The organism is Paenibacillus sp. J22R3 (genome assembly GCF_056269305.1).
Genome location: NZ_JBWDNS010000001.1, coordinates 922,742 through 980,412, shown reverse-complemented (window position 1 = coordinate 980,412; position 57,671 = coordinate 922,742). Strand labels below are relative to the sequence as shown.

Annotated in this window: 52 protein-coding genes, 1 riboswitch and 1 other annotated feature (2 of these 54 running past the window's edge); of the genes, 40 read left to right on the top strand and 12 right to left on the bottom strand. The window is 46.9% G+C overall.

Translation table 11 applies throughout. From position 1 onward, the window contains the following. Both AC0YN4_RS04370 and AC0YN4_RS04365 read left to right on the top strand, forming a co-directional pair. Positions 1–464, top strand: the 3' portion of a protein-coding gene (locus AC0YN4_RS04370) for a phytanoyl-CoA dioxygenase family protein (RefSeq protein ID WP_475835251.1). The gene continues 427 nt to the left of window position 1, outside the view; the window shows 464 of its 891 coding nt (coding positions 428–891); its start codon lies off the left edge, out of view; its stop codon occupies positions 462–464. 86 nt (positions 465–550) lie between these two features. Then, entirely contained in the window at positions 551–967 is a 417-nt protein-coding gene (locus AC0YN4_RS04365; RefSeq protein ID WP_475835576.1) for a DUF1801 domain-containing protein, read from the top strand. 41 nt (positions 968–1,008) lie between these two features. On the opposite strand, the gene AC0YN4_RS04360 is transcribed toward AC0YN4_RS04365, so the two are convergent. Beyond that, entirely contained in the window at positions 1,009–1,596 is a 588-nt protein-coding gene (locus AC0YN4_RS04360; protein WP_475835250.1) for a TetR/AcrR family transcriptional regulator, read from the bottom strand. A gap of 209 nt (positions 1,597–1,805) precedes the next feature. Between AC0YN4_RS04360 and AC0YN4_RS04355 the strand changes: the two genes are divergently transcribed. The 8 genes from AC0YN4_RS04355 (at position 1,806) to asd (ending at position 10,548) form a co-directional block, all read left to right on the top strand. Continuing rightward, positions 1,806–2,531 (top strand): DsbA family oxidoreductase, encoded by a 726-nt coding sequence (locus AC0YN4_RS04355; protein WP_475835249.1) that lies wholly within the window; start codon positions 1,806–1,808, stop codon positions 2,529–2,531. Between the two features lie 76 nt (positions 2,532–2,607). Next, positions 2,608–4,032 (top strand): ABC transporter substrate-binding protein, encoded by a 1,425-nt coding sequence (locus AC0YN4_RS04350; RefSeq protein WP_475835248.1) that lies wholly within the window; start codon positions 2,608–2,610, stop codon positions 4,030–4,032. Continuing rightward, positions 4,025–4,909, top strand: coding sequence for a carbohydrate ABC transporter permease (locus AC0YN4_RS04345; protein ID WP_475835247.1), 885 nt, complete (start codon positions 4,025–4,027; stop codon positions 4,907–4,909). Before AC0YN4_RS04350 ends, AC0YN4_RS04345 begins: the two co-directional genes overlap by 8 nt. 16 nt (positions 4,910–4,925) lie before the next feature. Continuing rightward, positions 4,926–5,801 (top strand): carbohydrate ABC transporter permease, encoded by an 876-nt coding sequence (locus tag AC0YN4_RS04340; protein ID WP_475779885.1) that lies wholly within the window; start codon positions 4,926–4,928, stop codon positions 5,799–5,801. A gap of 21 nt (positions 5,802–5,822) precedes the next feature. Further along, positions 5,823–6,986 carry an efflux RND transporter periplasmic adaptor subunit gene (locus AC0YN4_RS04335; RefSeq protein ID WP_475779886.1) on the top strand — a complete coding sequence of 388 codons (1,164 nt, stop codon included), beginning with the start codon at positions 5,823–5,825 and terminating at the stop codon, positions 6,984–6,986. A gap of 164 nt (positions 6,987–7,150) precedes the next feature. Next, on the top strand, positions 7,151–7,723 hold the full coding sequence (locus tag AC0YN4_RS04330) for a histidine phosphatase family protein (protein WP_475835246.1): 573 nt from the start codon (positions 7,151–7,153) through the stop codon (positions 7,721–7,723). A 35-nt stretch (positions 7,724–7,758) separates the two neighbouring features. Beyond that, positions 7,759–8,994 (top strand): DNA glycosylase AlkZ-like family protein, encoded by a 1,236-nt coding sequence (locus AC0YN4_RS04325; protein WP_475835245.1) that lies wholly within the window; start codon positions 7,759–7,761, stop codon positions 8,992–8,994. 74 nt (positions 8,995–9,068) lie between these two features. Then, positions 9,069–9,329 (top strand) — a binding site (T-box leader). Positions 9,330–9,462: 133 nt separating this feature from the next. Then, entirely contained in the window at positions 9,463–10,548 is a 1,086-nt protein-coding gene (asd, locus tag AC0YN4_RS04320; RefSeq protein WP_475779889.1) for an aspartate-semialdehyde dehydrogenase, read from the top strand. A gap of 72 nt (positions 10,549–10,620) precedes the next feature. On the opposite strand, the gene AC0YN4_RS04315 is transcribed toward asd, so the two are convergent. Further along, positions 10,621–13,104 carry a hypothetical protein gene (locus tag AC0YN4_RS04315; protein ID WP_475835244.1) on the bottom strand — a complete coding sequence of 828 codons (2,484 nt, stop codon included), beginning with the start codon at positions 13,102–13,104 and terminating at the stop codon, positions 10,621–10,623. Positions 13,105–13,257: 153 nt separating this feature from the next. Beyond that, positions 13,258–13,848, bottom strand: coding sequence for a hypothetical protein (locus tag AC0YN4_RS04310; RefSeq protein WP_475779891.1), 591 nt, complete (start codon positions 13,846–13,848; stop codon positions 13,258–13,260). Positions 13,849–13,958: 110 nt separating this feature from the next. Here AC0YN4_RS04310 and AC0YN4_RS04305 point away from each other — a divergent pair, with 110 nt between their 5' ends. The 5 genes from AC0YN4_RS04305 (at position 13,959) to AC0YN4_RS04285 (ending at position 17,488) form a co-directional block, all read left to right on the top strand. After that, positions 13,959–14,255 carry a hypothetical protein gene (locus AC0YN4_RS04305; RefSeq protein ID WP_475779892.1) on the top strand — a complete coding sequence of 99 codons (297 nt, stop codon included), beginning with the start codon at positions 13,959–13,961 and terminating at the stop codon, positions 14,253–14,255. 191 nt (positions 14,256–14,446) lie between these two features. Further along, positions 14,447–14,971, top strand: coding sequence for a GNAT family N-acetyltransferase (locus AC0YN4_RS04300; protein ID WP_475835243.1), 525 nt, complete (start codon positions 14,447–14,449; stop codon positions 14,969–14,971). A 30-nt stretch (positions 14,972–15,001) separates the two neighbouring features. Beyond that, on the top strand, positions 15,002–15,991 hold the full coding sequence (locus AC0YN4_RS04295) for an NAD(P)-dependent alcohol dehydrogenase (protein WP_475835242.1): 990 nt from the start codon (positions 15,002–15,004) through the stop codon (positions 15,989–15,991). 95 nt (positions 15,992–16,086) lie between these two features. Then, the gene (locus AC0YN4_RS04290) at positions 16,087–16,542 is read left to right on the top strand and encodes a GNAT family N-acetyltransferase (protein ID WP_475779895.1); all 456 of its coding nucleotides are present in this window, start codon (positions 16,087–16,089) and stop codon (positions 16,540–16,542) included. Positions 16,543–16,546: 4 nt separating this feature from the next. Next, complete coding sequence (locus AC0YN4_RS04285) at positions 16,547–17,488, top strand: LysR family transcriptional regulator (RefSeq protein WP_475835241.1); 942 nt, start codon at positions 16,547–16,549, stop codon at positions 17,486–17,488. 27 nt (positions 17,489–17,515) lie between these two features. On the opposite strand, the gene metE is transcribed toward AC0YN4_RS04285, so the two are convergent. Next, entirely contained in the window at positions 17,516–19,786 is a 2,271-nt protein-coding gene (gene metE / locus AC0YN4_RS04280) for a 5-methyltetrahydropteroyltriglutamate--homocysteine S-methyltransferase (RefSeq protein ID WP_475779897.1), read from the bottom strand. A gap of 167 nt (positions 19,787–19,953) precedes the next feature. Further along, positions 19,954–20,146: riboswitch (cobalamin riboswitch) on the top strand. A gap of 149 nt (positions 20,147–20,295) precedes the next feature. On the opposite strand from metE, the gene AC0YN4_RS04275 reads away from it, so the two are divergent. The 9 genes from AC0YN4_RS04275 (at position 20,296) to AC0YN4_RS04235 (ending at position 33,438) form a co-directional block, all read left to right on the top strand. Further along, entirely contained in the window at positions 20,296–24,108 is a 3,813-nt protein-coding gene (locus tag AC0YN4_RS04275) for an S-layer homology domain-containing protein (RefSeq protein WP_475835240.1), read from the top strand. 115 nt (positions 24,109–24,223) lie between these two features. After that, entirely contained in the window at positions 24,224–25,273 is a 1,050-nt protein-coding gene (selD, locus tag AC0YN4_RS04270) for a selenide, water dikinase SelD (protein ID WP_475835239.1), read from the top strand. A 14-nt stretch (positions 25,274–25,287) separates the two neighbouring features. Continuing rightward, the gene (gene mnmH, locus AC0YN4_RS04265) at positions 25,288–26,334 is read left to right on the top strand and encodes a tRNA 2-selenouridine(34) synthase MnmH (RefSeq protein ID WP_475835238.1); all 1,047 of its coding nucleotides are present in this window, start codon (positions 25,288–25,290) and stop codon (positions 26,332–26,334) included. A 195-nt stretch (positions 26,335–26,529) separates the two neighbouring features. After that, the gene (locus tag AC0YN4_RS04260) at positions 26,530–27,405 is read left to right on the top strand and encodes a cation diffusion facilitator family transporter (RefSeq protein WP_475835237.1); all 876 of its coding nucleotides are present in this window, start codon (positions 26,530–26,532) and stop codon (positions 27,403–27,405) included. A 159-nt stretch (positions 27,406–27,564) separates the two neighbouring features. Further along, a complete protein-coding gene (locus AC0YN4_RS04255) occupies positions 27,565–28,551 on the top strand; it encodes a serine hydrolase domain-containing protein (RefSeq protein WP_475835236.1) in 987 nt (328 codons plus the stop codon). After that, entirely contained in the window at positions 28,548–29,669 is a 1,122-nt protein-coding gene (locus tag AC0YN4_RS04250; RefSeq protein WP_475835235.1) for a phosphotransferase, read from the top strand. Before AC0YN4_RS04255 ends, AC0YN4_RS04250 begins: the two co-directional genes overlap by 4 nt. Before the next feature lie 129 nt (positions 29,670–29,798). Beyond that, positions 29,799–31,193 carry a spore germination protein gene (locus tag AC0YN4_RS04245; protein ID WP_475835234.1) on the top strand — a complete coding sequence of 465 codons (1,395 nt, stop codon included), beginning with the start codon at positions 29,799–29,801 and terminating at the stop codon, positions 31,191–31,193. A gap of 17 nt (positions 31,194–31,210) precedes the next feature. Then, entirely contained in the window at positions 31,211–32,344 is a 1,134-nt protein-coding gene (locus AC0YN4_RS04240; RefSeq protein ID WP_475835233.1) for a Ger(x)C family spore germination protein, read from the top strand. Then, positions 32,236–33,438, top strand: a complete 1,203-nt coding sequence (locus AC0YN4_RS04235) for a GerAB/ArcD/ProY family transporter (RefSeq protein WP_475835232.1) — start codon at positions 32,236–32,238, stop codon at positions 33,436–33,438. The genes AC0YN4_RS04240 and AC0YN4_RS04235 overlap by 109 nt, the downstream gene beginning before the upstream one ends. A gap of 42 nt (positions 33,439–33,480) precedes the next feature. On the opposite strand, the gene AC0YN4_RS04230 is transcribed toward AC0YN4_RS04235, so the two are convergent. Then, entirely contained in the window at positions 33,481–35,439 is a 1,959-nt protein-coding gene (locus AC0YN4_RS04230; RefSeq protein WP_475779907.1) for a glycoside hydrolase family 127 protein, read from the bottom strand. Positions 35,440–35,581: 142 nt separating this feature from the next. Between AC0YN4_RS04230 and AC0YN4_RS04225 the strand changes: the two genes are divergently transcribed. Beyond that, positions 35,582–36,394, top strand: a complete 813-nt coding sequence (locus AC0YN4_RS04225) for a helix-turn-helix domain-containing protein (protein ID WP_475779908.1) — start codon at positions 35,582–35,584, stop codon at positions 36,392–36,394. 55 nt (positions 36,395–36,449) lie between these two features. Further along, positions 36,450–36,929, top strand: coding sequence for an N-acetyltransferase family protein (locus AC0YN4_RS04220; protein ID WP_475779909.1), 480 nt, complete (start codon positions 36,450–36,452; stop codon positions 36,927–36,929). Here AC0YN4_RS04220 and AC0YN4_RS04215 read toward each other — a convergent pair. The 5 genes from AC0YN4_RS04215 to AC0YN4_RS04195 all read right to left on the bottom strand — a co-directional run bounded on the left by AC0YN4_RS04215 (position 36,926) and on the right by AC0YN4_RS04195 (position 42,187). Further along, positions 36,926–38,011, bottom strand: coding sequence for a GerAB/ArcD/ProY family transporter (locus AC0YN4_RS04215; RefSeq protein ID WP_475835231.1), 1,086 nt, complete (start codon positions 38,009–38,011; stop codon positions 36,926–36,928). The two genes, AC0YN4_RS04220 and AC0YN4_RS04215, sit on opposite strands and share 4 nt — an antisense overlap. Positions 38,012–38,029: 18 nt before the next feature. Beyond that, positions 38,030–39,184, bottom strand: coding sequence for a Ger(x)C family spore germination protein (locus AC0YN4_RS04210; RefSeq protein ID WP_475779911.1), 1,155 nt, complete (start codon positions 39,182–39,184; stop codon positions 38,030–38,032). Between the two features lies 1 nt (position 39,185). Continuing rightward, a complete protein-coding gene (locus tag AC0YN4_RS04205) occupies positions 39,186–40,679 on the bottom strand; it encodes a spore germination protein (protein WP_475779912.1) in 1,494 nt (497 codons plus the stop codon). Between the two features lie 136 nt (positions 40,680–40,815). After that, positions 40,816–41,751: an SPFH domain-containing protein gene (locus AC0YN4_RS04200; RefSeq protein ID WP_475779913.1), complete on the bottom strand. Its 936-nt coding sequence runs from the start codon at positions 41,749–41,751 to the stop codon at positions 40,816–40,818. A gap of 7 nt (positions 41,752–41,758) precedes the next feature. After that, on the bottom strand, positions 41,759–42,187 hold the full coding sequence (locus tag AC0YN4_RS04195) for an NfeD family protein (protein WP_475835230.1): 429 nt from the start codon (positions 42,185–42,187) through the stop codon (positions 41,759–41,761). A 272-nt stretch (positions 42,188–42,459) separates the two neighbouring features. On the opposite strand from AC0YN4_RS04195, the gene AC0YN4_RS04190 reads away from it, so the two are divergent. From AC0YN4_RS04190 to AC0YN4_RS04170, 5 genes are all read left to right on the top strand, one after another. After that, on the top strand, positions 42,460–42,831 hold the full coding sequence (locus AC0YN4_RS04190) for an iron chaperone (protein WP_475835229.1): 372 nt from the start codon (positions 42,460–42,462) through the stop codon (positions 42,829–42,831). A 12-nt stretch (positions 42,832–42,843) separates the two neighbouring features. Then, entirely contained in the window at positions 42,844–43,806 is a 963-nt protein-coding gene (locus AC0YN4_RS04185) for a D-2-hydroxyacid dehydrogenase family protein (protein ID WP_475835228.1), read from the top strand. Between the two features lie 88 nt (positions 43,807–43,894). Then, positions 43,895–44,944 carry a class I SAM-dependent methyltransferase gene (locus AC0YN4_RS04180; RefSeq protein WP_475835227.1) on the top strand — a complete coding sequence of 350 codons (1,050 nt, stop codon included), beginning with the start codon at positions 43,895–43,897 and terminating at the stop codon, positions 44,942–44,944. A 124-nt stretch (positions 44,945–45,068) separates the two neighbouring features. Then, positions 45,069–45,641, top strand: coding sequence for a histidine phosphatase family protein (locus AC0YN4_RS04175; protein WP_475835226.1), 573 nt, complete (start codon positions 45,069–45,071; stop codon positions 45,639–45,641). Between the two features lie 20 nt (positions 45,642–45,661). Then, positions 45,662–46,666: a hypothetical protein gene (locus AC0YN4_RS04170; protein ID WP_475835225.1), complete on the top strand. Its 1,005-nt coding sequence runs from the start codon at positions 45,662–45,664 to the stop codon at positions 46,664–46,666. A 67-nt stretch (positions 46,667–46,733) separates the two neighbouring features. Here AC0YN4_RS04170 and AC0YN4_RS04165 read toward each other — a convergent pair whose 3' ends face one another. Together AC0YN4_RS04165 and AC0YN4_RS04160 are read right to left on the bottom strand one after the other, a co-directional pair. Beyond that, positions 46,734–47,807, bottom strand: a complete 1,074-nt coding sequence (locus tag AC0YN4_RS04165) for a phosphodiester glycosidase family protein (protein WP_475835224.1) — start codon at positions 47,805–47,807, stop codon at positions 46,734–46,736. Beyond that, positions 47,804–48,226, bottom strand: coding sequence for a hypothetical protein (locus tag AC0YN4_RS04160; protein ID WP_475779921.1), 423 nt, complete (start codon positions 48,224–48,226; stop codon positions 47,804–47,806). The genes AC0YN4_RS04165 and AC0YN4_RS04160 overlap by 4 nt, the downstream gene beginning before the upstream one ends. Before the next feature lie 206 nt (positions 48,227–48,432). Here AC0YN4_RS04160 and AC0YN4_RS04155 point away from each other — a divergent pair, with 206 nt between their 5' ends. The 9 genes from AC0YN4_RS04155 to AC0YN4_RS04115 all read left to right on the top strand — a co-directional run. Further along, positions 48,433–50,634, top strand: a complete 2,202-nt coding sequence (locus AC0YN4_RS04155; protein ID WP_475835223.1) for a beta-galactosidase — start codon at positions 48,433–48,435, stop codon at positions 50,632–50,634. 13 nt (positions 50,635–50,647) lie between these two features. Continuing rightward, positions 50,648–51,049 (top strand): VOC family protein, encoded by a 402-nt coding sequence (locus tag AC0YN4_RS04150; protein ID WP_475779923.1) that lies wholly within the window; start codon positions 50,648–50,650, stop codon positions 51,047–51,049. Between the two features lie 149 nt (positions 51,050–51,198). Further along, the gene (locus tag AC0YN4_RS04145; RefSeq protein WP_475779924.1) at positions 51,199–52,155 is read left to right on the top strand and encodes an ATP-binding protein; all 957 of its coding nucleotides are present in this window, start codon (positions 51,199–51,201) and stop codon (positions 52,153–52,155) included. Positions 52,156–52,179: 24 nt separating this feature from the next. After that, positions 52,180–53,061 (top strand): tetratricopeptide repeat protein, encoded by an 882-nt coding sequence (locus tag AC0YN4_RS04140; RefSeq protein ID WP_475835222.1) that lies wholly within the window; start codon positions 52,180–52,182, stop codon positions 53,059–53,061. A 335-nt stretch (positions 53,062–53,396) separates the two neighbouring features. Then, the gene (locus AC0YN4_RS04135; RefSeq protein WP_475779926.1) at positions 53,397–54,314 is read left to right on the top strand and encodes a tyrosine-type recombinase/integrase; all 918 of its coding nucleotides are present in this window, start codon (positions 53,397–53,399) and stop codon (positions 54,312–54,314) included. Positions 54,315–54,491: 177 nt separating this feature from the next. Beyond that, a complete protein-coding gene (gene hppD / locus AC0YN4_RS04130) occupies positions 54,492–55,604 on the top strand; it encodes a 4-hydroxyphenylpyruvate dioxygenase (protein WP_475779927.1) in 1,113 nt (370 codons plus the stop codon). Between the two features lie 31 nt (positions 55,605–55,635). Continuing rightward, positions 55,636–56,244, top strand: coding sequence for a flavin reductase family protein (locus AC0YN4_RS04125; RefSeq protein ID WP_475779928.1), 609 nt, complete (start codon positions 55,636–55,638; stop codon positions 56,242–56,244). 29 nt (positions 56,245–56,273) lie between these two features. After that, on the top strand, positions 56,274–57,443 hold the full coding sequence (locus AC0YN4_RS04120; RefSeq protein WP_475779929.1) for a homogentisate 1,2-dioxygenase: 1,170 nt from the start codon (positions 56,274–56,276) through the stop codon (positions 57,441–57,443). Between the two features lie 30 nt (positions 57,444–57,473). Next, on the top strand, positions 57,474–57,671 hold the start of the coding sequence (locus tag AC0YN4_RS04115) for an AMP-binding protein (protein ID WP_475835221.1). The gene runs 1,800 nt beyond the window's last position; 198 of the gene's 1,998 nt are visible here — the first part of the coding sequence; it begins with the start codon at positions 57,474–57,476; the stop codon falls past the right edge of the window.

The following is a 57,671-nucleotide window of genomic DNA, read 5'->3' as shown; positions in this document are numbered from 1 at the left end:
ATCGGGTGTACATGGGGAGAGGAACACAAAATCTGTATACGGTATGGACTCCGTTCGGTGATATATCGAAGGAGCAAGGGACGCTGGCGATCGCGCTCGGGTCACAGCATTGGGACAAGGTGAAGAACACTTACGGGCAGGTTGACTCTGATTCAGGACCGGTTAAGGATTCGTTGTTCAGCCGCGATCCTTATGAGATTGTGGACAAATTTGGCGGTCGCTGGGGAACGACTGATTTTGAGGCCGGTGACATTATCATGTTCGGCATGTTTACGATGCATGCATCGCTCGATAATAATACAGATCGTTATCGGTTAAGCTCAGACACGCGCTATCAATTAGAATCTGATCCGAAGGATATGCGGTGGATTGGGAAAGATCCCATTGGTCACAAAGGTGCCGATTCATCGAATGAACGTAAGAAAACGATGGCTGAAGCACGTAAGGGCTGGGGGCTTGAGTAACAATGCTTGGTTATTGACCATGCACTTCGTTTATAATGAAAGAAGCGCCAATAGACGATGAGCAAGGTGAAGGAGAGACTCCGTTCATGTACGAAACCAAGACGAAGGAAACGGACAGCAGCGTTCTGGAGTTTATTGAGAATGTGGAGAGTGCAGCAAAACGCGAAGATGCCTATAGGCTGCTGGATATTTTTGCGGAAGAATCCGGATTTGAAGCGAAGATGTGGGGACCGACCATTATCGGATTTGGTTCGTATCACTACAAATATGAATCCGGTCATGAGGGTGATGCGCCGTATGTGGGTTATTCGCCGCGTAAAGCCAAGATCAGCTTGTATTTTGCTCCGGATGACCCCCAGCGGGAAGAATTACTGCAGCGATTGGGCAAACATACGTCAGGCAAATCATGTGTCTACATCAATAAAATAGCCGATATTGATGTTCAGGTCATGAGAGAGCTTATCCAAAATACGCTCGCATATGTTCGTGAGAAGTACGAATGAATGAGGCGCCAGTAGTATCGCAATCCAACCTCCCATGCCGGTTAAGAGCCGCATGTGGAGGTTTTTTGCGCATCGTACCGATCTAACATGTCCCATAATTGCTCGGCTACAGTGCGCGGTGGCAGGGGCATCTTGTTTTTGATCCACCATTCCACTACTCCGACGTAGGCAGATAACAGAAACTGAGTGGCAACCTCTTTGTCACCTTCCTCGTAATTCCCATTTACTTTCAATCGTTCCACGATTCCGTCTTTGATAAGTTGAATCAATTGCTCTTGAAAACTTGTGATCCCTTTGTGCGTTAGGATGGTGTAATAGAAAGAAAAATGCGCTTCAAAGTAAAGAAACATCTGCAGAAGGGAATGATCAAGATCTACTTTCTCTTCTGGTAATTTGGATAGAATGCAAAATTTCATCATATTACCCAAATGAGCTTTGATCACTTTGTCGAGCAAATCAAATTTGTCCGAATAATGAAGATAGACGGTACCTCTGTGAATGTCGGCTTTAGTCGAGATATCGTTAATCGTTATTGCATCGAAGTCTTTCTCGGTCATCAATTCTATCAGCGCTTGATAAATGGCTTCCCTAGTCTTCATCGATCTTCTGTCTATTTTGGTCACTGTCACGTTAGAATGACCTCCCCTCACCTTAAGTTTCTGAACAAAATAGAACAAAGCGTCCATTACATGACACAATCAACTTGTTTGACGATTGAGATCGAGTGTGGACTCTTTATAATGTAAATCAATACATGCGAGTTAATCAACGGTTGTCGTCAAATCTTGTTGAACTATAAACATGTATGTCAATAAAAAATATGGAAAGAGGCGGAGAAATGATGAAAATAGAAGTTTGGTCGGATATCATGTGCCCATTGTGCTATATCGGCAAAACGAATTTAGATAAAGCTTTAGAACAATTCAGTAAGAAGGATCAAGTAGAAGTCATTTATAGACCATTCCAGCTATTTCCCGATGCTCCCAGCAATACGGGCCAAAATTATTATGAATGGACAGCCGAGATTCATGGCGGCGGAATGTCTTCGGACTTTGTAAAAGAAAGTAATCGAGCTGTGGTCCAAATGGGCAAAAATATTGGCCTGACTTATAATCTTGACACATTAATTCCGTCCAATACGACAGATGGACTGCGTGTGGCGATTTATGCACAGGAACAGGGAAAAGCAGTGGAATGGATGGCTGCCGTTTATAAGGCTTATTTTACGGATGCATTGAATATAAGCGACCATGAGACACTCGCCAAGTTAGCCGGGGAGAGCGGTCTTGATACCCGTGCAGTTCTTGCCATGTTATCGAGTGATCGATACAAGGAGACGGTTATTCAAGAACGTCAAAACGGTTCCAGAAGGGGAATTACCGGAACACCGTTCTATATCATTAATGATAAATATGCGATTTCGGGAGTAAGGAGCAGCGATAAATTCCTCGAAGTAATGGAACAAGTCTGGGAAGAGGAACATCCTCTGCAGCTGATTGACAATGGGGCAAACGGCAATTCGGGTGGCGGTATTTGCGGGGAAGATGGCGTGTGCAGCATCTAATGGAACTGTTGGTATTATTCCCTCTATGCGACGTTCAATTCAGCGATGCATGGAGGGATCAAGGAGGATGAAGAGGATGAAGAAAACGGGATGGCAAAAAATTAGGCTGGCTATCGTTGTTCTCACACTAATCTTTGGTCTCACTGCTTGTAATAACGGCGCTGGGGAGAAGGGAACGAACGGAACGAACGGAACGCCATCCTCAAAACCGGATAACAGCAGCCCCGCAGCTTCGAATGATGAAACAGCAGTTGCAGATCCTGAGAAGCCGATTCCCATTCCCGACCCGAACAAACGCAGCACCGTTGTCTTCTCTATGTACGACTATGACCCCTATTATGAAGATGCGAAGAAAGCTTATGAGCATGAGCATCCCAATACGACAATCGATCTGCGTTACGTAACCAAAGAGTTTGATCCTTCCGGATTGCTGGTGGAGAAATTCAGAACCAAGACCGCGGCCGAATTCCTAAACGGTAAAGGTGCCGACCTGATTGTAATGGACGACCTGCCTGTCGACCATTATATAGGCAAGAATCTGTTAATGAATTTAAGCGAATGGATAGAGGGCGATCCCGCGTACCGGAAAACCGATTATTATCAAAACCTGCTTGATCATGTGAAGGAAAGCGATGGCAGCGTGTATGCCGTTCCTCTATCGTTTTATTTAACCGGGGTAATGGCGGATGAGAATGTACTTCGCGATACGGGCCTGCAGTTTGACGACAGCAGCTGGACTTGGGAGCAATTCGGCGGCCTCGTGCAGAAGCTGCCGCTTGCAAGTCAACATAAGTACGGCTACTTCGAGAAAGCCAAGACTTCTATGTTATGGCGTTTAGTCACATCTTCTTACTCGCAATATGTAGATCAGGTTAATCGGAAGGCCAACTTCGAATCCGATGCATTCATCGCGCTGTTGAACCAGATCAATCAACTGGAAGAGGATAAGGCGGTAACATTTGACGGCAAGGATTTAATCAAGGGGAATGTGTACTTTCAACCAACGGAAATTTATACCCTGTCGGATTATCGCGGGCGTCTGAATGAAAGCAAATTGGCAAATCCGAGGTTGTATCAATTGCCTAAATCCGAGGGACAGCAGGCTGGTGGTTTCTACGCACCGCTCGCCAATATTGCGATCAATGAGAACTCCGGCGTTAAACCTGAGGCGTGGGACTTCCTGAAGTTTCTGATGTCGGGCAAAGGGAGAACGTCGGCTAAGGAATTAACAGACTCTTCCTGGTACAGTGTGTTCCCCATATCCAAATCGGCATTTGAGGCACGGGCGTTGGAGGCGAAGAAGGAAGGACGTATCGAAGACGGGGAGATTCAGTTGTTAACCGAATTGATTGTAAAAGCTGCCAATCCGATTGTCATGCTTCCAGGCGAGATTGAACTTCTTCTCTTCCAAGAAGCACCGGCATTCTTCAGCGGTCAGAAGTCGGCACAAGCCGTAGCTGAATTGCTTCAGAACAAAGCGACGACTTACCTCAATGAATAGGCTTCGGTTTCGTCGTGGCTGGACAAGAGGAGACGGACCGGCAGCCTTGTTATTTCTGGCACCAAGCCTGCTTGGTTTCTCTATGTTCTATGTCATACCGTTTGTGCTCGGTGTCGGATATTCCTTCATGAACAAACCGGCCGGCGGGGTCTTCGTAGGTTTCGCCAATTATAAGGAGCTGCTCGTTAGCAGTTCCTTCCGCCGAGCAGTTATCAATACTCTGACGTTCACCGGAATTGGCGTTCCCACCTTAATCATACTATCGCTGCTATTGGCCATTCTGTTGAATCGGCGGCTATGGCTAAGGAACAGTTTGCAGACCGCATTCGTACTGCCCCTGGTCGTGCCAGTTGCTTCTATAGTAATGATTTGGCAGATATTCGTGGATTGGAACGGTACGTTGAACGCCTTGCTGCACGGCTTGGGCATACCGCGCATCGATTGGATGAACTCGAAAAGTTCCATGACGGTTTTAGTGTTTATCTTTATTTGGAAGAATATAGGATACAATATGATTCTCTTTCTTGCCGGGCTGCAATCCATTCCGCAGAGTTATTACGAAACAGCGCGTATCGAAGGGGCGAATAGGAGCCGACAGCTGTTCTCCATCACCCTCGTGTATTTAACACCTACGATGTTCTTCGTCATTCTGATATCCATCATCAATTCCTTCAAAATATTTAGGGAAACGTACTTGCTCGCAGGCGATTACCCGTTCGATCGCATTTATATGATGCAGCACTACATGAACAACATGTTTTTCTCCTTGGACATCCAAAAGTTGACCGCGGCGGCGACACTTATGTTCGGCTGTATTTTCCTGCTGGTCTCCGGTTTGCTGGCGATCGAACGCCGCTTTCAGGATCATTTGGAGTAAGCGGGAGGGAAAGCACATGCGTACGATTCGCGGGCTTACAAATATTGCATTATTTATGTGGCTAGCATCCATGTCGACGATTCTGCTCATACCGATTGTACTGACAGTTGCAAATTCGCTGATGACGCCAAGTGAAATTGCTTTGAATTACGATTTGCTTGGGAAGATGACCGAGGCTTCAAGCCATCAGCGCGCCTTCGTCAATTTGAAAATCATACCGGATCAAGTTAGCTTTGAGCAGTATAAGACTTTGCTCATCGAATCGCCAAGGTTTCTGCATATGTTTTGGAACTCGGCTGGCCTTGTCGCTCCGATCGTGTTTGGACAGACATTGTTCGCATCGCTAGCAGCTTATGCGTTTGCTAAGCTTCGGTTTCGTGGACGAGACGCACTGTTCCTGGTCTACTTGATGACGATGCTTATGCCGTTTCAGGTAACGCTTGTGCCTAATTATCTGGTTATCTATCGGCTTGGCCTCTTGAATACGTCGGCAGCGATTATCCTGCCAGGCATCTTCGGCGCGTTTGGCGTCTTCATGCTTCGTCAATTCATGGCGCAGATTCCATCCGCTTACATTGAAGCGGCCAAGATTGATGGTGCCGGACATGGCGCAATTTATGTCCGTATTTTTCTTCCTCTGGTTAAGCCGGGATTGGCTGCGCTGACGGTCCTGCTTTTCGTCGATTACTGGAACATGGTCGAGCAGCCGCTGATCTTTCTGGAGGATGCGTTCAAACAACCTTTATCCCTTTATTTGCTTCAAATCAGAAAGCAGGAGGTCGATGTAATCTTCGCCGCTTCTGTGCTGTATATGAGCCCGATGGTATTGCTATTCTTGTATGCCGAAACGTATTTTATCGCGGGTATCCAGCATTCGGGAATTAAAGGATAATCCGGTGGAGGTGGTCTGAGAATGGATTCAACAGCAGAGAGAACCTCCGCGGGGAGACGTAAGCGATTAATCCAGCTTATAGCATGTATTAGCGTTGTATCGCTTGTCTTATTGACCCTCTTCAGCAATACGCTTTACGGACTGACGCTGCCCAAAGTAACGACAGAGCAGCCTGTAGACGATAGGCTCGAGCCGGCCTTCGAGGGGGAGGCGGTTGTACGTTATGCCGTAAAGCTGGAACTTTCCAACCCGGGAGGCAGCAACGTTAAGGAAGTACTCATCAAGGAAGGCGATGTGGTGACGAAAGGGCAAGGTCTTGTGCGTTACGAGAATGACGAAGCTATGCGGCAGATCGAGGCTGGACAAGCTGCGCTGGACAAGCTGAAACTTGCGCTGCCGGCATTGCGTCGAATCTATATAGAAGCAACTCGGGCATCAGATTTGGCAGTGTTGGAAGATGCTCGCATCGCCTTGGAAAGCGCGAATATCGACATCGCCGCTCAGGAGAAAAGCATTCGAGCACTGCAGCATCAAGCAGAGAAACTAGAAGTGCTAAGAGCACCATTCGACGGTGTCATTATGGCCGTTCATGCCATTGCGGGTCTGCCCTCCGGAGTTGAAGCCGCGTCGGACATTCAGCTTGCCGATCTTGGTAAAGGGCTGCAGATCGAGACACAGGTTCCCACGTATCTAACGCTTTCACTCAAGATTGGTGATCCCATTGCGATGTCAGTCGGTGAAGGTGGACGCACCGTACAAGGAGAACTCGTTGACATCGGCGCATCCAGCTTCGCAGACAGCGGAAGGGCTGAAGTTCTTGCGCCGGGCGACGTGGTTGCTCCTGTCGATGATGCTCCCCCAACCATAAGTGTGCTCATCGGCTTAAAGGATACGAAACTTAGGGATGGCGAACAGATAACGTTTAAGCTGACGACTGAACATAAAGAAGATGGGGTAATCGTGTCAAGCGCGGCCGTACATTATGACATGGACGGTGCTTATGTCTTCATCGTTCAAAGGAGAGAAGGACCTCTCGGAAATGCCGCATATGTCCGCAAAGTTGCTGTCACTGTGGTTGCAGTAAACGGACATAGAACAGCGGTCTCAGAGGGATTATCGGGGGACGAAACCGTCATCCTGGATAGCAGCGAACCGCTTGCGGACGGGGTTCAAGTCCGCCCTTAGTGCCGACAGCGTCAATGTCGGCTCAAGCGGAGTTGGACGGCTAAACGTATAGTGATGATGACAAATTTAACCACATGACGATGTCATGTGGTATTCTTTTGTCTATATGATGTCTTTGGTTGTTAAATACGAAGTTCGAGGAATGATGGAGAGGAGTAATGGATATGACGAAATTCGGAATAATCAGACATGGAGAAACGGACTGGAATATCGAAGGACGAGCACAAGGTCAGAGTGATATCGCACTCAATGATGCCGGCAGACTGCAAGCGCATGCGTTAGCCGATCGATTGCGGAATGAATCGTGGGATGTGATTTTCTCCAGTGATCTGTCACGCGCCAAGGAAACAGCTGATATAGTGGCTAGGTTAATGGGGTTAACTGTTCTAACTGATAGTCGCTTAAGGGAAATGTATAAAGGTGAGATGGAAGGCACGACATTGAAGGAACGTATACAGAAATGGGGAGAACAGTGGGAGCGACTAGCCCCAGGATTAGAATCAGAAGACTCCATTGTAAGTAGAGGAACTTCGTTTATCATAGATACTGCCGATACCTATAAAGGTAAAAATATGCTGGTAATCAGTCATGGCGTATTGATTGGTTCAATTTTAAAGCATTTAATCCCTTCCATGGATACGAAGGTACATATTGATAACACCTCAGTTACGACGATTACTCGAAGTGGTTCGAAGTGGGAATGTGAATTGTTTAACTGCTCCAAGCACGTAGTTTAATAAAAAAATTATTGTAAATTATTGGAGGGATCCAGATGAAACCATTCCAAACATCGAAACGGGCCATTAGGCGATTCTTGCTGGAGAAGCAGCTGTTGCTTCAATCGTCTCAGCCATCACTAAACTCGAATGAATCGATGAAACAGCAGGTGCTTGATGTAATCAAACAATTAGAATGCGTACAGATCGACCCTGTAGCGGCGGTACGTGCGAATCAGCACCTCGCTTTGGCTGCGAGAATTCCCGGATATGAGCCTCGCTTCTTGAATGAACTGCTTAGCAGCAATGAGGTTTTCGAATATATGGCGAACGCGGCTTGTATTATTCCGATGACTGATTATCCGATCTTTGAACCTACAAGGCAGCGACTACGGGAGAATATTCAGCCTCGTATCGATCAAATCGCGCCTGTCATTGAACAGGTGCTGCAACGATTGGAACAAGAAGGACCGCTGTCTGCAAAATCATTCGAATCGAGCGAACGGGTACAAGGGTATTGGGATAACGTCAACTCGAGCACGAAAGCAACCTCGCACGCATTGAATTTATTAACCGATGCTGCTCAGATTCGCATTGTGGGCCGTGAAGGGAACCAGCGCAAGTTCCATACCACCAGTCATAGTGTTCCTGCTCCGCTGATTCGGCAGGCGGAGGAGATGGACGAGCAGGAAGCGCTCGAAGCGATGATGATGAAGTATTTCCGCGCTTATCGCGTGTTTGAACCAAGCGATCCTCGGTTGGGTTGGCAGAAGCTGTACGCAAGCGAAAGAAGAGAAACGATCGAATCTCACATTAGAGATGGAATTGTATCGGCGGTTGAAGTCGAGGGATTGGACAAGCCCTATTACATCCTAACTGAAGATATGGAGCTTCTTGTTGCGCACGATGAAGCAGCTCGGAATCTGCCGCCGATTCAAGATGAAACTGATCTCGCTGTACACTTCTTGCCGCCGCTTGATAACCTATTGTGGAGCCGTAAACGGTTAACCGATCTGTTCGAATTTGAATATCGTTGGGAAATTTACACGCCAGCAGTTAAACGTACTTATGGGTATTATGCGATGCCGATCTTAGTGGGCGATCGGTTAATCGGCCGCATGGACCCGCGATTGGATAAGAAGCAGGGCCATTTGAAGGTGGAGTATCTTCAAATCGACGCAGAAATCGAATTCACGACTAAGCTTCGCGATCAAGTGTATGGTGCACTTGATACTTTCGCTAAGGCTCATGGAGCGACTACGGTATCCGTGGTCCGCACTTCTTTTGAATAGTTGCATTTTATTTAAAATTTTTTTGAAAATATAGTTTACCTTGCTACGGTTATTTGATACTATAAACGAAATGTTAAAATGCGATGAAGAGACGAGTAAATAAATGAAACCTTTCACAGAGAGCTCCGGCAGCTGCAAAGGAGCAAGGGTTCATTATTGAAGAAAGACTCTGAGCAGCACATCGGCAACCTACTGTAGGGGATGGTGTGACAGGAGCTCCTGTTACAGAGCTAGAGTATAAACATGACAGGTCATGTCGTACTCGAAGAGGCTGATTTGGCGACATGTCAGCGAATTTGGAGTGGTACCACGAGCGGACTAATCTCGTCTCCAAGACTTATTAAAGTCTTGGAGGTGGGATTTTTTTTATTGTTTCAGTGGAAACACCGCTCGTTCGAACGCATAAGGTACACCAAATCATACTTTAACGGATTATGAGAAACCATTCTGAAGGGGATTGAATTGCTAATGACTAACAAACTTAGAGTTGGTATTGTCGGAGGAACAGGCATGGTTGGCCAGCGTTTCGTACAGCTGCTGGATCAGCATCCATGGTTTGAAGTAACAGCAATTGCTGCCAGCAGCAGTTCGGCTGGTAAAACATATGAAGCAGCTGTACAAGGCAGATGGAAGCTGTCCGGTTCCATTCCGGATGCAGTGAAACAAATCGTCGTTCAAGACGCTTCACAAGTAGAAGAAGTCTCCGCTCAAGTTGATTTTGTATTCTGTGCCGTGGATATGAAGAAAGATGAAATTAAAGCGCTGGAAGAAGCATACGCACGTACAGGTACGCCGGTTGTTTCCAATAACTCCGCACATCGCTGGACGCCGGATGTTCCGATGGTCATCCCGGAAATTAACCCAAGTCATCTTGAGGTCATCGCAGCACAAAGAAAGCGTCTGGGCACTTCGACAGGTTTCATTGCGGTTAAACCAAACTGCTCGATCCAAAGCTATGTACCGGCGCTTCACGCATTGCTCGATTTCAAGCCTACTCAAGTAGTGGCTTCGACTTATCAAGCCATCTCTGGTGCGGGCAAGAACTTCACGGACTGGCCGGATATGTTAGATAATGTGATTCCGTATATTGGCGGCGAGGAAGAGAAAAGCGAACAAGAGCCGCTTCGCATCTGGGGAAGCGTTGAGAATGGTGAAATCGTGAAAGCGAGTGCTCCGCACATCACAACGCAATGTATCCGCGTTCCGGTAACGGATGGTCATCTGGCTACTGTATTCGCATCGTTCGAGGTTAAACCGGCCAAGGAAGAAATTCTTGCGCGTTGGAAGGAATATCAAGGACGTCCGCAAGAGCTCGGCTTGCCTAGTGCACCGAAGCAGTTCATCACGTATTTCGAAGAAGAGAACAGACCGCAAACGAAGCTGGACCGTGATATCGAGAACGGTATGGGCGTTTCGGTTGGCAGATTGCGCGAGGATTCCCTCTACGATTATAAATTCGTAGGTTTGTCGCATAATACGCTGCGCGGTGCAGCAGGCGGAGCGGTGTTAATCGCTGAATTGCTGAAAGCAGAAGGATATATTCAAGCAAAATAAGCAGCATAGCCATAAAGTAGAAACAGCAAGCACGCTAATGTGCTTGCTGTTTCTGCATGTATAGGACAATGATCAGTTGTAGCTCATCAGTACGAACATGGGTTGGTTATTGGAATCAACATCAATGGTCATTGCCTCATAATAGCCGTCTGTTATCGATCGCTGTACCGCTTGTGTGCGAAGATCAATCTTTACGACTTCGGTAACATACGATTTATTCCCATCTGGATTGTCCTGATTATGCGAGTAGCGGTCATTTTGGTTATTATGCAGTAAGAAATATAGATTCCCATCAAACATGCTGAGTTCTCCGAGATCGGCGTAATTTTGCCTGAAGAGAGTCGTTACGGATTCGCTTCTCAAATGAATCTTCAGAATGCGGTATCCTTGCAAGAGGTAGAGGTTATCGGATGGACTATCCAGGATATATGAATTCTCCCCTTGTGTCGTACGATCATAAATGCCATCTGGCGTAGAGCGCGGAAATGCAATCGTGCCCAGCCGTTTGCCTTGTCGGTCGAAACGTTCGAGGCGTCGGTCAAGCAGCACAATGACCTCATCATGGTACGGAATAATCCGCACATGGGCTTGCATGTTCTCATTCTCGCTCAAGTAGAAGGAGCGATATTGTTTCTTCTTTTCTTGGATCTGATACAACGAACCCAAGAGATAATACCAGGTGATCCCGGTATTCTTATCGTAATACCACTCTTGCTCATGAAAGTAAGGGTAGTCGACTTTGCCCATCTGTGCAGTGGACTGAAGGCCCTGTGACTTGACGTTGATCCGCTTCAAATCTTGATCAACGATCCAGGTTAACCCAGTGGAAGCGATCTGCAGCTGTTGTCCTTTGATCGTCAGCTTATAGGGAGTGGGTACATAGATGACAGCTGTTATCTCCAGCTTGTCATTCAGCTTTAATACCCGAGATGCTTCCGTATCCGTAACGATCCAACTGCCTTGCCATCGCATGAAATCTCTTGCACCGATGCCGCCGGCCGCTTCTCCAATCTTAACGGTCACCGTAATAGGCAGCTCTCCGATTTCGGTAAGCGCTCCTGATCGGTATTCATAGAAATGACGATCAATCAACACAAACCAAGTCGAACCCATCTTACGGAATGTTTTGGCATAGCTATAATCTTCTTCGCGGTAGATCTTATCTATGGCTTCATGAAGTTCCTGTGGAATTGCAGCGTTTGTGTTGTTTTCCTCGAAATGCCATTCCAGAATCGAATGACTAAACGTTGTGTAGGGTTTGCGATTCTCGTTCTTAATGGTGAAATTCTGTAGTGGGGACGACCTGATTGAACCCAGCTCAGCCTCCTCGGTATTAATAATATCGGGCCATGACAGGGAAATGATCTTGCCATTGTCCTCATACTCCACTTGCGAACCTCGAGATGCGATCCACGTGAGCCCGTTTGTCGGGAACTGCGTGAATTTAGGCGGGTATTTGGCAGTGACTGCGGTTACAGATACAGCTCCTGCTTCGAATTCGGAATCGGTTCGCACCTCATCTTGATACTGAAGAATTTCCAGTTTGTCAGGCGCTACATGAGTGAAGGTACGATTGTTGAATGCTTGCCATTCCTCCTGCCACAGCCTCGGTTCAACCGGAAGCATGCTGAGTTCATAGTTAAGGAATGACATGAATTCTTCACCGGCTTGGTTGCGAAATAATCCGATCAGCTGCGGAGAATCTTCTAAGAATGAGATCCGTTTCACTTGCATTAATTCATACCCGACATACCTTCTCACGAGATAATGGGGGTCTTTGAAGTAGACGATGCTGCTTCCTTCATCGAGGAATGTGTAAACCGTTGGTCCTTCCGGCAATAGAAAAACGCGATTATTCGTTAATACCTGTGTATCCGGTGATTTAGTCGAGATTTCGGGTGCTGTGGATTCCGTTGTTCCTCTATCGATGGTTTCCCAGCCATCGTGGGATGGATCAAATGCTTCCTCAGAGAATCCTGATCCATTGCGTACTTTCAGAAGGAAGAGCCGTGGTTCTTCGGTAAGTCGAATCGACATTACTTCATGAGGTCCGAAGAAGAGATTCGTGTCCTCAATCACCACCGGGGCCGGTTCAATCCGAATGGCAAGCCATGCTCCGCTTGCGCTTGAAACTTCATCTTGTGCGTTATCTTCTGTCAGTTGAGCCCCAATAAGCAAAAAATCTCCGTTCAACCACGCTTCAAGCGGAACGGGAGTTTTCCATTCGTAAATAAGCTGCTTATTTGTGCCATCAGTTGAGTAGTAGAGTTGGAGGTTTTGCACGTAAATCATAGCTTGCTCATGCTTCCAGAGCACACGGGCATCCTTCGAGTCCGCCATAAATTCGCCTTCAAGAGGCTTCCAATCCGAGTTTATAGCAAGAGATGGTGATTGGATTTCGGCAGAGGTTGAAGTTGGATCTGTGATTGTTGTTTTCTCAGTAGTAGTGCGCGGGGGATTATCTTCGGACATCCCGTGAAAATAGAAGAATACGATTGTAAGGAAGGAAAGTGCGATGAAGGTGATAATGATGAGCATACGACTTTGTGGTTTCATAGGGCCACTCCTCAATGCTACCAAATAATCTCAATCATTAGACGTTATTTGGCCGGAAAAGTTGCTGGTTGACATGATCATATTGCAGTTATGCGATTATATCCAATAGCTAATGAAGGAGAGTCAAATTGACTCTCCTTGGAGGAAACTATTTTAGGGTCTCGTGAATAATTGATTAACGGTGTCCATCGCCAAATTCACATTCACTAAAGCCTGTTGAATCATCGCCTCATCCATCACGGCTGATTGATTACCTTGCCAAATCGGCTGCTTATAGGCGATTTGTTCCATTAGAACGTTATTTTCTTCGATTCTGTCATCGGTTATCGCATTCAGCGATTTCAGATGCTGTTCGTATTGTTCCCGTTCATCGGACTTGTAAGGTGTACCAGAATCTAACGAAATCAAGGCATCCTCGAAGAAATATTTCATATAAATGACTATAGGGCCTGCCAACAAGTCTTTCATCGTTGCCAATTCTTCCTCTGTTGCTCCAACCTCATCCACCAGTTCCCAGAATTGTCGATGTGTTTCAGGCGTCAGATTGTTGCGATTGCGTAGAACCCGTGCGAGAATTTCTTGAAAAATGTCCTTCTGATGAGCGGTCATGTTCTTAGCGAGGGTTGTCGTCTGTTCTTCTGTAGTTGAAGCCGTTTGATTTGCATTCGTGTTGTCACAGCCAATAAGCAGTAGAAGTGCAAGTAAGGAAAGAATCAGTCTTGTCAGATTGATCAACACTCCCATCGGGCAAATGATGCTGTGGAAATACATACGTTGAATTATATGCATAAAAATTCGCGAAATCACAGGAATATTCACCGATGTATGACATGTTTTAGAAAGGCGGAAGGGACATGAAAGCTAAATATGTACTCCTTACTGGGATGATGTTCGTAACTGTTCTTGCACTGTCGGGGTGTGTACCCGGAGATGGAACGAATAATGTAGCCCATCCCGCAGGTTTTTTCTGGGGAATCTGGCATGGCTGGATCGCGCCGATCTCGCTCATTATTGGTATCTTCAAGCCCCATATTCGAGTCTATGAAGCTCTCAACACAGGCTGGTGGTACGATGCCGGATTCTATATCGCTGTCATTTGTGGTTTTGGCGGAATTTCTTTCCGTCGACGGAAGAAAGGAAAGCGAGATTAGCTTGCCGAAGTAGCTGGGATAGTTGGGATACCCGACTATCCCATTATTTGTTATGATCAATTTAAAGAATAGAGATCCATAACAAGACATTGAATATTTATGCATATATCAAGGTTTGTAAACAGAATAATTATGTATTTAAGATTACATATATATAGTTATGTAAACTAACCCGTAGGAGGCTTAACGACATGATGGAAACAAATCGATTAATCATAAGAGAATTTAAGGCTTCCGATTTGGAAGCTGTTCATGCGTATGCCTCAGATCCTTTGGTCTGTACCCATACGATTTGGGGGCCGAATACCATTGAAGACACACAGAACTACCTCCAAAGTGTCATTGAAATGCAGAACCAGCAGCCGCGCCTGGATTACGAGTTTGCTGTTGTATTGAAGGAAAGCGGGGAATTGATCGGCGGCTGTGGCCTTCACATCGGGAACCCTCTACAAGCGGAATTGGGTTATTGCTTCAATCGCGCATTCTGGGGCAATGGTTATGCAACTGAAGCGGCTGCTGCCTTACTGCAGTTAGGTTTTCGAGAGCATGGACTTCATCGCATGTATGCAACCTGTCGCCCGGATAACGTAGGTTCTTCAACGGTGTTGCAACGAATCGGAATGAAATTCGAAGGTCATTTGAGAGAACATATGCGGCATAAAGGAAAGTGGCATGACTCCTACCAATATTCTATTTTAGAAGATGAATTTCTGTAAGTTCGAACCCATCCTTGGACGGAGGTGATCATGATGATGATGAAAGCAATCGTGTACACATCATACGGGAATACAGAAGTTCTTTCACTTCAGGAGGTGCCTATACCTACTCCCAAGGACAATGAAGTCCTTATTCAGATACATGCGGCATCCGTGAATTCATGGGATTGGGACTTGCTAAGAGGAGTTCCATATCTGGTTCGACTTGGCGGGCTTCGGGGACCTAGATTCCCTATTCTCGGAGCTGACATCGCAGGGCGGGTAGCAGCAGTCGGTAAGGATGTAAAGCAGCTGCGAGCAGGGGATGAAGTGTTCGGAGATCTTTCGGGTTGTCACTGGGGCGGTTTTGCTGAATATGTATGTGCGCGGGAGACTGCGTTATCGTTGAAGCCGGGAGGCATGTCATTCGAGGAAGCCGCAGCCATACCGCAAGCAGCTGTACTCGCTTTACAGGCTCTTCGAATAAAAGGTGAGCTGCAGAAAGGGCACAAGATACTCATTAATGGTGCCGGTGGAGGAGTGGGGACGTTCGCGCTTCAGATTGCCAAGTCATACGGCGCAGAGGTGACAGCTGTAGACCACGGCAGTAAATTGGAGCTGTTACGTTCCATAGGCGCAGATAAGGTCATTGATTATACGTCTGAAGATTTTACAAGTAATGGTCAGCGTTATGATCTGATTCTGGATGTTGCAGGCTTTCGCTCCATGTTTGACTACAAACGCGCATTAACACCTACAGGAACATATGTCATGATTGGCGGTTCGACACCTCGAATTCTTCAGCTTATGGTTGTCGGAGCCTGGGTGAAACGAACCGGAAATAAGAGAATGAAACTCTTATTGCACAAAACAAGCAGAGATGATCAAGATATCATCAGGAAGCTCTATGAGACGGGCCAAATTACTCCCGTTATTGATCGGAAATACCTTTTAAGCCAAACAGCCGATGCACTAAAGCAGCTCGGGGACGGTAACGCAAAGGGGAAATTGATCATTCAGGTGAAAGGAAGCAATAACTAGCCATCATCGTAATTGAGCTGAATACATATCGACTTCACTTAGCCGGACTAGTATAATAGGTGGATTAAATCCAACAGACAGTGGAGTGTAGACCTATGGAAATCAGAATCGACGATTTAACCGGAAATCAAATCATTGCGCTAATAGCGGAACATGTTCGCAGCATGGCCGCGCAATCTCCTGAGGAAAGCATGCATGCGCTCGACCTTGACGGATTGAAGCAGCCTGAAATCACGTTCTGGAGTGCTTGGGAAGAGAATGAATTACTCGGCTGCGGCGCCATTAAGGAGCTGGATGCGGGGCATGGGGAGATCAAGTCGATGCGTACTTCGATGCAGCATTTAAGAAAAGGAGTTGCGAAGCGACTTCTTGTACATATGATCGAAGAAGCCAAGAAACGCGGGTATGTACGACTAAGTTTAGAAACGGGATCGCTGGAATCGTTCAAACCCGCCATGAAGCTGTATGAGAGTCTCGGCTTCGAAGAGTGCGAGCCTTTCTCGGATTACATTCTAGACCCATACAGTGTTTATATGACGAAGGCATTATAAAGTCATGACCTTACAGCAGTTAAAATATATTCTTGCCATCGTAAGCTGCGGCTCCATTAGCGAGGCAGCCAAGCAGCTTTTTATCTCTCAGCCCAGCTTGTCCAGTGCAGTTAAAGAATTGGAGCAGGAGATCGGCTTGGACATCTTTTTGCGGACCTCGAAGGGTATTGCGCTTTCCAACGAAGGAGCTGAATTTCTCTCCTACGCCAGGCAAGTAGTAGAGCAAGCTGAGTTGCTTGAGCAGAGGTACATGGATAAGAAACCCACGAAGAAGCTATGCTCCATATCCACGCAGCATTATGCTTTTGCCGTTCAAGCTTTCGTGAGCCTGTTGAAAGATTTGAATACGAACGAATATGAATGTACGTTGCGTGAAACCAGGACTTACGAAATTATCGAAGACGTACGAAACATGCGCAGCGAGATCGGCATCCTGTATCTAAGTGACTTTAACCGGAAGGTTATCGAGAAAATAGTGAAAGAAAGCGGACTCCGATTCCATCCGCTCTTCGAAGCAGAACCGCATGTCTTTATAAGCACGGAACATCCGCTGGCCAATAAGACGATGTTAGAAATCGATGATCTGGACGAATTCCCTTGTCTTGCTTTCGAGCAGGGGGAGTATAATTCTTTCCATTTCTCGGAGGAGATTCTAAGTACCAGGTCCTACAAGAAGAAAATTATGGTGAGCGACCGGGCGACCTTATTCAATCTACTGATCGGTTTGAATGGTTATACGATCAGTTCCGGAGTTCTGAACGAGGACTTGAACGGGGAAAACATTAAATCGGTGCGGCTGCGAACAGTCGAGAAGATGCAGATCGGTTATATCACGAATAAGAAAACCAATCTGAGCCAGCTCGCCACCGATTATGTAGGGAAGCTGCAGAGCATCATCGCGGATTTCGGATACGCCATTCTAAGTCAAAAGGATGAACTCAGTTGAGTTCATCCTTTTCTGATCCAAGTAAAGTTACAACGCTGCTCTGACTTCTTTCGCAGCTTGTACCAAGTGTCGCAGACTTTCCCATGTTTCGGTTACGCCTCGCGTCTTCAATCCGCAATCGGGATTGACCCACAGTTTGGCAGCATCGATTTTGTCCAGCATGCGATGGAGTCCTTGCTTGAGCTCGTCCACGGATGGAATACGAGGGGAGTGGATATCGTAAACGCCTGGTCCAACTTCGGTCCGGAAGCCGCAAGCATTGATGGCATCGATGATGGCAAGGTCCGACCTTGATGCTTCGAACGTAATGACGTCGGCATCCATGGCATCGATATCCCGGATGATATCGCTGAATTGGCTGTAGCACATATGGGTATGAATTTGAGTATCGGCCTGGACGCCGCTATGCACCAAGCGAAAAGCAGGGATGGCCCAGCTCAAGTATTCTGCTTGCCAATCCGATTGGCGCAGAGGCAGCTTCTCTCTCAGCGCGGCTTCGTCGATCTGAATGATTTCAATATGATTGGCTTCCAAATCGAGAACCTCGTCTCGGATTGCAAGCGCAATCTGAAGGGCACTATCCTTCAAGCTAATATCTTCGCGAGGGAAGGACCAGTTGAGAATGGTAACCGGACCGGTCAACATTCCTTTTACCGGTTTGCTCGTTAAGCTCTTGGCATACGCCGAATACTCGACAGTCATCGGTCTGGAACGGCTGATATCTCCCCATACGATTGGCGGTTTGACGCATCTTGTACCATAGGATTGAACCCAAGCGTTCTCTGTGAAAATAAATCCGTCTAAACACTCACCGAAGTATTCCACCATATCGTTACGCTCATATTCGCCATGGACCAGAACGTCCAAGCCAATCTCTTCTTGAAGTGCAATACATTCCGCAATCTTATCGAAATTGAACTGTTTGTATTGTTCTTCGGTAATGGCGCCTTTCTTGAAAGAGAAGCGGTTCGCTCTGACTTCAGCTGTCTGCGGGAACGATCCGATGGTAGTCGTAGGAAGCGGAGGCAGCTTGAACTTGTCATTCTGAATCGCTTCACGTTCGGCGAAAGCAGGCAGTCTCGTGAAGTCAGCGTCCGTTAACGCTGACGTTCTGGTTTGTACAGCTTCGTTACCTGCGAAACGAGTGCCATTGAAGAGCTCTTCGTTCTGTAGGTAAAGGTCGGCTGCATATGGATTCGCATGCGCCAAAATCGCTTTAAGGTCAGCAAATTCACGAAGCTTCTCTTCAGCGAATGCGAAATAGTGTTTATGATGGTCAGACAGCTTTGTTTCGTTCTGCAAGGAGTATGGTACGTGCAGCAGCGAACAAGAGGAGCTAAGCACCAGCTGCTTCGCGAGTCCTTTCAACTCTTGCACGGTTGCAAGTGTGTGTTTATAGTTGTTCCTCCAAATATTCTTCCCGTTTACGACACCGGCGAACAGGACTTTATCAGCCGAGAATCCATTCTGGCGCACGAGCTCCAGAGATTGTTTGCCTTCAACAAAGTCAATTCCGATGCCATCGAAGGGGAGGGCTTGAAGGGCTTGATAACAGTCACGAATATCACCGAAGTAGGTTTGAATCAGAACCTTGACGTTGCCTTTCGCAGCTAGAATTTGGTCATACAACTTCGAGAAGAGGGCTAGATCCTCCCCGGTTAGGTCTGTTACCAGTGCCGGCTCGTCAATCTGAATCCACTCGGCGCCAAGTTCGTTTAGTTGCCGTAGGACGTTCGCATAGGCCGCGGCTGTTTCTTGTATGAAGTCGCCCGCTTGCTTGACGCCGGTATATTTGGCAAGCTTGAGCAGCGTGAAAGCACCGATTAATACCGGTTTCGTTGGGATATGAAGCCGTTTAGCCTCCAAGAACTCATCGAACAGCTTCGTGCCGGCCAATTGAATCGCAGTGGAATCGTCAATGATAGGAACCATATAGTGGTAGTTCGTGTTGAACCATTTTTTCATGGCCAGCGCTTTCACGTCGCCTTGCTCGCCTTGGTAACCCCTTGCCATAGCAAAATACGTTTCCAGCGGGCTAAGACCCAGCGATTGATAGCGCTCCGGAATGATATTGAACAAGCATGCCGTATCAAGCAGGCCGTCATAGAATGAGAAATCGTTGGAAGGTATAAAATCAATCCCATTCTCTTGCTGTCTTCTCCAGTGGTTGGCTCGAAGGTCCACACCGGTCTGATGGAGCTCGTCGATCGTAATGTCTCCTTTGAAATATTTCTCGGAAGCAAATTTCAGCTCTCGTAATGATCCTACTCTAGGATAGCCAATAAGTGATGTTTTCAATGTCAATCTCTCCCTACGCTTTGTGTTGAGCTTATTATAGTGCGGAGAGCTTGCTATCGGAAAACACAAAAATACTATGTCAAGGTATAGCTTTTTACTATGGGTTTAGAAGGCGAGTCGCTAATATCATAGACAAAAGCAGCAACATTCTATATTATGAATAGCAATTGAATAGAACTAGTCAAGGCGCACGCTTAGTCCATAAGCGCTGCTTAATAGGGAAGACCGGTGAAAATCCGGCGCGGTCCCGCCACTGTAAATGAAGAGCTGATCTGGGAATTGCCACTGGCCGTCAGGCTGGGAAGGTATAGAGAGGCATTGACGCATAGCCAGGAGACCTGCCTTGATTGGATTTCACACACTCTACGGATGATGGAGGCGGTGCTTTTTTTGTTGTCTTTCCTAGTAGTTGACGACGCGGGCAGCCCTTGATTCTTTCATGAATCAGGGGCATTTTTTGTTATGGTTGATATAGAATGCAACAATATACTTAGAGAGAAGGCAAGACTATGCGTTCAAAGGCACTCCAATCATTAGCTATTATCGTTTCATCCATTATGTTGTTATTGTCGATCACTGCCGGATTCGGTCCGGTGAAGACCGTTCGCGCTGAGGCGGCTTTCGATCTCGAAGCTACAATCGAAGCTGCATCGAGTTACTTCCAGAAAAGCTCATCAGGAGTTGGCTCCGATTGGGGGGCAATCGGACTGACAAAGGCGGGTAAGAAGATACCCGATACCTATGTACAATCATTAGTTAACCGCGTTAAGTATAGCGGCGGTGAATTCGATCGCGTTACCGAGTTAGAACGTACGATTATGGCTCTATCGGCTGCAGGTCAAGATGCAACGAATATCGCCGGCTTTAATTTGATCGAGAAGCTTTATACAAGCGACTACATGATTAGCCAAGGTATCAATGGCCCTATATTTGCATTGATTGCAATGGATTCAGGCCACTATGAGGTTCCGGCTGACGCGAAATGGACTAGAGAAACTCTTATTGACGAAATAGCCTCCCGCCAAAACGAAGACGGGGGATACTCGCTCGGCGTTGGCAACGATAGCGACCCGGATCTTACGGCCATGTCGTTAATCGCTCTTGCGCCTTACGCTGACAATGCAACGGTTAAGTGTATGGATTTGATTTCAGATTTAACACAATGGCTTTCCGTAAAACAATCGCCGAATGGCGGTTACATCATTACGTCTTGGGGGAGTACCGTCGATTCCAGCGAAAGTGTATCGCAGGCGATTATCGGTTTAACTGCTTACGGTGTCGACCCAACCGGTCCGGATTATACCAAGAACGGAATTACACTGATCGACAAGCTCATGCAATTCCGAATGGAAGACGGTACATTCACTCATACGATGGATTGGCCAATGTCGAATGGCATGGCTACGGAGCAAGCACTTCAAGCACTTGATGCTTACAAGCTATTCTTGGAAGGTCATGGTGAGCGGCTATATGACTTTAGCGGCACATTGCCCGGACTCGAGCTAATTCCGGCTGCACCTGTAAAGATCCGAGTCGAAGGACCGGAACCTAATCAAGCCTTCTTCGAAGGAACGGTAAATGCAGCAACGCCTTTGGAAGCTTTAAAGTCGGTGTCAACCACTGGCAGCATTCAGCTGGGAATCACTTCAATGTGGGGCATGGTGTTTGTTGCCATTAACGATATTGCATACAATCATTATGATGATGATTATGGAAGCTGGAGTTTTTCAATCCAAAGAGGCAACACATGGTTGACTTCATCGGATGGAGCCATGGATGAGATTCCATTGAAGCCAGCGGATAAACTTGTATTTTATTACAAAACTGATAACACTGAGATGATAGACACCATTAAGATGTTGCCAGAATCAGGTACATCGCTGAATGAAGATCGTGCATTCGACATCGTAGTCAATAAGATGACTATGGATTGGAGCACCTTTAAACTGGTTTCAGCTCCTGCAGAAGGTGTAAACGTCGATATCGTCCACGAGGGTGAAACGATTTCCACGCAGACGACTAATGCGCAAGGTACGGCGCGATTTGACGGGTTGACTGCTGGAAGTTACACCGTTTCCGTATCTAAATACGTCCCTAAGAGCGGGCCTGATGTCGTACATAAGTCCATGCCGCTGGAAGTGAGAAGCGGTATACCGCCGATTGAGCTGCAGCTACCAAATGAAGATCAGCCAACGATTACGATTCCTTCGGATGATCGCCCGTATATAATCGGCATTGCCGATTCGGATTCGAGGAAGCAAATTGCCATCACGATTCCGGAACAGAATCCGTCGTTGTTGATGTTGCACTTGCCGCTTGCCACCGCTCTCCCCGCCATAGAGGCGAAGAAGGGGAATCTAACGTTCAGCATAGCGCAAGGCACGCAACTCGTTAACGGTGATGGTTCTTCTATAGAACTGTTAACCTCCAAGAATAAGTCGGATTCCGTACTGGTAAGTCGCGTTCAATCCTTGATCTCGAGTGGTTCAATTCTTGAGAATGTGAGCGAAGCGATTACAATCGGTGGTGGAGCCGGCAGAATCGAATTTGATTCGTTTCTTACTCTGACTTTTGCAGGATTGAAGGGCAACCAGGCTGCCTATATCGAGAATGGATCTCCTCATGTGATCCAGCGATTCGCGAACGATGCCGAGGGACTGGCTAGCGGGAAAGAAGAGTATGCGTTCGACAGCGGCGATGATCTGATTGTGAAGACGAAGCATTTTACTGACTATGTGGCCTATACGACCAAAGCAGTGACAATTCCGTCAGTACCAACACCTCATGCGACGTTATCCGTTGATAAACTCACGATTAATAAAGGGTATGTGCTGCAAAACACAAGTATTGACTTGCAGCCGGGCGATACCGCATGGAGCGTGCTCAAGCGATCGCTTGACGCGAAAGGAATCGGCTATAAATCCAAATATTATGCTTCGTTCGGAAGTGTCTATGTACAAGCGATCGACGGTGACGGGGAATTCGATCATGGTCCAAACAGCGGCTGGATGTATAACGTAAACGGCAATTACCCTGGTTACGGCTCTAGCAGCTATACGCTCAAAGACGACGACAAAGTGGAATGGAGATATACGACCAATCTCGGTAAAGACTTGGGGGCACCAACCAGCCAGTGGCCGGATTTGTCGGATGACACAACAGTTATCGAAGTGCCAGCGAATAATCAGCAAGATCAAAGCATCTCCATTACGCAGGCTATGAAAGAAAAGGGTAAAGTCGTCATTCATATGCCGGATAACACTTCCAAAGTGTATTTGGACTTGAACGAGGTGCGCAGCAGCATTCCTTCGATCCTTGCGGAGAGAGGGGACATTACATTCACCATGGACATAGGAACGGCCATCCAATCCGGTAACGCGAAGTTTGAATTGTTATCGAAATACCCTGCGGATGATTTCGGCGTGATGAAGCTTGTGAAAGACAGTCTCGCAAGCGAGAATAAGAAGCTAACGGCTCTTAGTCATGTAATCGGGCTGGGCGGCGAGAAGCAGTCCACCGTCTTCGATCGTCCGGTCACGATTGTAATCAAGAATGGTAAAGGTCAAGCAGCCGGTTATATTGACAATGGGAAGTTTACGCCGATTACGAACTACGATGCCGAGGAGCAAGGCGTTAAAGCAACGAAAGATCGTAAGCAAATCACTTATGCTTTCGTAGCAGGCAATGATCTGGTAATCAAGACAAACCATTTCACCGCATTCGTCACGTACACCGTTGCAGACTCGGATTCAAGCGGTAGCGTGAAAGTGGATCTGAGCAAACAATATTCGGATGCGAAGCAAATTGCAGCATGGGCAACCAGCGCCATCGAAGCGGCTACGAGCAAAGGCTTCGTTCAAGGCACATCAGGCAAGCTGAATCCGAAAACGAAGATTACAAGAGCTGAGTTTGCCAAGCTCATGGTGGAGGTACTCGGATTGAAGGTGACATCCGGTGCAACAAGCCAGTTCACTGATGTACCGCAGAACAAATGGTTTGCAGCCTATATTAATACGGCCTACAACTCGAGGATCATTATGGGCTTCGAGAATCGATTTAATCCGAATGAGACGATTACGAGAGAGCAAATGGCAGCCATTGTGGTGCGGGCCTTAAAACTTAAGCAGACTTCCTCATCCGTACCGCTTCAAGATCGGGATCAAGTATCGAAGTGGGCGCAAGCCGACGTTCAGACCGTTAGCGCGCTGCAGATCATGCAGGGATCGGATAACCGCTTTAACCCGGCCGATTCGGTTACACGCGAGATGGCGATAGTCGTCGCTATGCGGGCTTATACGTACAAGTTGGATCACAATTCATAGTCACTGATAAAGCAAGAGCGATTCGATCGCTCTTGCTTTTATTTTATCAATATTGCATTTTGGGCCTATGGCGAGTACGATTTAGGTTATGCGAAGAAAGGGACGTGACGACACTATGAATAACTTCGAGAATATCAAATTAACATCACTGTCCAGTAAGGGTGGCTGCGGTTGCAAAATAGGGCCGGCCGATCTGTCGGAGGTGCTGCGCAATCTTCCGGCTGCTGAGCCTAATCCCAATTTGCTGGTTGGATTAGATACGAGTGACGATGCCGGTGTATACCGTTTAAGCAATGAACTGGCACTGGTGCAAACGCTCGATTTCTTCACCCCGATTGTGGATGACCCGTACGATTTTGGACAAATTGCCGCGGCGAACGCAATCAGCGATATTTATGCGATGGGCGGTAAACCTTTAACAGTATTAAATATCGTCGCATTTCCGATCTCTACGCTAGACAAAAGCATTCTCTCCGAAATTTTGCGTGGCGCTGCTGATAAAGTACAGGAAGCCGGTGCAACACTGGTCGGTGGACATTCCATCGATGACAAAGAGCCTAAATTCGGTCTTGCCGTTACAGGTCTCGTGCATCCGGAGAAGGTACGGACCAATGCGGGAGCTAAGCCCGGAGATCGCTTAATTCTAACAAAGCCCATTGGAGTAGGCATCTTAACCACTTCGATTAAGAAAGATCAACTATCGATCGAAGAGACGAAACGATTGACCCAAGTAATGGCCACGTTGAACAAAACAGCAGCAGAGGTTATGGAGCCGTACCAGGTAAATGCGTGTACCGACGTGACAGGATTCGGACTAATCGGACATGCTCTTGAGCTGGCTAAAGGCAGCCTGATGACTGTTAAGCTTCATCATAACGATGTTCCTCTGCTTCCGAGAGTGCGAGAACTGGCGGATAGCGGATTTGTACCTGGCGGTACGAAGAATAACTTCGTTCACGTTCAGCATGATGTAACGTTCCCGGATGAGCTTGATCAGGTCGGCCGCTGGATTCTATGTGATGCGGTTACTTCTGGTGGGCTGCTTATATCCATAGCAGGCGAGCAAGCGGAATCCCTCTTGCGGCAATTGCTGCAAGCTGGGGTAGAAGCAAGTATAATCGGTGAAATCACGGACGAGAAACCAGGACATATTATTGTAGATTAGAAGGGGAAGCCGATATGTTTCAGGACCTAAAACTTCAAGAATTGCTTGCACTGCGAGAGCAGAAGAATATGGTAACGATTGATGTAAGGTCGCCTTCCGAGTTTGAGGATGCCACCATTCCGGGCAGCTTGAATATCCCTTTCTTCGACGATAACGAACGAGCAGAGATCGGTACGATATATAAGCAAGTTAGCATCCAAGCGGCCAAAGAACGAGGCCTTGAGATTTTTTCCGCCAAGCTTCCTTCTTTCATTAAACAATTCTCCCTCATCCCCGGCAAAAAGGCTGTCTTCTGCTGGAGAGGGGGCATGCGCAGCAAAACTACAGCAACGGTCTTGTCTCTCATGGACATTCATGTTAGCCGGTTGGAAGGCGGCTATCGCGCTTTTCGACAAGGCGTGGTCCAAACGCTTGATGAACTTGACGTGTTACCTCCTGCATATGTGCTGCATGGCAACACAGGCAGTGGGAAAACAGCAATTCTGCGTCAATTGCAAGAACGGGGCTATCCCGTGTTGAATTTCGAAGAGCTGGCTGGGCATCGCGGCTCCGTGTTCGGTAATATTGGGGTAAAGGCACATAATCAGAAGAAATTCGATGCATTATTAGTAGATGAGCTGGTGGGCATTCAGCAAGCCTCTTATCTGCTTTTTGAGGCGGAGAGTAAACGGATTGGCAAAGTCGTCATCCCAGATCAGCTGCTGCAGAAGAAAGAGGCGGGGCATCAAATATGGCTGGAGGTCCCGCTCGAAACGCGTGTTCAGCATATTTTGGAGGATTATCGTCCTTGGGAGCATCAAGAGGCTTGCTTGAAGTCCTTCCTTCAAATCAAACCGCGCATCCATACTCCGATCGCGGCTGAGATCGAACAGTGTTTGAAAGAAGAGAAGTATGACCGTGCTGTGGAGCTGCTGCTTGTCTATTATTATGATCAGCGTTATGCCCACACTTCGTCGGGATACAGCTCGGAGAACAAGACAGTCATTGCTGCGCAATCTACCGAAGAGGCAGTTGAAGCCGTCGAGCAGATGTTGCGTTCGCTGAAGCCTACATCTATATAGCTGAATGTCGTTAATGAATCCGCTCTAGTGGCGGATTCATTTTTTTTGCCTATGGACGAACATTTTTCGTGAGGGCAACTCTATTTACTCGTCCCACTTTTGTGAGCCGAATGACAAAACGTTTCTCTAGACCCACATCGTTATTGGCTGGTACGATAAGGCAACAAAGCATTAAAGGAAGGGATTTTTGCCGCAATGGAACAGCAGAAGTATGATCAACTCAAAATCGGAGAACGCGGTGCACTCATAAGTATAATTGCGTATATCCTTCTATCTTCATTAAAGCTTGTGGTTGGGTATATGACCGGATCTGAAGCGTTGCAGGCGGACGGTCTGAACAATGCAACCGACATCGCGGCTTCGATCGCCGTACTTATTGGACTGCGGCTGGCTCGTAAACCGGCAGATGATGATCATCCATATGGTCATTGGAAATCAGAAACGATCTCTTCCATGCTCGCTTCCTTTATTATGATGGTTGTCGGCTTGCAAGTTCTTTACCAATCCATCACTTCGATCTTTCAAGGTGAAGAGAAGTCCCCGGACCTGCTCGCGGCATGGGTGGGCATCTTCTCTGCAGTCGTCATGTATGGTGTGTATCGCTATAACAAGAGATTGGCTGCGCAGATTAACAGTCAAGCGGTCATGGCTGTAGCCAAAGATAATCTCTCGGATGCTTTCGTAAGCCTGGGCACATTCGTAGGCATCATCGGTTCGCAATTTCATCTGGCATGGCTCGACCCGTTTACCGCCATCGTCGTCGGATTAATCATCTGCAGGACGGCATGGGTGATTTTCCGTGAGGCTTCACATCATCTCTCGGATGGGTTTAATGAAGAGACGATCCTCTCCTTCAAAGAAATTGTCTTGAATGTGCAGGGCGTAGAAGACGTTCGAGATATTCGAGCAAGAAATTACGGCAGCAGTGCAGTGGTTGACGTGACCTTATTGATTAAGGGAGATATGGAATTTCAAGAAGCGCATGATGTCGCGACAAGAGTAGAGACGGAGTTGAAAAATTCGTCGAACGACGTTTACGAAGTCCATGTGCATTATGAGCCGATTGATTAAGAATCGGTAGGCTTACTCACTTGACCCGCAGACGGCTGCGGGTTTCTTTGTGGAATCAACTGAACTGGAATAATCTTGTATCCATACAGAGGTGATCGTAGGCGAGATGTAGAATGCTTGAGGTGGACATTAACCCACTCACAAAGGAGAAATAAGGGTATGGATGCAGCGAAAACTAGTGTATTTAATGAGCTTAATCAATATGTACTGGATATTCGAAATCAAATTTCAGCCTCTGCAGCAACTGTTATTGTGATCCAGAATGATCAGATCGTAAACGAATATTATGCGGGTTACCATGATAAATCGCCTAACAGTCGAATGATCGATGAGCAATCACAGTTCAATGTAGCATCCATCCGCAAAACCTATTTGGGATTCGCAATTAGTCTGGCACTGTATGAAGGGAGAATTAAGGACATTAATGATTCTGTGTCCGACTATCTCGATGACCTGAACGAGAGCATTATCGCGCAGACTACGATTAGGCATCTGCTTACTCATACTCACGGATTACAGGGTCCAATGAAGAGGTTATTTCCTCCGGGAACGGATTGGAAATACAATAATGCCGGTGTGAATATGCTGATTCGCATCGTTCAACAGGTCTTTAATCAGACCCTCGCAGAGGTAATTAACGAACGAGTTTTTGAACCGTATGGGTTTACAGAGACAGGCTGGAGACGCGAAAAGAATGATAACTTGGTGTGGCTTGGTGAGGAGTATCTAAGCGATCAAGGCGGTGAGGCGAATCTCTTCGTGAGCACAAGAGAGCTAGGCTACTGGGGACAGATCCATCTGGCAAGAGGCATGTATAAGGGGAAGCAAATCCTTCCGGCTGCACTGTTTGATCGAGTAGTTTCGATTGCAACGCCGAGCCGCCTAGATGAATCATTACCTCGAAATGCTTTCTTCTGGTGGGTGAAGGACAAGTTCCGCCCGTTATCCGAACTCGGGAATGAGCTTCCGAATGGTTCCTATCAATCGCTCGGATTCTACGGTAATGCGGTATTGGTTATTCCCGCGTATAACGCTGTGGCGGTTCGAATGTTAAATCAATTGGAACCGAATCCAATCGGATATGATTATCTGCAGGATATTCAAGGCTTTGGGAATCTGGTCGTGAAATGTTTGAGTGAGCAATGAATACACAACCTATTCCAGATAATATCGACGCAGAACGAGTTCGAGCAGTCTCTATTCACTGCTTACAACTCGATCACGGATCTCTGATTGAGTGGCATTGCGAAACAATCAAATCGGCCAGACCTAATTTCGTGACAGGCGGCGTATATCGGATTTCCGGAAGCACATGCCTTGAAGATGGAACACCCCAATCATGGTCACTGATTCTAAAAGTCATCCTAGTTGACCCCAATCGAGATGATCCGTCGCATTACAATTATTGGCGCCGAGAAATAGACGCTTATGAATCAGGTTATCTTCGCCATTTACCGGCGGGGTTGAAGGCTCCGGAATGCTATGCAATCGACGAAAATGTCGACGGCACCGTATGGCTCTGGCTGGAGGATATAAGTCAGGAATCACGATCCTGGCAATGGAACGATTATGCCTATGCTGCGGAGAAGCTTGGCGAGTTTCAGTCCGCCTACTTAGCAGGCAGCCCGTTCCCGGATTTACCTTGGGCGAATCGTCACTGGATGCGCTCTTGGATTCATGAATGTCAGACCTATAGGACGACGAATGCCAAGACAGCAACCATAATTGATAACGAATCCAAGCACAGAGTGACCGCCATCATCGACCGCTTCCATTCATTTGAATTATTTATTAACGACTGGCTAATCGAGTTAGAGCAATTACCGCGAACCTTTGCGCACCAGGATTTCTATGAGCTTAACATTATGTTGCATGCAGAGCATTCTCAAGTCCGGCAGCTTGCCGTGATTGATTGGCAGTTTGCCAGCATTTCCGGAATAGGGGAGGATTTGGGCCGATTCTTAGGTTTATCGGTTAGCCGCGGAAACGTGCCTATGGATCAATTTCGAGCTTATAGGGAGCATTTACTATCCTCATACCTTGAGGGGATGAAGCGAACGGGTTGGAATGGAGACGAGTCCATTCCACGATTCGGTTATCTTGCCTCTTTCGCCTTACGTGCCGTTTGGGAAGTTCCGAAGCTGCTCCGCAAATGGGAACAAGATGCCGAATCGGCAGAGTGCCAACGTTTGCTGCTCATTACAGAACTACAGATGGAAACCGTGATCGAAGCTGAACGACTGAGAACGTTTCACTTAAGGTGATCCGCATAAATGATAACAAAGAAGAAGCTCTGACGTAACTTACGCGCAGGGCTTCTTTTCATTTCTTGAATAAGGACATCCAAATGCTCACATGATAAAACGAAGCTGTTGGAAGGAGGTGGAAATGACTTGGAGCCAAACTTTCCAGTCGATGTGAACGAAAGTGTGAAAATCAATCATGATGCATTACGCCATATTTTTGATAACTGTGCGGATATCGTATTTAGACCCTTAAAACTCACTGATCAATCCGAAGTTTTACTTGTTTATATAGAAGAGTTTACAGATTCGACTAGACTGGAACAAATCATTTCGGCATGCATGATTAGTCGCGATGTTGAACGGCTGACGCAATATCAAATGATTACTCGGTTCTCGGAGGTTATAGCCAACGTTCTCAAAGGCTGTACCGTTATTTTTATAGATGGCAAGGCTTGTGCTTATTTGGCCGAAATGACCGTTTACAAACAACGTGCAATCTCTGAGCCATCGAATGAGGCATCCATTCGCGGGCCGCGTGAAGGATTTACGGAAGATCTCAAAACGAACTTAAGTTTGATTCGAAGAAGAATCAGTCATTCGTCCTTAAAGTTCGAAATGCATCAGGCAGGCGAATTAACCAATACGGATTTTGTCGTGGCGTATATCGAAGAAAAGGTTAAACCAGAGTTGCTCCAAGAAGTCAGAAACCGACTTCAATCTTTTCGCACGAATCAACTGACGGACTCCAGCTATATTGAAGAGTATATCGAGGACAAGACCTTCTCCCTATTTCCACAAATCCAAAATACGGAACGTCCGGACACGGTATCTTCGAGTTTGTTATCCGGCAGGGTAGCCATTATTGTGGACGGCTCTCCAAACGCATTGCTGCTGCCTATGACGTTCTGGTCAGGCTTTCAAGCAGCGGAAGACCACTATGAACGATTTATCTACGTTTCGGCGGTCAGAATATTACGAATCATATTTGTCATTTTGTCATGCCTTCTGCCATCCGTATATGTTGCGCTCACGACGTTCCATCCACAGATGATTCCACTTGCAGTGATGCTCAGTATCTCGGCTTCGAGAGAAGGAATTCCGTTTCCAACCGTTATCGAAACCTTGTTAATGGAATTGATGTTCGAAGGATTGCGGGAAGCCGGTCTTCGATTACCTAAAGCCATTGGTTCGGCAGTGAGTATAGTTGGCGCGTTGGTAATTGGAGAAGCAGCTGTTCAAGCTGGATTTATATCTGCCCCTATAGTGATGATCGTAGCAGGTACCGGGATTGCATCCTTTGCTTTTCCAAGCTATAGCTTGGCCTTGCCGTTTCGAATGCTGCGGTTTCCACTTCTAATCGTAGGCGGTTTCCTTGGTTTATATGGTGTCGCGATCGGAGTCATCTTCATTATGATTCATCTCGTAACGTTAAAGTCGTTCGGGGTTCCTTATTTAAAGCCTGTAGCTCCTATAGGGAAAAATATCTGGAAGGATACGCTTATACGATTTAATAAACGATACGTATCGGCGCAACGAAAATAATGAGGAAAATAGGTTTCATGTCTTGTTTGATCTTGACGCTGTTCATTTCCGGATGTTGGGACAGAAATGAAATAAACGAATACGCGTTTTGGATAGGAACCGCACTGGATTTATCCGAAGAGGGGACGCTGCAGAAAAGTGCTCAGATCGCCGTTCCTGCTGATTTCAAGGCGAGAAGTGGCGGTCAGCAAAGGGCAAACATCGTTCTAACAACGACTGGTACTTCCATCGTAGATTTGGAACAAGAAATTCAAGACAAACTGCCCCGAAAAGTTTTTCTGGGACATCGAAGGTCCATATTCATCGGAGAGAAGCTTGCGCGTAAAGGCTTAACCCAAATCATGGATCAATTCTCACGGAATACCGATACACGTATGCGCACGGATATATTCGTCGTGGATGGTGGAAAAGGAAGCGATGTCCTGAAAATCAACAGTCCCTTTAATCAATTTTCCGCAATCGTTGCCGTAGATCAAGACCGCTTCTGTCGTTTAGGTGACTCTGCCTTACGGGATGTCTTACTTGATGTAGGACGTGATGGCATTCGGCCGTCTATGCCAATGGTTGAGACATCACCTAATAATGTGCTTGAGAAACATAAGATCATCGAAGTGAAATCCGTTGCAATCTTTGATCGACACTTGCAAATGGTCGGTAAGGTGACGGGTAGAGAATCGTTGGAAATGTTCTGGGTGAAAGGCGTATTAAAAAATCAGTTCATTTCGTTGGAAACGGAAGGAGGCGCCGTATCATTATTTGAAACCAACTTGAAGAAAAGCGTTCATACCGAATTTGAAGGAAATAAAATCAAAGCGTACATCAAGCTGGTGGGGACCGGAAGGGTCCTTGAAAACAATACGAATATCGATATCTCAGTAACCTCGGAACGTATTCCGTTAGAACGCAAGCTAAATGAAATGAAAGCCAAGCAAGTAGAGGCAACAATCAAGAAAGTGCAGCTTCAGTATGGACAAGATGTGTTTGGAATCGGAGAAGAGTTTCACAGAGAACATCCGTACAAGTGGAAAGAAATCAAGAGCAGATGGGATCAACTATTTCCGGCAGTAGAGGTATCGGTTACTGTAAAATTGAGAATTCAGAATACGGGGGCAATTGGAAGACGCATCCCAGGAATAGGAGACAGGAAGTGAAAATTTCTCCTTGGCAATTGTTTTGGATGTTCACCACATTAGAAATTTCAATGAGTATCTGGCTCACGGTGTCTCCTTCAATCGAGATTGCCAGACAGGACGCCTGGATATCCCTATTAGTGGCGGGGGTCATTGGATTATTCGTGACCTTGATTTGTATTCGAGTTTCGCAAAGGCATTCTTCGCTTACCTTGGTGGAGTTTGCTCAGAAGCTGTTTGGGAAGTGGATCGGGAAGCTGATAGGCGTGTTGTATATCATCATGTGGTTTTCAGTTGCGTCAGATATCTTGCGCATTTTCTCCTTGTTCATTAAGCAATTTTTATTTCACAATACGCCGATTTGGGTTATCGCATCGCTAATGGTCGCAGCTATGGTCTATATCAATTTCGCCGGAAGCATCGAAGCGATCGCTCGTTTTAGCGAAATGGCCGGCCCACTTCTTCTGGTGGGCATCTTAGTTACATTCGGATTAAACTTAACTAATTTGCATCCATCGCTAATTTTACCTGTCTACGCAGATACCGGGTTTCAGCTTATAGTGAAAGGGTCTTTTGTGAACGCGTCATTTCTAGGGGAGTCCATGATGATCATGATGTTGACGCCTTTTATCGCAAACTCGCAAAAGTTGGTTAAGCCGACGCTGCTTGCGATATGCGTCCCATCCATAATAGCCGTACTTACAGCAATTATGGTTATTATGACATTCGGAGCCAATATCGGTTCAACCTTAATTTTCCCGTATTTCAGCATGGTTCGATTTATTAACTATTTGGAGTTTGTTCAAAATATGGATGTCTGGATTATGTTCATCTGGATCTTCAGCGTTTTCGTAAAGTTGGCGATCTATTTGTTCATTAACAGCTATGGAACCGCACAATTGCTTGGCATCAAGAACTGGCGAAGAGTTATCCTATTTGCTGCAGCCGTCATTTTCTCGGTCTCACTCGTGCCCGCAAATATAATAGGCATGCTGGATTACGCGAACTTTGTATGGATTCTGTACATATTCCCTATATTCATCGTCGGATTGCCGTTACTTCTATTGATCGTTAGTTTAATTAGAGGGCAATCTCTTATGCATGAATCCAAATAGCTGCGTTGAACTTGACATGAAAAAAAGCCGCGTAAACGCGGCTTATTCTCGAATCCAGACCAGCATTTCCCCCGGCTTACGATTACCCCACTGCGTATAAGGAACCGCATAGATGCTCTGTTTCTCTAGCTTCAGTGATGAGGTTCTATAGAGCGACGAGTTCTCCGCGTCCACATCTTCTTGGCGATATCCTTCAGCGTGCAGCGCTACGGAATTCCCATTATGAACAAGTCGAATTTCAGCATCCGCTGGGAGAATGAGATTCGGAAGGTCAGCACCATTGTCCATTTCCTCGAAGCAGTATACCAGAGGTCCGCGCTGCAAAGCTACGCGACCTGCATTGGCGCGAACGTTAGGATGAGCATAAATACGCTTAGGTTCCATATCTAGCTCGAGAGTGATGACATCGCCTTCTTGCCAGTCACGGGTCAAATAGGCAAAACCTTGACGGATTTCAGGCTCCACAACACTACCATTCAGGGTAAAGTTGGATTGCTCGGACCAAGCTGGAATACGCATCGCGATGGTAAATTCACCGGTTCCCGCCGCAGATGCAACGTGAATACGAACATGGCCATTCCAAGGTAAGCCGCTCTCGAGCTTAAGGTTTACTTGTCGTCCGGCTATTGTATGCGTCGTTTCTGTTCCGATATACAGATGCGTGTAGAGAACATCTGAACTTGCTGTGAACATGTACTGGCCGAGAGAAGAGAGCAGCCTCGAAATATTCGGCGGGCAGCAAGCGCATGCGAACCATTGTTGCCGGGTTGACTTGATGTGATGTTTGCCTGGATTGCCTCTGCCTGCTGCGGGCCACACCTCGAGCGGATTGACGTAGAAGAAGCTTTGTCCATCGCTGGCCAATGCTGCCGTTACCGTATTATATAGCGCGCGTTCCATCACATCCCCGTATTCGCCGTTCGGCTCCAGCTGCAGCATTCGTCTGGCGAAGAAGATCAAACCAATCGATGCACAGGTTTCGGAATAGTTCGTATCATTGGGCAAATCGTAGTCAAATGTGAATGCTTCGCCGTGATGCGTAGAACCGATACTTCCGGTTACATACATCTGCTTGTTCACTACATTACTCCATAACCGCTGGCATGCGGCCAGTAAACTTGCATCCCCCAGATGAAGAGCAAGATCAGCCATAGCGGTGTACATATAGACAGCTCTTACGGCATGTCCGGTTGCTACCTCTTGATTGCGTACCGGCTTATGGGCTTGCAGATAACGTAGATCCTGATGTTCCTTCTGAACGACCCCAGGCGTCCAATAGGTGATACGACCGCGTTTCTCCCATTCTTGGGCCAAGTAATTCGGCTGCTGACCGCGCTCATCAATGAAGAAACTCGCCAGCTTCAAGTATCTCTCTTCTCCAGTGACTTCATAAAGTTTGACTAGAGCTAATTCGATTTCCTGATGTCCGTCGTATCCACGCAGTTTGCCCGGTTCATCCCCGAAGTGAGTATCGATATGATCGGCCAATCGTCTAGCTACGCTCAGCAGGGTCGCCTTGCCGGTTCCTTGATGATAGGCTACAGCTGCTTCGATCAGATGGCCCGCCGTATACATCTCGTGGCAGTCCATCAAGTTCGTAAAGCGAGTACCCGGCTCGGCAATGGAGAAATAGGTGTTCAAATAACCGTCTTCCTGCTGAGCAGAGGCAATTAGGTTAATCGCTTCGTCAGCGAGTTGCTCCAAATCTGCATCCGGTGTAGCGGCAAGGGAGTAGCCGACGGCCTCCAGCCATTTGTACATATCGGTATCCTGAAAAACAAAACCTCCGAAATTCCCTTCTTCCAGTCCTGCTGCAATACGAAAGTTACGTATAACGTGGCTGGGCTCCGCCGATTCTATACGATCGTTCATCGCTTCCCATTGATAGGGAATGACTGTCTCGCGAATCAGATTTACAAATGAAGACCAATAGCTATCTTGGACTTGAACGGCACGAAGGTCGAGTGGGGAGGAGAGGGCTAGTCTATTATCTGTTTTCATGTGTGGTTTCGCTCCTTTGGTTGAACTTGCAAATCTATCATAAATGAAGAGGGAATAGGCTGTCGGTAGGCGAACTAGTAGATTAGGTGTCAAAAACTGACTTCATTCCGAAGAATTCGCCAAGACAGGAGCTGTTGCTGGATTGCTTCCTCTATATGTGCATGAACCTTATCGACTTGTAATGGCCGGTCAGTTTATGTCCGATGAAACGTGGTCACATACGGATCGTACGATTTATGACTACGAGCTTATTATTGGCGTTTCAGGTGTTGTATTCATGGAAACAGATGGCCTTATGTACGAGGTGAAAGCAGGAGATATCCTATTTCTGATGCCCGGTGAACGACATCGCGGATACAGGCTTTCTTCGCCGGGCGTGTCCTTTTATTGGTTTCATTTTCATCTGCCTGAAACACTGGGAAGTGACCCTCTGGGCCAAGTGCCGCGATATGCGGAATGCTCGAATCAGAGCAGAGTCCATATATTAGCTCGTCAATTATTGCATGCAGCCAATGGCGGTTACCGGATTCCGCGAGCGGGGGACTATTATCTGACCTGTCTGTTGATTGAGCTGGCGGAGCAGCTTGAACATTCGAATGAGCTGGAAGCGATGGATCCAAGGCTGCCGCAATTACTGGAATGGACGCGTCTTCATGCACTTGATCGCGATATTTCCGTAGAACGGATAGCCGCCCATCTGGGCTATAACAGGGATTATCTCTCTCGGATGTTCAAGCAGAAATTCGGTTCCGGCCTCCTCAATTATATCCACCATATCAAGCTTGAGACGGCGAAGGAGATCCTTGCGGATTCGAAGCTTCACGTTAAAGAAGTGGCTGTACAGGTAGGTATCGCCGATGACAAGCAGTTTGCCAAGTGGTTCAAGCGATTATCCGGCGTAACGCCGACGGCCTATCGCGAGGCTTTCGCGCGGACAAGGTTGAACAAAGATTAGCGATCAGCTTCTTGGGTGTAGATCGCACTAACCGTATGATGAGAAGGGTGATTAGATGCTTATTGTAAGGCCAATGGAACAAGATGATTTTGATTTTCTGATGGATATGCATTACGAGTCGATTCATATTCTAGAAGACAAACCGCCTAAAGACGAGCTTCTGAATGCACCTGCAATCAAGAAATATAGCGAGGGTTGGGGCAGAAGCGGTGATCAGGCGTTAATCGCATGGCTTGATGCCAAATCGGTAGGGGCTGTTTGGTATCGCTTATTCGATGAATCGGACAAAGGTTACGGATTCGTGGATCGCGAAACACCGGAGCTTGGAATTGCCATACTTCCTGATGCCAGAGGACAGGGAATAGGCAGCGTGCTAATGAACGAGATCATGCTGCAAGCTAGATCTGACGGTTACAAATCTCTATCATTGAGCGTTGATCCTACCAATACTGCAGCAGTTCGGTTGTATGAGAGGCTTGGATTTGAATATTGCGGGATGTGTGGAACTTCATGGACGATGAAGGTAGACCTCTAGAACTTGGAAAACCGTTTTCTAACACTGCCAATCATCCATAGCAGCAGCGGGATCCCGATGAGGAATATGGGGAAAATGACATTTTCCCAGAAAGCAGTGAAGTCTACTTGGGATTCGTCCACATTACGGGGGAACAGAGCGATTGCGAAGATGAGTACGCCGGTGATCCAAAGCAAATGCCGCCATTTGCGGATATGAAACAATTGAGCGGAGCCGTAGCTGGCCATGAACATATAGAGGCATACTTTGATGAATACGGTAAAGCTCATCCCAACAACCAAAAAAATATCGAGATTTTGTATGAACTCCATAACGGATATGTATTGGCTGATGGAATATACGGGGTACACCAGTTTACCCGGAACGGTACTGCCCATCATCATCAACGTGTCGATGATACCGTTTAATAGAATGACCCCGGCAATTCCCACGCTCCATAAACCAGAGGATACCGCCTTTTTCTTATCGGCAAGAAAAGCGACCAGCATCACGATCATAACCGATTCGCTCATGAAAGAAGCCGCAGGTACGCTTCCTGTTATCACAGGCAGCCAGCCCTCTGTGGGCTTGAGTGGGAGCAGACTCTCCAGGTTTAAGTCTTTAAGAGATAGAACTCGGAATAATAAGATGTTAAAGATGATGATAGGTCCGATGATTTCGCTGCAGCGTCCGACGATATGGATGCCTCCGTGTACCGCATATACGATGACCAACAAGATAAACAAGATGATGACCCATAAAGGAGTCAGCACGAATAAGGTCATATGAACAAAGTCCGCAAACTGGCGCAGAATGATGCCGGCTATGACAATCCAAATAAGCAGGTACACGAAGATGATCGCGTTACCTAACCATTTTCCTATTATCTTCGGGACATATTCGACGAACGTGTTCTCTGGATAGAGAAGGCTTAGCTTTATCGCGATATAAGTAACCAGCAAGGATGCCACGCCAGCTAAGACCATGGCGAGTGGTGCACCTTGCTTGGCCTCTTTGAACGTTGGGCCGAGCGCCAGCATGATTGTCATGCCGATCTGCATCGTAAACATCAGCCAGAACAATTGATATTTCGTCAGCTTCATCATAGGGCTCCTTACGGATTATTCCATCGTATTGGGCGGCGGACCTTGAAGTCCGATTCGCCTGATTCTCACGTGAGATTTAACGGTAATTTCAGCATCGGAAAACGCTTGCTCCCATCTGGCGTTCAATGCAGCCCAGTCTTCGGGATGCTGTCGATTTAGTGCTTTTCCAAAGTGGAATACATCGACTTTGAACTGCTTTTGCGCTTTATGAACCACATGTATTACACCTGTCTCGATATGACGGTTCAGCTCGGCTTCGTATAGGCGCAGATGATCGGGATTACGAAGATCTATTGCCGGAATACTCTCGAGAACGACGCCGTTGCCTTTCAAATCGACTTCGATTGTAACTAGACCGCCTTTCACGGATGTGCGCACTTTGCAATTCGGGTTTCGGACACTCACATTGAACGTTCCTTTTCCATTCGGCAAGGCTACCGTGATCGGAACGCTATCCGTTTGATCAGTCACCCATAACCGATACGCACCTTCAAGCCTATCGAAATAACCGACTAATTGCTCCTTCCGATTAAAAACCGCACGACCATATAATTGTATCGTTTTTTTTCGGAGTTTCGTGTCATAGATGATTTCTACGGCAGGAAGCGTCGGACCGCTTCCTTCAACGTTTTGTTCCACTAATAGCTCCAGTAACGAATTGCCGGTTCTCTTGCCAAGACTATGTCTTAATTTAGAAAGGGCTATAGCAGGCATTTTCTCAAGAGGATAGGACATTTGCATAAACGCAAGGGCAGTTCCCCCCTTCACGACCCAAATATCCGATTTAAGCCGGCTATCGGGATCTCGGGTTACAGAGTCCATGAGATTCGTGATGCCGGACACTGCCATCTCTTCTCCAATGTAGATGTTATTGCGATGCCCGCGGGTTATTCTTCGCGACAACTTTAACTGCAAATCTAAGAGACAATCAGACACAGTCGATCCCATTCCCGTTTCGATTAAGTAGCTTTGTTTCTCGCCACCGCCGGCTTCTCCGGATTTTAATGGAATCATGAATTGTCCGATCAACAGAAGCTTTCCATTCTCAAGCAGATCGACGCCGGAACCAAGCTCGAATAAGCGGTCGTTCAATTCGCGGCGATCCCAGCATCCGGTTAACAGAAGCAGAAGAAGGAGAGACGTTAACAAGCCAGGCCGTTTGCTCCGCATATTACCTCCGTGTAGGCTTTCTAATTATTGAGGCCTTTAGTGAAAACTTTTTCCACCAGGGAACGCGTATAAGAACGTCCTTGATTTGATCCGGTTGAAAGGGAGCGATCGGGGATAAGTAGGGGACACCGAATGACTCTAACCTCGCCATATGAATGATGATAATGAGTGTTCCCATAGCGATTCCGTACAAGCCAAGCGCCCCAGAGATAAGAAGAAGGGGAAATCGCAGAATACGGAAAGGAATGCTCATGTTATAACGGGGAATGGCGAAGGACGCGATTCCGGTTAAGGACACGATGATCACCATCGGCGCTGACACGATTCCCGCCTGAACTGCAGCTTCCCCGATAACTAAGGCACCGACGATACTGACAGCGGAGCCAACGGCTTTGGGCAGGCGTACCCCCGCCTCGCGTAAGCCCTCGAAAAGGAATTCCATGAGAAGCGCTTCAATGACGCCCGGGAACGGGACGCCCTCGCGAGCTGACGTGATACTCAGCAAGAAGTTCGTCGGAAGCAGCTGCGGATGAAACGTTGTAATCGCGACGTACATGGAGGGCAGGTACAAGGAAATGGTGAACAGAATAAAACGGGTCCACCTCACCAGCGTGGCATAGATGAACCGTTCGTAATAATCCTCGACAGCTTGAAATGCCGTCCAGAACGTGATCGGAACGATTAGGGCTAGAGGAGTTCCATCGGTTAGAATCGCGACTCTTCCTTCCATCAGGCTCGCTGCCACGATATCCGGACGTTCGGTATTCATGACTTGTGGGAAAGGACTGAATGATGTATCTTCGATAAATTCTTCGATATAACCAGACTCCAGCACGATATCCATTTGGATGTCGGACATGCGCTGTTTGACGAGCTCCACTAAATCCGGGCGTGCTTTTCCCTCTAAATAGGCGATGATGACTTTAGTCTTGGAAAACGTTCCAAGTGTGACGGATACAAACTTAAGTTGTGGCGATTGAATTCTTCGACGCAGGAGACTTGTATTGGTTTGAAGCGTCTCGGTAAAGCTTTCTCTTGGTCCTCGAATAGCCACCTCATTGGCAGGTTCATCGACTCCTCGGTGCTCCGAGGCGGACATATCCAGAATAATCGCTTCCGGTTCGCCGTCTACGAAGACAACAAGGCAAGCTCGCAAGACCGATTCGACAATGATTTGAAGAGAGCTTTCGTTCTGGATCGGCCGTACGATAGCAAAGTGCTCTTTCAAGATGGGGAAGTCGACTGTTTCTTTGCCGACAGTGGTGCCGCTTTTCTCTAATAGCCAGGCTTGAAAGAGCGGCGATTTAATTTCGTTCTTATCGATCATGCCGTCGACGTAGACCATTAGAATCGTACAGCTGTCGGACAACGCAACCCGTTGAAAGATGATGTCAAAGCAATGCTCGAATAGTTGTCGTAGCAGCGCTTCATTTTCGGTCAAATCGGCGCTGATCGTTTCCCGGGGAAATGCTACAGGATTTCGAGAGGAGATCAAGTCGTCACAGCTCCCTCAGTTTTTCCATATTATGCTACGCCAATGGATCCTTTATACCTGTAGGTGACAATAGAAAAAGGCTACCGATTGTAATCGGTAGCCTGCTATTAAAGGAAAGGTAACCCGTATACATCATTTATTTGGGATTGGTAATATCGAATATTTTACCGATCATTCCGGCTGAGCCCAGCGCATTCACGGCGTCGGTTGGGATAAAGATGGTTGTTGCTCGGCCATCTGCCATTTGACCGAGTGCTTCGAAGGATTTATAGGCAAGGATTTGCGCATCCAAGCCTGCTGCTTTAATGGCTTCGATTCTCGCACGCTCCGCATTAGCCACATGTTTAATCGCTTCTGCTTTACCGATCGCTTCCAGTTCCTGTGCTTTTTGCTTAGCTTCCGCATCCAAGATTTGGCGCCGCTTCTCTGCTTCAGCAGCTAGGACAACTGCAGATTGCTGCGCTTCTGCGCGCAGTACGGTCGATTGTTTTTCACCTTCAGCCTGCAGAATAATGGCGCGTTTCTCGCGTTCGGCTCGCATTTGTTTCTCCATCGAATTCTGAATATCGGCAGGAATGGCTAATTGCAGCACTTCAACGCGGTCGATACGAACACCCCAATTCTCCGATGCCTGATCGAGTACCAGTCGTAGATCCGTTTGGATGCGGTCGCGGTTGGAGAGGATTTCGTCCAATTCCATTTTGCCAATCGTCGCCCGAAGAGCAGAAGCCACAATATTATGTATGCCTCCAACATAGTTCGCAATTCCGTAAGTCGCGAGCTTAGGATCCACTACACTGAAGAACGTCGCAAGCTCTATACCGATCGCGACATTATCCTTCGTAATGACGGATTGTGAAGGTACCGTTTCCTGATGAATTCGAAGATCGTGACGACCCCGAATCTTATCAATGACCGGTATGATCAAATTCACCCCGGCATGTAGCGTTTTGTTGTATTTTCCAAGCCTCTCCACAATAGCTACGGTTTGCTGGGGAATGATGCGAATCCCTTTGATGACAATAGCAACAACTACGGCCAAAATAACGATAAATACGATTATGCCAACCAAACTGCATCTACTCCTTTGTAACGAATAGTTTAGTTACACTAACCTCGGCGATGGTGACTTTACTTCCTTCCTCGATTCTCTCGTTCGCAACAGCGGACCAAATTTCACCATGCACCTTGACCAAACCGGCCTCATCCGGAGAAATGGTCTGAACGACAAACGCTTCTTGCCCTACCAAATAGTCTGAGAGTTGCGGTATCGTTGATGATTTGGATGAAGAGGGCATTAATTTGCGAAGGAGCGGCAGCAGGAAGATATACATAAGAGCAATCGCGACGACAAACGTGAAGCATTGAACCATAATCGGGAGTCCGGCAAGTGCGGTAATCATAGTGAGGATGGATGCGGCAGCAAGGAGTAGAAAATAGAACGTTCCCGTGTGCAGCTCAATTAATACGAGCACGGCAGTCAGAATCAGCCAAGCTAAGGCGAACATGAATCTCCTCCTTCACGAAGCGTCCATTTCTATAACTATGTTTCTATCTCTTATTCAGAACATTTGAAGGTGTTATATTCCAATAAAATCCTGCAAAAGCAACTCTGATCCCCTATACTAATAGAGTGAAATATAGAAGAAGTGTGAAGTGGGATACGATTAAATGAAATTTGGAGTAATCGTGTTTCGCAGCGTCGTTTCCGTGAATAATGAGAGGATATGGATTGAATTAGGATTCTTTTTGACATTTAATTATTCTAGGAGGGAACAACATGGAAGTATTTGCAGACTATTTGAATGGGATTGAGAACCCGCAGCATCGCGCTCGCACGGAAGAAGTTTTGCTGTGGGTAGCGGAGAAATTTCAAGATCTAGAGCCTAAGTTTGCGTGGAAACAGCCGATGTATACCGATCACGGAACCTTTATTATTGGTTTCAGTATATCCAAACAACATTTGGCTGTTGCTCCTGAGAAGGCAGGGATGAATCAGTTCGCAGCTCAGATTAAACAGGCTGGGTATGATCAAACTAAGCTGTTATTCCGTATTCAGTGGGATCAATCGGTAGATTACGATCTACTGGAGCAAATGATCATGTTTAATATTATAGATAAAGCAGACTGTTCGACATTCTGGCGAGTATAAGGAGGCACGATGATGAAGAAGCTTCGCTGTGCAATACTGGACGACTACCAGCAAGTGGCTTTGACTGCTGCTGACTGGTCACCGGTTCTGGATCGGGTGGAGGTTAAGAGCATCACTCGGCATATCGATCAGCAGGATGAGCTGGTCGAGTTAATAGCGGATTGTGAGATCGTCGTCATTATGCGTGAGAGAACTCCGTTCCGCGCGTCTCTTCTTGACAAGCTTCCCCAATTGAAGCTGCTTATTACGACAGGTATGCGCAATGCGTCGGTTGATCTTGAAGCTGCCGCATCCAAAGGCATCATCGTTTGTGGAACAGGTGGCGCCGGCAATGCAACCGCCGAGCTCACATGGGCGTTATTGCTCGGCTTATCCCGACATATCGTGCAGGAACATAACGCCATCCGAAGCGGTCAGTGGCAAAGCACCATCGGCATAGATTTGTACGGTAAGACCCTTGGTGTTCTTGGACTTGGTAAACTGGGCAGCCAGATCGCGAAATTCGGACAAGCGTTCGGCATGAATGTTCTGGCGTGGAGCCAGAATTTGACGCAGCAGCGAGCGGACGAGGAAGGGGTTAGATTAGCTGCTACGAAGGAAGAGCTTCTGGAAAACAGCGATTTTGTGTCGATCCATCTCGTATTGAGCGACCGCACAAGAGGATTGATTGGTGCCGCGGACCTTAAGCGTATGCGTCCTACTGCATTTCTGATCAATACTTCCCGAGCACCGATCGTTGATCAAATAGCACTTGCGGAAGCTTTACAGAGCGGCTGGATTGCCGGCGCTGCAGTAGATGTATTCGAGGTGGAACCGTTGCCGAAGGAAGATCCGTACCGATCGCTTCCGAATTTGTTAACTACGCCGCATATCGGTTATGTTTCAGAAGCCAGTTATGAGGCATTTTATAGAGACATCGTTCAAGATATAGAAGCCTATTTATCCGGAGAACCGATTCGAATAATGGCCAAGTAGTTGCCGAAACAAATTGGTTGATTGCCACGAAGCACAATGTTCAGGGAATCCATACTATAAAGGTGGTATTGAATAAGGAGGTGCTCCATTGGACTTCAATAAGCTGCTGAACTTGAACATGGGCACGTACACACGCAACATCCCCCTGAAGAATTCATTTGGCAACGTGTTCCCCGTTCTAAATGATGAACTCCTTGCGCAACTGCTTGAGATACAACCCGGAGAGTTAATCCTCGACATAGGCGGCGGTTCGAATCCGTTCACTCGCGCGAATACAGTGACTGAGCCTTATTTGACCCATAATTCTCATCGTTCCGGGACTGGTATTGATACTCGATTTGAATACGTGGAATGTTTTGCGGAGAATATGCCGTTTCGGGATAAAAGCTTCGATTTTGCTCTATCCCGCCAAGTGTTTGAACACACCAACTCTCCCAAAGACGCATGTGAGGAAATGATGCGAGTCGCCAAGCGAGGATTCATTGAAACTCCCCAGAAAATATTCGAGTTGTTGCTAGGTCCTAATCCGTCCCATAATTGGTTTGTATCTCTACAGGGGGATACGATTATCTTCGAGCGGCGGCAGTTTATTCGTCACCCGTTGGGTCATCTCTCTCTAAGTGCCGTACCTTCCTCGCCAGAGCTTCAAGTACTCACACATTGGGAACTCAAAAACCTCAGCAATGTGCAATACTACTGGGAAGGCGCTATCTCATACGAGGTGTTTGATGATCCGAAGGGATTTGATTATAACAACCCGGACCATGCCTCCCAGTCGCATCTTGATGTTGCGCTATGTGCACTCCAGCAAGGTGGTCATTATCTGGATCACCGAGAAGCGGACGCCAGGGAAGCCGTGCGACTTAAGCCCGATTGGTCCCTAGCCCGCAACACACTGGGCATTATCCTGTGGAACCAAGGGAAGAAGCTCGAATCAGTAGCTGAGTTCGCTCGCGCATTTCAATTAGATCCGCGCGAGGAATATGCCCACAATGCTCATCTATCCGAGGATGATGCGCCTGTGCTTGTTCGCTTCGAAGATACACTCGCAATGGATGAGGCATTCTACAAGCGATATAGTCAAAGCAGCTATTTTGATATGAATGCGTATTTACATCGACCACATGTGAATCGTTGATGAGGAAAGTGATAACTCGCTTTTCTTTTTTATGTCGTTTACATTTAAAGGGAAAAGAAGCTTCAATAACGAATTGTAGGAGAAGTTCAACAACCTACATGAATGACTAACGGCAGGAGGGCCTATGAGAACCTATATTTACATGGTAAGGCATGCGGAATCACCCAGAACGGATCCCAATGAGCGAACACGAGGACTTACGGACAAAGGTTGGGCTGATTCGCGCAAAATAACTGAAATGCTCAAGAATGAAGGTATTGATAGTTTCATTTCTAGTCCCTATCGCAGAGCGGTACTGACAATCGAGGAAGTGGCTGGTTGCTACGATAAAGAAATAATCGCATTTGAAGATTTGCGAGAAATGACGTTTTCTAATGATGATGGGCTGTTGTCGGATAAGGATTTTTTCCTGTTCATGGAGCAAATGTTCCAAGACCCTGATCTATCATTACCTGGCGGCGAATCATGCCGAGCTTGTACGGATCGTGCTATAGGCGTATTGGCGGGGATTATGGAGAGCCATAAAGGGCAGAAAGTGGTTATCGGCACGCATGGCATGGTGATGACGCTAATGATGCGGTATTTTGACCGTAAATACGATTATGAATTTCTATTACAGACTTCAAAACCTGATATTTATATTATGGAGTTTAATGAGGGAGTACTGCTGGGCGTACAGAGAATGCAATTTCTATAATCAGAGGAAGTGGAACAACTTTGAGTACACAAGAGTACATTTACAGTCGAATCGTAACAAATGAAAATAGTTTAACTGAATTATTATGTAGTTACATGTCATATAAACCAATTCGCGATCTATTTTTAGGATTGTTTTTAGATCAGTCAGAAATAAATATATTCAACTATAGTGATTTTACAACACAGTATTCATTAGGTGAAAATGAATGTCGCCCGGACATCGTTATATCTAATGATGAGTACGAAATATTCGTTGAAGTTAAAACTTCGGATTCAGGATTAACTGCAAACCAACCAACTACATACTTGGCATTACTAAATGAGAGTTCAACCACCAAGCAAAAAATGCTAATATTCCTCATTCCAACGAAATACCAACATCTGTCTACATGGGAAACCAAAGTGATAGAGTATGTTCAGGCAGTTCCAAACCATTTGCGAACAAAGACGGTATACTGGACAGATTTGATAGAAGTTATTAAACAAAGCGAATTGCATTTATTAAGCAGTAAAGTAAATGGCTTATTCGGTTTACTAAAATCTTATTTCCTGACTGAACAGGTCACGTTTAATAGTGAGCAAGTTGATTTGATCTACAATAAAGATATTCCGAGCACAATGCTTAAATTATTTGCATTGATTGATTGTGTGAAAGACTATTGCGATCCGGATTTTAATTGTAAAATTCGGACTGATTCTGCAGAGACTTCACTTATAATCAAAAGTAAAGATGGTAATTTCCTATTATGTTTTGGAGTTTGGTATGATTTATGGATAGAACATGGCATTCCTTTATACTACGGTGTAGACGATGATTGTATGGAAAAAAGGGTTGTACAGAATTTTTGTGAGAGAAATGAAAAACTTACTGTAAAGAAGCTAAATCGCACGAAATTCTATCTACAAACAATTCCGCCATCTGTGATAAAGAGTGCTGATTGTTCAGAAACGATATCCAAGATCATTTATACAGAATTAATGGAATTACAAAGATCAAGTCACTCGAGAATAAAAGCGTATTGATCGAAGAGTAACACATACGCACAAAAAGACAGGCAGCCGAAACGGCAGCCTGTCTTTTTATACTCGCTTATTTGAAAAAGAGAAAATGAGTCGGGACCGGCCGAAGTTGACCGTCAGATGGGTGATTCACGATCCGGCCATTGAAAACGAGTGACGATGAGCCTCCGCCGTCTAGGTTATAGCCATCGATCGCGCCGAAGCGCTGAAGGAGCAGCTGCGCTTCTTCAAGTGTAGCGCCTGAACTGCCATTCTCGTTGCGTCCGTCGATAACGAGGAAGAGAAGCTGATTATCCTTATAATTGGCGACAATCGTTCGTGGTGCACGCAATGGGCTGGATCGCCATTTGTCGGGTATCGGCTGTGCGTTGCCATTATGTAAGAGCACCGGTACAAACGATGCACCAAACCTCGGATTTTCGCGGTCCAGATGCGATTTGCTCGTATATTTGCCTCCGATGAGCTCTAACTTATCGTTTAGCCCAACGAAGAACAGATCCTTGTAAGTTGGGGAAAAGCCGTTCAAATAATTACCGTTCATCACGGTGGTACCGAGCGGATAGCGCTTGCTGCCGTCATCTGCGAAGCCGCCGGCATTTACACCGGCAATGGCGCGGTAACGATTAACGGCCGCGAGAGTCGTTTCAGCTCCGCCATTCTTGTCTTGACCCAGCACCATTTTCATCGCTTTGGGCGATTTCAGCTTGACCTTCAGCGCATAACCGTTAAAGTGCTGCGCATGAATCACAAACAGCTGTGCGCGGACATTGTCCGAGTCAATCTGTTGCGTTGGTGCGCCAATCTTCCGCGTAATGCGCCGGTCATAAATGCGAAAGGGCCTGTTAGCTTGTGAGACGGCGAGTGCGACAATGGCGTTCATGTTTTTGCCCGTCGTCGTATAGAGTTGGATCGATTTCTTGAGTGACTTCGCTGTGACGAGTGCCGTTCTCTTCGCTTCGTCTAAACCGGCAGTCAGCTTCGCGGTATCCGCCGGCACGGTTGCCTGTGTTAAGGCAGGCTTCGGGAATGTACTGTCCGGAAGTGTGATCGACAGATCCGAGGCCATCAGCCAAATGACCAGTCCGATGAACGGGGCACATGCCATGAGAAAGAACCTATTGATTTGCTTAACATTCAACGTCATTTCAGCACATCCAAACTTTTCTGCAGTTCGGCCAGTTTTTTCTTAACCTCATTCAGCTGCGTGAATAGTTTGTTGCTGTTGTCGGTTTTTGAATTCGTATTATCTTTCGTGAACTCCAAGAGTTCGTTAAGTGCGTCTACTTTGCCCTGCACCTTACTCAGTTCGCCCGAGAAATCAGTCTGCATTTGCTTCAGCTGCGCATCGTAATTTTGCTGCATCGTCGTAATTTGCTGCGCCGTTTGAGCGCTAATATCTTGCGTCAGTTTGTCTTTCACTTGGCCGGTATACCAGACAGTGCCTATAACGCCACAGCTGATCAACAGCGCCCAGGCTGCAAGAAACATCGGAACAGATGGTTTTGATTTACGGGAAGTTCTCTCGACGGAACGGCTTGCCGACGTCGGGACGTTCGTTTCCATGCTATGAATCGCTCCTCTTACTATCATTCAGAACCTCTATTCTACCACAAAAGTAGTAGGGGAAAAAGAAACGCCGGTGCTAGAGAATAACTTGAAACCTTTTTGTCTTCTGCTTGAAGGGGTTTAACCCGACCTATCGAATATTCACAATATTAAAGTCAGAAGATGGAGTGAGTATGAGGAAAAAGTAGAGGAGAGGCTCCAGAATGAAAGAGAAATCGTTTATTCCTTTCGGTTTTCAATACTACCGCTCACCAACCCCGTACCGCGATCAGTGGGCGATGGATCTGGAAAGGATTTCGTTGAATGGCTTTAATTGCATCAAGCTCTGGGTACAATGGAGGGATTGCCATCCTTCCGAGGACACATTTATTTTCGACGATATCGCGGATTTGATGGATTTAGCGGAAAGCCATCGGTTGAAAGTCGTACTTAACGTCATCTTCGATGTTGCACCGGTTTGGTTTTACAAGAAATATCCTGATTCCCTGATGGTAACGGCTGAAGGTATGGTACTGAAACCGCAGGCGCTTAGCTACCGACAAATCGGTGGTGCTCCGGGTCCATGCTATCATCACGAGCCGGCACAACGAGAGAAGGATCGTTTTCTAATGGAAACCGTTAAGAAGTTAGGCAGCCACTCGGCACTCTGGGTATGGGATCTATGGAATGAGCCGGAGTTGACGACCGGAATTAAGCGAAAGCTTTCGTTCGAGAACCAGGTTTGCTATTGCGATCATTCGCTGCAAGCCTTCGCTGTCTGGTTACACAAGAAATACGAATCCATAGACGCTCTAAATCTGAAATGGCAGCGCAGGTATGGCGGTTGGTCCGAAGTCGAACCGCCGAGAGGACAAGCGATTTATAACGATATGGTGGACTGGCGGTTGTTCATGTCGGATGCGCTTACCGAGGACTTAAAGCGAAGAATCCAGGTTGTCAAGGCACTGGATACGGAGCATCCTGTCATGGTCCATACTGTACCTTCGCCAATCTTTAACTTGATTACGGCTGGTTCGGACGATTTCATGCTTGCCGAGCCTTGCGATCTGTTCGGTAACAGCCTTGGTTCCTCCGCTTGGTCCGCAGATCTGTTATTGTCCGCAGCAGGAGGAAAGCCCGTTATCAACTCCGAGATTCATGCTCTCCCCGGCACTACCGCGCTGAAGCCTCGGAAGCTCAATTGGACAGAATTGAAACGGCATGTTCTCATTCCACTTTCTCGGGGCATACTTGGCTATTTGTTCTGGCAGTATCGTCCGGAAACACTGGGACATGAGGCTCCTGCTTGGGGGAGTACCTATATGGATGGTAGTGAAACGCCTTGGTTGAAGGAAATGGCAGTATTGAACGCGACTATTCAATTTCACGGCGACAGACTTTCTGAATCAACTCGCCCCTCAGACGGTATTGCAATCCTGTTCAGCTCGGAGAACCAAATCGCCAATTTCGCCGCTTATGCGCACTTGGACACCTATAACGATTCCGTGCAAGGCATGCATCATCTGCTCCACGATCTTAACTACAAAGTCGAATTTGTCCACGATAGAATGCTAAACAAGGAAACATTAGCTCGATTCCGATGCTTATGGATGCCTTATCCTCTATATTTAAACCGGGACTTGAGTAATTTAATCCGTGAGTGGGTGGCAGACGGCGGCATTCTTCTGGCTGAGAATTCCTTCGGAGCGCTTCAGGCAGAAGACGGGACGCATAGCCCTATCGTTCCCGGTTACGGCTTCGACGAAATATTCGGAGTCCGTGAGACTTGGATTCACTCGGTCGAGCACCTGGACCACAGTTATCATGAAGTGATCGCGGAATCCCGAATTGCAATTCCGATTGCCCCGATTGACACGCTTTCAGCGTCCGTTAATTCGGAAGAAGCGAGTACCACGAATGAAACTTTGGAAGGTTCTTACTATAAAACGGACATTGTTGTCCGTCCGGATGTCGACGTATTAGCCGCATTTGCGGAAGATGGCATGGCAGCCATCACTTGTGCCGATTATGGTCGCGGCAAAGCAGTGTGGATGGGCACATTGCTGGCGGCTGCTTATGAACGGAATCCCCTTAGCGGAACGAGAGCTTTTCTCAGAGAATTGCTTCAAACTAAATTCGGTTTAATGCCCTATGTGATGATAGAGGGTGAGGACGGCGTTCGCTGTGATGCGCTTTCTTGGGAAACGGAAGGAAAAAGCGGTTGTTTCGTGTTTGCAACCAATTGGAGCCATTCTGATAAGGAAGTCTGCATCCGGCTGCCGAAGCCATATTCGCTAGTAGAGTGCTGGTTTGCAGATGGTGAAGGTACATTGGAGTCAAGCGGGGATGCGGCCTCATGTCTTCGTATCCGACTTGCCCCCGGAGATATTCAGGTTTTTACAATGCGTGCGGGAATTGAAGAATAGGAAATGGGGTCGAATGCGGATGATGACAACGGACTGGACGAAGAAAATTACCGAAATCACATTGTTTGTGGAAGATTTGAATCGGTCGAAGGCTTTCTATCAGGAGACGTTTAAACTTGCGATCCTATTTGAAGATGACGCTTGCGCAGTGTTTGATTATGGTAATACCTATATCAATCTGTTAAATCAGTCGAATGCCAATGAGTTAGTTGAGCCGGCGCCTGTTGGTCGCAGCGGTGATGGAGCACGGTTTCAGTTCACGATCCAAGTACCAGACGTTGATAGGGTATGCGATGAGCTGAAGGAACGTGGCGTTCAATTATTGAATGGACCAATAACTCGCCCTTGGGGGCGGCGAACGGCTTGTTTTGCCGATCCGGATGGGCATGTGTGGGAAATTGCGCAGGTTCTGTAATCAATCTTCACATTAGTTAGTAGACCTAGACAGCCAACGATAGATGATCCCTGTGTTGCTCACTGCGCAGGGGTCATCTTTTTTGAATCTCGTAACAGGCTATTAAATATGCTACTATTTTCAATATAGAGTGTTGAGGAGGAGTCCATTTGTCAGATCATGATGAATTATCGGAAAGACGAAAGAATAAATTAAAGCTTATTCAATTCAACAAGGATGACCAATCGCTCATTGAATCCGATAAACCGAAAGAAACCTTTGAAGATGTCGGTGGTCTTGAAGATGTTAAGAAGAAGATTCGGATGAACTTCATACTTCCTCTTAAGCAACCGGAAATCTTCAAAGCCTATGGCAAAGAAGCCGGCGGAAGTCTGCTGTTATTTGGTCCTCCCGGTTGTGGGAAGACTTTCCTCGCACGTGCAGTTGCCGGTGAGATTGATGCGAATTTTATTCATATCGAGCTGCAGGCCATTCTGTCCATGTATGTGGGGCAGAGTGAGCATAATTTGCATGATATATTTCAGAAAGCACGCGAAAATAAACCTTGTGTCATCTTTATTGATGAGCTGGATGCCATGGGCGGGAGTCGACATCAGATGCGGCAGCATCATGAGCGTATGCTTGTCAATCAGCTGTTGACTGAGCTTGACGGATTGCAAGCCGGTAATGATCAGGTTTTCGTCATTGGTGCAACGAATACGCCATGGTATCTGGATTCTGCATTGCGCAGACCGGGGCGGTTCAACCACCTTGTATTCGTTCCGCCGCCGGAGGAAGAAGAGCGGAGTACGATTCTCAAACTGAAACTTGCAGACAAGCCGACATCTTCACTGAATTTGTCCAAGCTGGCAGCAGAAGCGAAGTTGTTCTCAGGTGCGGATCTGGAACAAGTCGTCAAGGATGCTGTGGATTACGCTATGGAGAGGACGTTTGAGACGGGGGAAATCCAGCCGATTATGCAGGAGGACCTCCGTAAATCCCTGAAGGCGCGGAAGGCTACGACCATTGAATGGTTCTCTACCGCAAGAAACTATGCCACCTTCAGCGATGTGAACGGTGATTACCAGATCGTTCTGGACTATGTGAAGAAGCATGGTATCAAATAGCCGAAGGAGCAGGAGGATATTTCTATGGTAGAAACAATAAACCCTGCAACTTCTTCAGCCTACAGTGCCGTCTATCAGCTGATTGCCTGGAAAAGGTATAAGGAAGCATTGGTTGAAACGGACAAGCTGCTGCGGGAGAATCCACATGACCCGGATCCGTATGCCATAAATGCTCAAATCTTTGTGTTAATGGGAGATTATGAGAAAGCCCAGCATTGGGCGAAAGAAGCATTAAGTCGGGATCCTGAACATCATTTAGGCTGGTATGTACGTGTTTCGGTTTATTATGAAACCGGCAATGAGAAAGCCTTTCATGAAGCACTCCAAGAAGCGCTGCGGATTAACCCGTACGAATCCCATTATTATTATTTAGCGGCGAATCAATTGAACAAGAAGGGCAAGTTCAAGGAAGCGAAGGGACAAATCGAGACGGCCCTAGAGCTGGACTCCGAGAACCCTCAATATCTGGCTGTTCTTAGTTATATCGAAGCGCTTCTTGGTAATGTTGTCGAATCAAGAAGATTGGACCGTGAAGCAATCCGTTATGGAGCCGAAGAGCCTGTCGTATTGATGTATCTTGCTTGGGCAGCGGCGAGCCGTAATGAGCATAAACTGCAAGAAACGTATATGCGCAGTGCGATCCGTCTAAATCCGGATGAGAAGCAGTACCAAGACGAATATTTGGAATCGCTTCGGCATCACTATTTAATCTATCGAATCTTTATGTGGCCTAATAAAGTATTAAGCAAAATGAAGCCTTGGCAAATCCTACTGGTGTGGGCAGCCAGCTGGATCTTATTCAAGCCACTCGTGCTGCTGTTTATTGTCCTACATATTCTAGCTCATTGGTCGACAAGAGCGATCGTCCACATCAGTGTATTCGGCTGGCGTAGACGGCGGATCTAAGTTTGTTTATAAGCAAGGCAGGTTCACGCAAAAAGTGGATTGAAAACTCAGGGAACAGAGCATACTTAATTAATCGCAATGAGACTATTCGATGCAATTTTGACGAAGGTTTACTCCAAAAATAGATAGACTATGAGGTTTGCTGGGAATACCGGCAAACCTTTTGTTATGTTCAATTTCTATAGTAAATATGCTTTATATATTTATAAACGTGCGGACCGATTTCACGATCGGCCTAAAACATGCTATAATAAGTGCGCAAAACACATATTTTGCGCACTTTCGTCTCAGATCGACAAAAGATGGCAAAGTCAGCCTATCATAGAGGTGAATCCATGACCCAAAACTACGAAATTGATGAACATTACGAGGAAGAGCTGCGTGCTTTTCATATATGGATGAAGCAAGCGGGATACACATCGACTACACAGAGAGAGTATAAGAGAGAAGCGTACTCCTATCTTCAATCGCTGGACGGGTTATCGGCCCAGAAAGCCGGCAAGATGGATGTGATCGGGTATCTGGTATCCAAACAGGATTCCACCGGAGATCGCACGAGGAACAGAACGCTTTCGGCGATACGCTCCTTTTATGTGTCATTGATTGATTTTGAAATGGCAACGAGGAATCCAGCCATGGAAGTGAAGAAATCCAAGACAGAGAAAAACAAGAAACCGGTTTACCTCGAGGAAGAGGAGCTTGTTCAGAGTCTGGCATTCGTAGACGGTCGGTACCGGGATCGCAATCTGGCGATTTTCTTGCTGATGAGCTATTGCGGCTTGCGCGTTGGAGAAGTCCATCGGTTGAATCTCAAAGATTTCAAGAAAGCGAAGGGAACGATCGAAGTATTCGGTAAAGGGAGAAAATGGAACGAGATTCCCGTACCCGAAATGTTGAGCTCGATTCTGGCGAAAGTGGAGCACGAGAGAATTGCGCCCTATCGCGAGAAAGAAGAAGCATTCTTCGTCTCTCAGAAGGGGAAGAGGCTGTCCATTCGGCAAATTCAGAAAATCGCGGAACAGACCTTTACCGCGTTCAAAGCGGACAAGCCGGGGCTGAGCGATATGAAGCTGTCTTGTCATAAATTGCGACATACATTTGCGACGATGCTGCTTCGTAACGGCGTCGATATTCGGATTGTGAAGGAACTGCTCGGCCATTCCTCGATTGAAACCACGATGATTTATACGCATGTTAATGACGATCAGAAGAAACAAGCCATGTCGACCATTAACATTCCGGTACTGATCTAAATTCATATCCTTTTATTCAAGAGCAGCCGCGAGGCGGCTCTTTTTCTTAATGGTTAGGATAGTTCATCCTTCAGCTGAATAAATATTAGCATAGCTGCTTCGACAACGTCCGCAGGTGCTGAATAAGATAACGGCAAGAGGAAACGGCATTCGCCGTGAGAAAAAGGGTGACACATCATGAGAAAACAACGACGGATCAACAATCAACCATCGGATTTGTTTCCGGTCAGAGGAATCGACTTTCTCGAAATTTATGTCGGTAACGCCAAACAAGCTGCACATTATTTAAGTAAAGGGTTCGGCTTTAAGGTGGTGGCTTACGCGGGCTTAGAAACAGGGGAATCCGGTAAAGTCTCGTATCTGCTGGAGCAGAATCAAGCGCGTTTTGTACTCAGTGGAGCGTTATCGCCGGACCACCCGATTGCAGAGTTTGTCATCAAGCACGGTGATGGCGTAAAAGACATTGCCATGCGAATCGACGATGTGGAGAAAGCTTACCAGGACGCTGTCGCACGCGGCGGCATCCCCATTATGGAACCAAGGGAATATAAGGATTCGAATGGAACAGTGACGACAGCCGCCATCGGGACTTACGGGGATACCATCCATACGTTAATAAATCGCAGTAACTATAAGGGTGTGTTTCTACCCCATTATGAGGCATGTGAGCTGAACATCCCGCATCAATCGACCGGGTTAATCGGGATCGATCATGTTGTCGGCAATGTGGAGCAGATGGAGGAATGGGTATCGTATTACGAGAAGGTCATGGGCTTCAAGCAAATGATTCATTTCGATGATAAGGATATCTCGACCGAATATTCAGCGCTGATGTCGAAGGTGATGTTTGGCGGCGGACGGATCAAGTTCCCCATTAATGAGCCTGCGACAGGCAAACGTAAATCACAGATCCAAGAATTTCTCGACTATTACCACGGGGCAGGCGTCCAGCATATAGCCATTCTGTCGAATGACATCATCGCAACTGTAACGGCATTAAAGAATAACGGAATTGAGTTCCTGAGCACACCGGACAGCTATTATGAAATGTTAACCGAGCGAGTCGGTACAATCGATGAGGAGATTGCGAAGCTTCAAGAGCTGAACATCCTTGTAGACCGCGACGATGAAGGCTATCTGCTGCAGATTTTCACCAAACCGATCGTGGATCGTCCTACTTTGTTCATGGAAATCATTCAGCGTAAAGGCGCCGTTGGATTCGGGGAAGGCAACTTTAAAGCGTTGTTTGAATCGATTGAAAGGGAACAAGCGCGAAGAGGAAATTTGTAAGGAATTACGACAAACCTGAGGAGTTGATACGATGAAAGTGGATCCTGGCACACTGTCGTGGAGGGATGCCTACAAGCTGCTGATCGGCTCCGTCCTGCCTCGTCCTATCGCATTTGTCTCCACGGTTGATCTACAAGGTAATAGTAATTTAGCTCCTTTCAGCTTCTTTACCGGCATCTGCGCGAAACCGATGATGGTGTGTTTTGCGCCGATGATTCGTGGATCGGATGGGAAGAAGAAGGATACGCTTGCCAATATTGAAGCGACCAAGCAGTTCGTCATCAACATTGTGGGAGAGCAAATCGCTGCACAAATGAATGATTGCGCCATTGAATTCCCGCCTGAGGTAGACGAATTCGCTTATACGGGTCTGACGAAAGTGCCGAGTCACAGTGTGCTGCCTCCGAGAGTACAAGAAAGTGATGTCCAGCTTGAATGTACGTTGCATCAAATCGTAACACTAGGCGAGTTGCCCGGCGCGGGCAGCCTTGTGATCGGCCAGGTCGTTTGCGTTCATGTGCAGGATGAATTATTCGAAGGCGGCAGGATCAACAGTGAATTGCTGCGACCGATCGGCAGAATGGCGGGGCAAACCTACACGAGGGCGATTTCCGACACCTTTGAACTGGAAAGGAAGTAAAGCCTGGAAGTGAAGGGGGGAGAACGAATATGGCGTTCTATCATCGGATGGGGGAGATTCCGCCGAAGCGACACACGCAATTTCGCCAGCCCGACGGTACACTGTACCGTGAACAAGTGATGGGAACCAAAGGTTTCTCGGGCATCCAATCGATTCTCTATCATCACCACGCGCCGACTGCAATCACGAAAGCGCAATTGCTGTCAGCGAGCAAACCGCAATTTGAGACGCAAGGAGCGCTCCGTCATCGGCATTTTCGCACCAATCGATTGGTCTTGAAGGGGGATGCCATCTACGGCAGGCAATACATGTTCGGCAACGACGATCTCTTAATCGCTGTCGCACATCCTACAGAAGCGATGGACTATTACTATCGTAACGGGGATGGCGATGAATTGATTTTCGTCCATAAAGGGTCTGGTAAAGTGGAAACGATGTTCGGCACCTTGCGCTATCGGCCCGGCGATTATATCGTGATTCCAATCGGAACGATCTACCGGGTAGTACCGGATTCCGGTAAAACAAAGCTACTCATCGTGGAAACGAACAGTTGGATCACGACACCGAAACGATACCGCAATGAACAGGGCCAGCTGCTGGAGCACAGCCCGTACTGCGAGCGGGATATACGGCTTCCGGAAGTATTGGAAACGTTTACAGACATGGGCGAATTCGAAGTTCGCACTCGAAAAGGAGGCTATCTGCATGCTCATATTTTCACCCATCATCCGTTGAATGTTGTCGGCTGGGATGGCTATTTATATCCATGGATATTGAATATTCGCGATTTCGAACCGATTACGGGACGGATTCATATGCCTCCGCCGATTCATCAAACCTTCGAAGGCAACCAATTTGTTATCTGCTCATTCTGTCCTAGGCTCTACGATTATCATCCGGATTCGATTCCTGCGCCCTATTATCACAGTAATGTCGATAGTGATGAGGTGCTTTATTATGTAAAAGGGAATTTTGGCAGCCGCAAAGGGATTGAAGAAGGTTCGATGACTTTGCATCCATCAGGCATCCCGCATGGACCCCATCCCGGCAAAGTAGAGGAGAGCATCGGCAAGAAGGAAACCAATGAGCTGGCGGTTATGATCGATACGTTCCGTCCCTTGCAAGTCGTCGAGCATCTGCAGTCGATCGAGGATATGAATTACGTATACAGCTGGGTATCGCGTCCGGTGGATCCATAATCCGGCTAGGTACTGAAGGAGATGCTGGTTATGCGGCAACGAGCAGTATGGTTTCCGAAGCGGTCGGAACAGGAGCAAACACGATTATATCAATTCATGCACAAGCATGGATTCACGGATTATGAGGCTTTCTATACCAAATCGATTGAAGACATCAGCTGGTTCTGGGATGCGGTCGTGCAAGACATGGGGATTGAATGGGCGATTCCCTATGATCAAGTCGTAGAT

Excerpts from the sequence above, each read along its gene's own strand:
- AC0YN4_RS04365 (WP_475835576.1), top strand. The coding sequence starts at position 551 with ATGTACGAAACCAAGACGAAGGAAACGGACAGCAGCGTTCTGGAGTTT.
- AC0YN4_RS04355 (WP_475835249.1), top strand. The coding sequence starts at position 1,806 with ATGATGAAAATAGAAGTTTGGTCGGATATCATGTGCCCATTGTGCTAT.
- AC0YN4_RS04350 (WP_475835248.1), top strand. The coding sequence starts at position 2,608 with ATGAAGAAAACGGGATGGCAAAAAATTAGGCTGGCTATCGTTGTTCTC.
- AC0YN4_RS04345 (WP_475835247.1), top strand. The coding sequence starts at position 4,025 with ATGAATAGGCTTCGGTTTCGTCGTGGCTGGACAAGAGGAGACGGACCG.
- AC0YN4_RS04340 (WP_475779885.1), top strand. The coding sequence starts at position 4,926 with ATGCGTACGATTCGCGGGCTTACAAATATTGCATTATTTATGTGGCTA.
- AC0YN4_RS04335 (WP_475779886.1), top strand. The coding sequence starts at position 5,823 with ATGGATTCAACAGCAGAGAGAACCTCCGCGGGGAGACGTAAGCGATTA.
- AC0YN4_RS04330 (WP_475835246.1), top strand. The coding sequence starts at position 7,151 with ATGACGAAATTCGGAATAATCAGACATGGAGAAACGGACTGGAATATC.
- AC0YN4_RS04325 (WP_475835245.1), top strand. The coding sequence starts at position 7,759 with ATGAAACCATTCCAAACATCGAAACGGGCCATTAGGCGATTCTTGCTG.
- asd (WP_475779889.1), top strand. The coding sequence starts at position 9,463 with ATGACTAACAAACTTAGAGTTGGTATTGTCGGAGGAACAGGCATGGTT.
- AC0YN4_RS04315 (WP_475835244.1), bottom strand. The coding sequence starts at position 13,104 with ATGAAACCACAAAGTCGTATGCTCATCATTATCACCTTCATCGCACTT.
- AC0YN4_RS04310 (WP_475779891.1), bottom strand. The coding sequence starts at position 13,848 with ATGGGAGTGTTGATCAATCTGACAAGACTGATTCTTTCCTTACTTGCA.
- AC0YN4_RS04305 (WP_475779892.1), top strand. The coding sequence starts at position 13,959 with ATGAAAGCTAAATATGTACTCCTTACTGGGATGATGTTCGTAACTGTT.
- AC0YN4_RS04300 (WP_475835243.1), top strand. The coding sequence starts at position 14,447 with ATGATGGAAACAAATCGATTAATCATAAGAGAATTTAAGGCTTCCGAT.
- AC0YN4_RS04295 (WP_475835242.1), top strand. The coding sequence starts at position 15,002 with ATGATGATGATGAAAGCAATCGTGTACACATCATACGGGAATACAGAA.
- AC0YN4_RS04290 (WP_475779895.1), top strand. The coding sequence starts at position 16,087 with ATGGAAATCAGAATCGACGATTTAACCGGAAATCAAATCATTGCGCTA.
- AC0YN4_RS04285 (WP_475835241.1), top strand. The coding sequence starts at position 16,547 with ATGACCTTACAGCAGTTAAAATATATTCTTGCCATCGTAAGCTGCGGC.
- AC0YN4_RS04275 (WP_475835240.1), top strand. The coding sequence starts at position 20,296 with ATGCGTTCAAAGGCACTCCAATCATTAGCTATTATCGTTTCATCCATT.
- selD (WP_475835239.1), top strand. The coding sequence starts at position 24,224 with ATGAATAACTTCGAGAATATCAAATTAACATCACTGTCCAGTAAGGGT.
- mnmH (WP_475835238.1), top strand. The coding sequence starts at position 25,288 with ATGTTTCAGGACCTAAAACTTCAAGAATTGCTTGCACTGCGAGAGCAG.
- AC0YN4_RS04260 (WP_475835237.1), top strand. The coding sequence starts at position 26,530 with ATGGAACAGCAGAAGTATGATCAACTCAAAATCGGAGAACGCGGTGCA.
- AC0YN4_RS04255 (WP_475835236.1), top strand. The coding sequence starts at position 27,565 with ATGGATGCAGCGAAAACTAGTGTATTTAATGAGCTTAATCAATATGTA.
- AC0YN4_RS04250 (WP_475835235.1), top strand. The coding sequence starts at position 28,548 with ATGAATACACAACCTATTCCAGATAATATCGACGCAGAACGAGTTCGA.
- AC0YN4_RS04240 (WP_475835233.1), top strand. The coding sequence starts at position 31,211 with ATGTCTTGTTTGATCTTGACGCTGTTCATTTCCGGATGTTGGGACAGA.
- AC0YN4_RS04235 (WP_475835232.1), top strand. The coding sequence starts at position 32,236 with ATGGGATCAACTATTTCCGGCAGTAGAGGTATCGGTTACTGTAAAATT.
- AC0YN4_RS04230 (WP_475779907.1), bottom strand. The coding sequence starts at position 35,439 with ATGAAAACAGATAATAGACTAGCCCTCTCCTCCCCACTCGACCTTCGT.
- AC0YN4_RS04220 (WP_475779909.1), top strand. The coding sequence starts at position 36,450 with ATGCTTATTGTAAGGCCAATGGAACAAGATGATTTTGATTTTCTGATG.
- AC0YN4_RS04215 (WP_475835231.1), bottom strand. The coding sequence starts at position 38,011 with ATGAAGCTGACGAAATATCAATTGTTCTGGCTGATGTTTACGATGCAG.
- AC0YN4_RS04210 (WP_475779911.1), bottom strand. The coding sequence starts at position 39,184 with ATGCGGAGCAAACGGCCTGGCTTGTTAACGTCTCTCCTTCTTCTGCTT.
- AC0YN4_RS04195 (WP_475835230.1), bottom strand. The coding sequence starts at position 42,187 with ATGTTCGCCTTAGCTTGGCTGATTCTGACTGCCGTGCTCGTATTAATT.
- AC0YN4_RS04190 (WP_475835229.1), top strand. The coding sequence starts at position 42,460 with ATGGAAGTATTTGCAGACTATTTGAATGGGATTGAGAACCCGCAGCAT.
- AC0YN4_RS04185 (WP_475835228.1), top strand. The coding sequence starts at position 42,844 with ATGAAGAAGCTTCGCTGTGCAATACTGGACGACTACCAGCAAGTGGCT.
- AC0YN4_RS04175 (WP_475835226.1), top strand. The coding sequence starts at position 45,069 with ATGAGAACCTATATTTACATGGTAAGGCATGCGGAATCACCCAGAACG.
- AC0YN4_RS04165 (WP_475835224.1), bottom strand. The coding sequence starts at position 47,807 with ATGACGTTGAATGTTAAGCAAATCAATAGGTTCTTTCTCATGGCATGT.
- AC0YN4_RS04160 (WP_475779921.1), bottom strand. The coding sequence starts at position 48,226 with ATGGAAACGAACGTCCCGACGTCGGCAAGCCGTTCCGTCGAGAGAACT.
- AC0YN4_RS04155 (WP_475835223.1), top strand. The coding sequence starts at position 48,433 with ATGAAAGAGAAATCGTTTATTCCTTTCGGTTTTCAATACTACCGCTCA.
- AC0YN4_RS04150 (WP_475779923.1), top strand. The coding sequence starts at position 50,648 with ATGCGGATGATGACAACGGACTGGACGAAGAAAATTACCGAAATCACA.
- AC0YN4_RS04140 (WP_475835222.1), top strand. The coding sequence starts at position 52,180 with ATGGTAGAAACAATAAACCCTGCAACTTCTTCAGCCTACAGTGCCGTC.
- AC0YN4_RS04135 (WP_475779926.1), top strand. The coding sequence starts at position 53,397 with ATGACCCAAAACTACGAAATTGATGAACATTACGAGGAAGAGCTGCGT.
- hppD (WP_475779927.1), top strand. The coding sequence starts at position 54,492 with ATGAGAAAACAACGACGGATCAACAATCAACCATCGGATTTGTTTCCG.
- AC0YN4_RS04125 (WP_475779928.1), top strand. The coding sequence starts at position 55,636 with ATGAAAGTGGATCCTGGCACACTGTCGTGGAGGGATGCCTACAAGCTG.
- AC0YN4_RS04120 (WP_475779929.1), top strand. The coding sequence starts at position 56,274 with ATGGCGTTCTATCATCGGATGGGGGAGATTCCGCCGAAGCGACACACG.